This is a genomic window from Nitrobacter winogradskyi (assembly GCF_006539545.1).
GTDB classification, from domain to species: Bacteria; Pseudomonadota; Alphaproteobacteria; order Rhizobiales; family Xanthobacteraceae; genus Nitrobacter; species Nitrobacter winogradskyi_A.
In genome coordinates this window covers 1-56,978 of record NZ_BJNF01000020.1, presented here as the reverse complement: position 1 = coordinate 56,978, position 56,978 = coordinate 1, and the positions used below count along the sequence as shown (strand labels likewise).

At 63.2% G+C, this 56,978-nt stretch carries 50 protein-coding genes, 1 other RNA gene and 1 pseudogene (1 of these 52 running past the window's edge); 25 read left to right on the top strand and 27 right to left on the bottom strand.

The genetic code is table 11. The annotated features are described in order from the left end of the window. Both polA and NWI01_RS04350 read right to left on the bottom strand, forming a co-directional pair. A protein-coding gene (gene polA / locus NWI01_RS04355) for a DNA polymerase I (RefSeq protein WP_141382710.1) crosses the window boundary here: on the bottom strand, positions 1–300 show its beginning. It extends 2,733 nt beyond the left edge of the window; only the first 300 of its 3,033 coding nucleotides appear in the window; its start codon is at positions 298–300; the stop codon falls past the left edge of the window. 102 nt (positions 301–402) lie between these two features. Further along, a complete protein-coding gene (locus NWI01_RS04350) occupies positions 403–1,452 on the bottom strand; it encodes an acyltransferase family protein (RefSeq protein ID WP_141382709.1) in 1,050 nt (349 codons plus the stop codon). A gap of 167 nt (positions 1,453–1,619) precedes the next feature. Between NWI01_RS04350 and hrpB the strand changes: the two genes are divergently transcribed. The 3 genes from hrpB (at position 1,620) to NWI01_RS04335 (ending at position 6,736) form a co-directional block, all read left to right on the top strand. Continuing rightward, a complete protein-coding gene (gene hrpB, locus NWI01_RS04345; protein ID WP_141382708.1) occupies positions 1,620–4,250 on the top strand; it encodes an ATP-dependent helicase HrpB in 2,631 nt (876 codons plus the stop codon). 210 nt (positions 4,251–4,460) lie between these two features. Next, positions 4,461–4,982: a TIGR02281 family clan AA aspartic protease gene (locus NWI01_RS04340; RefSeq protein ID WP_141382707.1), complete on the top strand. Its 522-nt coding sequence runs from the start codon at positions 4,461–4,463 to the stop codon at positions 4,980–4,982. Positions 4,983–5,236: 254 nt separating this feature from the next. After that, positions 5,237–6,736 (top strand): phosphomannomutase/phosphoglucomutase, encoded by a 1,500-nt coding sequence (locus NWI01_RS04335; RefSeq protein WP_141382706.1) that lies wholly within the window; start codon positions 5,237–5,239, stop codon positions 6,734–6,736. 46 nt (positions 6,737–6,782) lie between these two features. Here NWI01_RS04335 and NWI01_RS04330 read toward each other — a convergent pair whose 3' ends face one another. Next, positions 6,783–7,292 carry an Lrp/AsnC family transcriptional regulator gene (locus tag NWI01_RS04330; RefSeq protein WP_141382705.1) on the bottom strand — a complete coding sequence of 170 codons (510 nt, stop codon included), beginning with the start codon at positions 7,290–7,292 and terminating at the stop codon, positions 6,783–6,785. A gap of 376 nt (positions 7,293–7,668) precedes the next feature. Beyond that, positions 7,669–8,085: an HIT domain-containing protein gene (locus NWI01_RS04325; protein ID WP_141382704.1), complete on the bottom strand. Its 417-nt coding sequence runs from the start codon at positions 8,083–8,085 to the stop codon at positions 7,669–7,671. Positions 8,086–8,223: 138 nt separating this feature from the next. Here NWI01_RS04325 and ffs point away from each other — a divergent pair. The 4 genes from ffs (at position 8,224) to recR (ending at position 11,416) form a co-directional block, all read left to right on the top strand. Next, an RNA gene (ffs, locus tag NWI01_RS04320) (signal recognition particle sRNA small type) lies at positions 8,224–8,320 on the top strand. Positions 8,321–8,439: 119 nt separating this feature from the next. Continuing rightward, on the top strand, positions 8,440–10,278 hold the full coding sequence (locus NWI01_RS04315; protein WP_181410363.1) for a DNA polymerase III subunit gamma/tau: 1,839 nt from the start codon (positions 8,440–8,442) through the stop codon (positions 10,276–10,278). Between the two features lie 61 nt (positions 10,279–10,339). Continuing rightward, entirely contained in the window at positions 10,340–10,660 is a 321-nt protein-coding gene (locus NWI01_RS04310) for a YbaB/EbfC family nucleoid-associated protein (RefSeq protein WP_011313699.1), read from the top strand. Positions 10,661–10,810: 150 nt separating this feature from the next. Next, positions 10,811–11,416 (top strand): recombination mediator RecR, encoded by a 606-nt coding sequence (recR, locus tag NWI01_RS04305; protein WP_141382703.1) that lies wholly within the window; start codon positions 10,811–10,813, stop codon positions 11,414–11,416. A gap of 126 nt (positions 11,417–11,542) precedes the next feature. On the opposite strand, the gene NWI01_RS04300 is transcribed toward recR, so the two are convergent. Both NWI01_RS04300 and gloB read right to left on the bottom strand, forming a co-directional pair. Further along, positions 11,543–11,950: a cupin domain-containing protein gene (locus NWI01_RS04300; RefSeq protein WP_181410362.1), complete on the bottom strand. Its 408-nt coding sequence runs from the start codon at positions 11,948–11,950 to the stop codon at positions 11,543–11,545. A 15-nt stretch (positions 11,951–11,965) separates the two neighbouring features. Next, on the bottom strand, positions 11,966–12,733 hold the full coding sequence (gene gloB / locus NWI01_RS04295) for a hydroxyacylglutathione hydrolase (protein WP_141382702.1): 768 nt from the start codon (positions 12,731–12,733) through the stop codon (positions 11,966–11,968). A 329-nt stretch (positions 12,734–13,062) separates the two neighbouring features. Between gloB and NWI01_RS04290 the strand changes: the two genes are divergently transcribed. Beyond that, positions 13,063–13,803, top strand: coding sequence for a methyltransferase domain-containing protein (locus tag NWI01_RS04290; protein WP_011313705.1), 741 nt, complete (start codon positions 13,063–13,065; stop codon positions 13,801–13,803). A 47-nt stretch (positions 13,804–13,850) separates the two neighbouring features. On the opposite strand, the gene NWI01_RS04285 is transcribed toward NWI01_RS04290, so the two are convergent. The 5 genes from NWI01_RS04285 to NWI01_RS04265 all read right to left on the bottom strand — a co-directional run bounded on the left by NWI01_RS04285 (position 13,851) and on the right by NWI01_RS04265 (position 21,352). After that, complete coding sequence (locus NWI01_RS04285) at positions 13,851–14,555, bottom strand: DUF4167 domain-containing protein (RefSeq protein ID WP_141382701.1); 705 nt, start codon at positions 14,553–14,555, stop codon at positions 13,851–13,853. A gap of 667 nt (positions 14,556–15,222) precedes the next feature. Beyond that, complete coding sequence (prmC, locus tag NWI01_RS04280) at positions 15,223–16,119, bottom strand: peptide chain release factor N(5)-glutamine methyltransferase (protein WP_141382700.1); 897 nt, start codon at positions 16,117–16,119, stop codon at positions 15,223–15,225. A 74-nt stretch (positions 16,120–16,193) separates the two neighbouring features. After that, positions 16,194–17,270, bottom strand: coding sequence for a peptide chain release factor 1 (prfA, locus tag NWI01_RS04275; protein WP_141382699.1), 1,077 nt, complete (start codon positions 17,268–17,270; stop codon positions 16,194–16,196). A gap of 84 nt (positions 17,271–17,354) precedes the next feature. Beyond that, the gene (ptsP, locus tag NWI01_RS04270; RefSeq protein WP_141382698.1) at positions 17,355–19,622 is read right to left on the bottom strand and encodes a phosphoenolpyruvate--protein phosphotransferase; all 2,268 of its coding nucleotides are present in this window, start codon (positions 19,620–19,622) and stop codon (positions 17,355–17,357) included. A gap of 476 nt (positions 19,623–20,098) precedes the next feature. Then, a complete protein-coding gene (locus tag NWI01_RS04265) occupies positions 20,099–21,352 on the bottom strand; it encodes an aspartate kinase (protein ID WP_141382697.1) in 1,254 nt (417 codons plus the stop codon). 430 nt (positions 21,353–21,782) lie between these two features. On the opposite strand from NWI01_RS04265, the gene ubiG reads away from it, so the two are divergent. After that, positions 21,783–22,568 carry a bifunctional 2-polyprenyl-6-hydroxyphenol methylase/3-demethylubiquinol 3-O-methyltransferase UbiG gene (gene ubiG, locus NWI01_RS04260; protein ID WP_141382696.1) on the top strand — a complete coding sequence of 262 codons (786 nt, stop codon included), beginning with the start codon at positions 21,783–21,785 and terminating at the stop codon, positions 22,566–22,568. Positions 22,569–22,597: 29 nt separating this feature from the next. On the opposite strand, the gene NWI01_RS04255 is transcribed toward ubiG, so the two are convergent. The 4 genes and pseudogenes from NWI01_RS04255 to NWI01_RS04240 all read right to left on the bottom strand — a co-directional run bounded on the left by NWI01_RS04255 (position 22,598) and on the right by NWI01_RS04240 (position 25,031). Continuing rightward, positions 22,598–23,041 (bottom strand): DUF1178 family protein, encoded by a 444-nt coding sequence (locus NWI01_RS04255; RefSeq protein ID WP_141382695.1) that lies wholly within the window; start codon positions 23,039–23,041, stop codon positions 22,598–22,600. 32 nt (positions 23,042–23,073) lie between these two features. Beyond that, positions 23,074–23,283 (bottom strand): annotated as a pseudogene (locus NWI01_RS20175) (DUF1178 family protein); the annotation flags it as partial. Continuing rightward, entirely contained in the window at positions 23,280–24,161 is an 882-nt protein-coding gene (locus NWI01_RS04245; protein WP_141382693.1) for a carbon-nitrogen hydrolase family protein, read from the bottom strand. The gene NWI01_RS04245 and the pseudogene NWI01_RS20175, both read right to left, overlap by 4 nt. Before the next feature lie 54 nt (positions 24,162–24,215). After that, on the bottom strand, positions 24,216–25,031 hold the full coding sequence (locus NWI01_RS04240) for a ComF family protein (protein ID WP_181410361.1): 816 nt from the start codon (positions 25,029–25,031) through the stop codon (positions 24,216–24,218). A gap of 87 nt (positions 25,032–25,118) precedes the next feature. Between NWI01_RS04240 and NWI01_RS04235 the strand changes: the two genes are divergently transcribed. Then, complete coding sequence (locus tag NWI01_RS04235; protein ID WP_141382692.1) at positions 25,119–25,985, top strand: methyltransferase domain-containing protein; 867 nt, start codon at positions 25,119–25,121, stop codon at positions 25,983–25,985. Between the two features lie 45 nt (positions 25,986–26,030). On the opposite strand, the gene mutT is transcribed toward NWI01_RS04235, so the two are convergent. Beyond that, positions 26,031–26,432 carry an 8-oxo-dGTP diphosphatase MutT gene (gene mutT, locus NWI01_RS04230; RefSeq protein WP_181410360.1) on the bottom strand — a complete coding sequence of 134 codons (402 nt, stop codon included), beginning with the start codon at positions 26,430–26,432 and terminating at the stop codon, positions 26,031–26,033. Then, positions 26,429–27,682 carry a bifunctional glutamate N-acetyltransferase/amino-acid acetyltransferase ArgJ gene (gene argJ / locus NWI01_RS04225; RefSeq protein ID WP_141382690.1) on the bottom strand — a complete coding sequence of 418 codons (1,254 nt, stop codon included), beginning with the start codon at positions 27,680–27,682 and terminating at the stop codon, positions 26,429–26,431. Before argJ ends, mutT begins: the two co-directional genes overlap by 4 nt. A gap of 437 nt (positions 27,683–28,119) precedes the next feature. On the opposite strand from argJ, the gene NWI01_RS20245 reads away from it, so the two are divergent. Beyond that, positions 28,120–28,530: a PAN domain-containing protein gene (locus NWI01_RS20245; RefSeq protein WP_141382689.1), complete on the top strand. Its 411-nt coding sequence runs from the start codon at positions 28,120–28,122 to the stop codon at positions 28,528–28,530. 293 nt (positions 28,531–28,823) lie between these two features. Here the strand turns inward: NWI01_RS20245 and NWI01_RS04215 are convergent, their stop codons facing one another. After that, complete coding sequence (locus NWI01_RS04215) at positions 28,824–29,747, bottom strand: peptidylprolyl isomerase (RefSeq protein ID WP_141382688.1); 924 nt, start codon at positions 29,745–29,747, stop codon at positions 28,824–28,826. Positions 29,748–30,376: 629 nt separating this feature from the next. Here NWI01_RS04215 and secA point away from each other — a divergent pair. Continuing rightward, entirely contained in the window at positions 30,377–33,238 is a 2,862-nt protein-coding gene (gene secA / locus NWI01_RS04210) for a preprotein translocase subunit SecA (protein ID WP_141382687.1), read from the top strand. A 230-nt stretch (positions 33,239–33,468) separates the two neighbouring features. Here the strand turns inward: secA and NWI01_RS04205 are convergent, their stop codons facing one another. The 4 genes from NWI01_RS04205 to NWI01_RS04190 form a co-directional block, all read right to left on the bottom strand. Continuing rightward, positions 33,469–34,947, bottom strand: a complete 1,479-nt coding sequence (locus tag NWI01_RS04205) for a L,D-transpeptidase family protein (RefSeq protein WP_141382686.1) — start codon at positions 34,945–34,947, stop codon at positions 33,469–33,471. Positions 34,948–35,266: 319 nt separating this feature from the next. After that, positions 35,267–36,229, bottom strand: coding sequence for an acetyl-CoA carboxylase carboxyltransferase subunit alpha (locus NWI01_RS04200; RefSeq protein WP_141382685.1), 963 nt, complete (start codon positions 36,227–36,229; stop codon positions 35,267–35,269). A gap of 238 nt (positions 36,230–36,467) precedes the next feature. Then, positions 36,468–37,427, bottom strand: a complete 960-nt coding sequence (gene xerD / locus NWI01_RS04195) for a site-specific tyrosine recombinase XerD (protein ID WP_141382684.1) — start codon at positions 37,425–37,427, stop codon at positions 36,468–36,470. Positions 37,428–37,568: 141 nt separating this feature from the next. After that, positions 37,569–37,715, bottom strand: coding sequence for a histidine kinase (locus NWI01_RS04190; protein WP_141382683.1), 147 nt, complete (start codon positions 37,713–37,715; stop codon positions 37,569–37,571). 290 nt (positions 37,716–38,005) lie between these two features. Between NWI01_RS04190 and NWI01_RS04185 the strand changes: the two genes are divergently transcribed. The 3 genes from NWI01_RS04185 to NWI01_RS04175 are packed head-to-tail and all read left to right on the top strand — an operon-like array spanning position 38,006 to position 41,153. Next, a complete protein-coding gene (locus tag NWI01_RS04185) occupies positions 38,006–38,629 on the top strand; it encodes a shikimate kinase (protein ID WP_141382682.1) in 624 nt (207 codons plus the stop codon). Positions 38,630–38,660: 31 nt separating this feature from the next. Further along, the gene (aroB, locus tag NWI01_RS04180; RefSeq protein ID WP_141382681.1) at positions 38,661–39,812 is read left to right on the top strand and encodes a 3-dehydroquinate synthase; all 1,152 of its coding nucleotides are present in this window, start codon (positions 38,661–38,663) and stop codon (positions 39,810–39,812) included. A 3-nt stretch (positions 39,813–39,815) separates the two neighbouring features. Beyond that, positions 39,816–41,153 carry an HlyC/CorC family transporter gene (locus tag NWI01_RS04175; RefSeq protein ID WP_141382680.1) on the top strand — a complete coding sequence of 446 codons (1,338 nt, stop codon included), beginning with the start codon at positions 39,816–39,818 and terminating at the stop codon, positions 41,151–41,153. A gap of 144 nt (positions 41,154–41,297) precedes the next feature. Here NWI01_RS04175 and NWI01_RS04170 read toward each other — a convergent pair whose 3' ends face one another. The 3 genes from NWI01_RS04170 to NWI01_RS04160 all read right to left on the bottom strand — a co-directional run bounded on the left by NWI01_RS04170 (position 41,298) and on the right by NWI01_RS04160 (position 43,257). Then, complete coding sequence (locus tag NWI01_RS04170) at positions 41,298–41,615, bottom strand: PilZ domain-containing protein (RefSeq protein ID WP_141382679.1); 318 nt, start codon at positions 41,613–41,615, stop codon at positions 41,298–41,300. Between the two features lie 3 nt (positions 41,616–41,618). Next, positions 41,619–42,752 carry a DUF2336 domain-containing protein gene (locus tag NWI01_RS04165; protein WP_141382678.1) on the bottom strand — a complete coding sequence of 378 codons (1,134 nt, stop codon included), beginning with the start codon at positions 42,750–42,752 and terminating at the stop codon, positions 41,619–41,621. Positions 42,753–42,981: 229 nt separating this feature from the next. Beyond that, entirely contained in the window at positions 42,982–43,257 is a 276-nt protein-coding gene (locus tag NWI01_RS04160) for a BolA family protein (RefSeq protein WP_141382677.1), read from the bottom strand. A gap of 110 nt (positions 43,258–43,367) precedes the next feature. On the opposite strand from NWI01_RS04160, the gene NWI01_RS04155 reads away from it, so the two are divergent. Beyond that, the gene (locus NWI01_RS04155) at positions 43,368–44,015 is read left to right on the top strand and encodes a J domain-containing protein (RefSeq protein ID WP_141382676.1); all 648 of its coding nucleotides are present in this window, start codon (positions 43,368–43,370) and stop codon (positions 44,013–44,015) included. Between the two features lie 45 nt (positions 44,016–44,060). Here NWI01_RS04155 and NWI01_RS04150 read toward each other — a convergent pair whose 3' ends face one another. Further along, positions 44,061–44,384, bottom strand: coding sequence for a polyhydroxyalkanoic acid system family protein (locus NWI01_RS04150; protein ID WP_141382737.1), 324 nt, complete (start codon positions 44,382–44,384; stop codon positions 44,061–44,063). Positions 44,385–44,438: 54 nt separating this feature from the next. Between NWI01_RS04150 and NWI01_RS04145 the strand changes: the two genes are divergently transcribed. From NWI01_RS04145 to NWI01_RS04130, 4 genes are all read left to right on the top strand, one after another. Then, the gene (locus NWI01_RS04145; protein WP_141382675.1) at positions 44,439–44,816 is read left to right on the top strand and encodes a hypothetical protein; all 378 of its coding nucleotides are present in this window, start codon (positions 44,439–44,441) and stop codon (positions 44,814–44,816) included. Beyond that, positions 44,816–45,814, top strand: a complete 999-nt coding sequence (gene cobS, locus NWI01_RS04140; RefSeq protein WP_141382674.1) for a cobaltochelatase subunit CobS — start codon at positions 44,816–44,818, stop codon at positions 45,812–45,814. Before NWI01_RS04145 ends, cobS begins: the two co-directional genes overlap by 1 nt. A gap of 130 nt (positions 45,815–45,944) precedes the next feature. Further along, complete coding sequence (gene cobT / locus NWI01_RS04135; RefSeq protein WP_141382673.1) at positions 45,945–47,852, top strand: cobaltochelatase subunit CobT; 1,908 nt, start codon at positions 45,945–45,947, stop codon at positions 47,850–47,852. An 82-nt stretch (positions 47,853–47,934) separates the two neighbouring features. Beyond that, positions 47,935–49,005, top strand: a complete 1,071-nt coding sequence (locus tag NWI01_RS04130) for an esterase-like activity of phytase family protein (protein ID WP_141382672.1) — start codon at positions 47,935–47,937, stop codon at positions 49,003–49,005. A gap of 151 nt (positions 49,006–49,156) precedes the next feature. On the opposite strand, the gene rpmB is transcribed toward NWI01_RS04130, so the two are convergent. Continuing rightward, complete coding sequence (rpmB, locus tag NWI01_RS04125; RefSeq protein ID WP_141382736.1) at positions 49,157–49,450, bottom strand: 50S ribosomal protein L28; 294 nt, start codon at positions 49,448–49,450, stop codon at positions 49,157–49,159. 312 nt (positions 49,451–49,762) lie between these two features. Here rpmB and NWI01_RS04120 point away from each other — a divergent pair, with 312 nt between their 5' ends. From NWI01_RS04120 to NWI01_RS04100, 5 genes are all read left to right on the top strand, one after another. Next, positions 49,763–50,632, top strand: a complete 870-nt coding sequence (locus tag NWI01_RS04120; RefSeq protein WP_244613634.1) for a DUF3108 domain-containing protein — start codon at positions 49,763–49,765, stop codon at positions 50,630–50,632. A gap of 516 nt (positions 50,633–51,148) precedes the next feature. Then, positions 51,149–54,514, top strand: coding sequence for a helicase-related protein (locus NWI01_RS04115; protein ID WP_141382734.1), 3,366 nt, complete (start codon positions 51,149–51,151; stop codon positions 54,512–54,514). A 124-nt stretch (positions 54,515–54,638) separates the two neighbouring features. Then, positions 54,639–54,920, top strand: a complete 282-nt coding sequence (locus NWI01_RS04110; RefSeq protein WP_141382733.1) for a S4 domain-containing protein — start codon at positions 54,639–54,641, stop codon at positions 54,918–54,920. A 212-nt stretch (positions 54,921–55,132) separates the two neighbouring features. After that, entirely contained in the window at positions 55,133–55,471 is a 339-nt protein-coding gene (gene fdxA, locus NWI01_RS04105; protein ID WP_141382671.1) for a ferredoxin FdxA, read from the top strand. 402 nt (positions 55,472–55,873) lie between these two features. After that, positions 55,874–56,731, top strand: coding sequence for a CarD family transcriptional regulator (locus tag NWI01_RS04100; protein ID WP_141382670.1), 858 nt, complete (start codon positions 55,874–55,876; stop codon positions 56,729–56,731). Positions 56,732–56,978: the final 247 nt, after the last annotated feature.

The following is a 56,978-nucleotide window of genomic DNA, read 5'->3' as shown; positions in this document are numbered from 1 at the left end:
GTTGCGGAACGTCACCTCGGACTTGTCGAAGATGATCGCGAGGTGCGTCGGCCTGTCGTCTTTCGGCATGTCGCGCAGCAGCTTCCACAGCATGTTGCAGAAGCCGAGCACCGCGTTGACCTGCAAACCGTCGGATTTGCGGGTCAGCGGCGGCAGCGCGTGATAGGCGCGGAAGATGTAGGAGGAGCCATCCACCAGAAAGACGTGCTTGCCCTGCAAAGTGGTCCCGGCCGCTTTCACCGGGGGAATCGTCGCGGGGGCGGTGGCCGGGATCTCGGCTGCGGCGGGCTTCTTCGACATGGCCGCAACTTAAGGAGTTTCCCGCCAAATGGCACCCCCGCGGCGCTCTCATGACCGACAAAATCGCCAGGACTTTCTACTGGGCTACGGCTTCGGGCTGGGCTATTCGGCCGCAGCCTGGATCGTGGGCGCGCGTTTTTTCGGCGCGATCCAGAAGGCGTCAGGACGCTCGAACAGGAAATTCGCCCGCGTGTTGCGGCAGGCCCACCAGATCAGCACCGCGCCGGCCACGCCGGCGATGGTGACGATCAGGGAGACCAGGCCGATATCCTGGATAAGACCTGACTTCAGCAGGATCGTGCGAGAGGCGGCCATCGGCAGGAAGAATGCGAGATAGATGACGATCGAGTGCTCGCCGCAATAGCGCAAGGTGTCCAGCCAGCGCATTTTCGCCAGCAGGGTGCCGGCGGCGATGATGGCGCCCGCGCCCGCGAGACCGAGCGCGAGCGAGACGATCGGCCATTCGCTGATTCCGGCGTGGACCAGTGCGCCGTTGACGACAGCCCACAGCGCGATCACCGCCAGCGTCCACCCCGGATAGGCGCGGGCGCGGTTCGACCACGCGAATACGTAGCTTGCGAACAGGTAGCCCGAATAGATGTAGACGAAGCGGGCGGCGAATTCGTCGATCAGCGTCCAGCCGGTGGAGATGTGCGCCATCTCGAGCGCCGCTGCGGTTCCCCAGACCGCCCAGGGCGGGATGCGGCGGGTGGCCTTGATGACCACGAAGAAGACCGGCAGCAGATAGATGAACCACAGCGTGCCGAACGGGTCGATGAACGACATCAGCCAGAGCCTGACCACGCCCGGCCATCCGAATTCGGCTGCGAAGGCCGGGGCCTTGAAGCCGAACTGGATCGTGACCCACAGCACGTAGAAGTAAGCGAAGTGCACCACCTTGCGGTCGAGATAGGTGCGCCAGTCGCGATTGATGACGAGCGGCAGGAACAGGCCCGAAAGCAGGAAGAAGTCCGGCATCCGGAACGGCTTTGCGAACTCGACGACGTAGTGCATGAAGCCGGTCTCACCGGCCGCGGCCTCGACGCCCAGCACTGAATGCATCATCACCACCATGATGATGCAGATGCCTTTGGCATAGTCGACCCAGTCGACCCGCTCTTTCGTCTGTGCGGCTGTGCCGTTTCCGGTCATGGATGTCCCTTTTCGGCGCGCTTCGGCATGTTTACACGAAGATCGGTTGCGTTCTCCTTTCATCAATCAAATAATGTGCCGGGTTTCCGGAAAGTGATAGGACGGAGCCATCGCGTTTTATTGGACGCGGAAAGGCTTCGGTTTGGCCCGCGTCCTTGCGGTGCGTTATGAGACAGGGCGGTAAAGCCGTTAACCATGCCCTGCGCCCGGACCGATCCTTGAAGGAACCATTTGCCAATCCGCTTCCGATCGACGCCGTGCTCGGCGAACTCGGACGCAAGCTTGTTGCGCACGCCGCCGCGGTGCTGGTGGCGCCGCCGGGCGCCGGCAAGACGACGCGGGTGCCGCTGGCGCTGCTCGATGCGCCCTGGATCGAGGGAAGGAAGATCGTCGTTCTGGAGCCGCGCCGGATCGCGGCGCGCGCCAGCGCGGAACGGATGGCGCAGACCCTGGGTGAGCGCGTCGGCGAGACCGTGGGCTATCGCGTGCGCTTCGGTTCAAAGATCTCGCGCAAAACGCGTATCGAGGTCGTCACCGAAGGGATTTTTTCGCGGCAGATCCTCGACGATCCCGAACTGAACGGCGTTGCCGTGATCTTGTTTGACGAGTTTCATGAACGCTCGCTCGATGCGGACATGGGGCTTGCGCTGGCGCGCGACGTGCAGAGCGGTTTGCGGGAGGATCTGCGCATCCTGGTGATGTCAGCAACCATCGACGGCGCGCGGGTGGCGAAGCTGCTCGGTAGCGCGCCGGTGATCGAAAGCGAGGGGCGCGCCTTCCCGGTGGAGACGCGGTATCTCGGCCGCAAACCTGATTCACCCATGGAGCGGCAGATGGCCGACGCGATCGCCATGGCGTTGCGTGCGGAGGCCGGTTCGCTGCTGGCGTTTCTGCCGGGTGCCGCCGAAATCCGGCGCACCCAGACCATGCTCGCCGAAAGAATCCATGATGCGTCGATCGAGATCGTGCCGCTGTTCGGCGCGCTGGACGCGGCGGTGCAGGATCGCGCCATCGCGCCCGCGCCGCAGGGGCGTCGTAAGGTGGTGCTGGCCACCTCGATCGCCGAGACCTCGCTGACCATCGAGGGGGTTCGCATCGTGGTGGATTCCGGCCTGGCGCGGGTGCCACGCTTTGAGCCTGACATCGGCCTGACGCGGCTCGAAACCATGCGCGCCTCGCGTGCCGCCGTGGACCAGCGCCGGGGCCGCGCCGGGCGCACCGAGCCCGGTGTCTGTTATCGGCTATGGGACGAGCCGCAGACCGCCTCGCTGTCCGCCTATACCCAGCCCGAGATCCTTAGCGCCGATCTGTCATCCCTGGTGCTCGATCTGGCGCAATGGGGCGTGCGCGATCCCGCCACCCTGACGTTTCTCGATCCGCCGCCCGCGCCCGCGTTGAATGAGGCGCGAAGCCTGCTGCGCGAGCTTGGCGCGCTCGACGCCGACGGGCGGATCACGGACGAAGGAAAAGGCCTGCGCGCGCTGGCTCTGCCCCCGCGACTCGCGCGCATGATCGTTGGCGCGCATCGTCTCTGTTCGGGCCGGGAGGCCGCCGACATCGCGGCGGTGCTGACCGAGCGCGGCCTGGGCGGCGACAGCGTCGATCTCGACGCGCGACTCGATCATTTTCGCCGTGACCGCGCGCCACGCGCCGCCGGCGCAAGGCAGTTGGCGGAGCGGTGGGCGTCGCAGGTGGCGGCCTCTTTTCCCTCCCCCCTTGCGGGGGAGGGTCGGGGACGAGGGTCTGCTGGGCGGGCTCGGAATTTAACCCCCACCCCTAACCCTTCCGGGCGGGAGTCCTTGCCCGTCTCGGCGCCACAAGGCGAAGGTGAACTCAGTACTGGCGAAATGCTCGCTCTCGCGTTTCCCGATCGCGTCGCGCGCAATCGGGGCAACGGGTCGTTCGTGCTCGCCAACGGTCGGGGCGCGTCGGTCGATCCGGCCTCAAGGCTGGCGCGGGAGCCCTTCATCGCGGTCGCCGAACTGACCGGCACGGCGGCGAGCGGCCGTATCCTGCTGGCTGCGCCGATCGCGCAGGACCAGATCGAAACGCGCTTTGCCGGCCAGATCGAGACCGACGAGGACATCTCGTTCGATCGCGCGGCGATGAGCCTGCGAGGGCGGCGGCGCAAGCGGTTGCGCGCGATCACGCTTGCCGAAGCGCCGGTGGCGGTCGCGCCGTCGATCGCGACGGCGCGCATCCTGGCGGAAGGACTGATTGATGCGGGGCTGGATCGCTTGCCGTGGTCGAAGCCGCTGAAGCAGTGGCGCGATCGCGTCATGTTTCTCCGCGCAGCGGAAGGCGGGGAGTGGCCGGACCTGTCCGATGCCGGGCTCGCGGCCACGGCCGAAACGTGGCTGTCGCCCGCGCTGTCCGACAAGACCGCGTTGAAGGAATTTTCAGCCGGCGATCTGTCGGAAGCGCTGATGGCGCTGCTGCCGTGGAATTTGCGCGCGCGGCTGGAGCGTGAGGCGCCGACCCATTTCGAGGCGCCGACCGGCAGCATGCTTGCGATCGACTACGAAGCCGGGCAGGGGCCGACCATCGCTGTCCGGTTGCAGGAATTGTTCGGCCTGACGGCGCATCCGTCGATCGCGCAGGGCAAGGTGCCGCTGGTTCTGGAATTGCTGTCGCCGGCGCATCGTCCGGTTCAGGTGACGCGTGATCTGCCGGGCTTCTGGCGTGGCAGCTATGCCGCCGTTCGCTCGGATCTGCGCGGACGCTATCCCCGCCATCCCTGGCCGGACGATCCGGCCAATGCGATGCCGACACGGCGGGTGAAGCCGCGCGGGACCTGAAAGGTGGCATGACCCAGCTCTTCAAGCAGCCAGATCTTCAAATAGCGAGGTGTTGAATACGTCTCGCGTCAACGCTTCACAGATCTCCGTTAACGCTTCGCTCATGCTTTTCTCAAATAAAGAAGCGCGTAGCCTGTCGTAAGTTATGGCGGGCTGACGGCCGCGCGTAAGATCGTGACGACCGTTCCGGTCGGTCAGTGAGTATGTGCCATGCGTAACCTGATGATTTTTGCCGCGCTTCTGATAGGTGCCGGCACCTATATGGCGCAACTGGCTGACGAGATGACCACGACCGCAGCCGCGGGGCCCACCACGTCGATGCAGCCGGCAGCATTGGAGGCGATTCAGGATCGCGATGGCATCCGCAGCGTCAGCATTGCGCGCGACGGCCGGGGTCACTTCCAGACGGAAGGCCGGATCGATGGCGCGCGCATCGGCTTCATGGTGGATACCGGGGCCTCCGTGGTCGCGCTCAACGAAAGCTCCGCCGCGCGGGTCGGCTTGCGGCCCTCGCGGAACGACTACACGACGACCGTGACGACGGCTAACGGCAAGCTCAAGGCCGCCCGCACCCGGCTCGCCATGGTTGACATCGGCGGTCTCATCGTCCGCGATGTCGATGCCATGGTGCTGCCCGACGAGGCCCTGTCTGAAAATCTGCTGGGTCTGTCTTTTTTATCCAAGCTCAGGCGCTTCGAATTCGCGAACGGGCGGATGGTTCTGGAGCAATAGCCTGCCGCGCCGCTCGTCCTGATGCGCGCTGTCCTGCCGTCGCGAATTATGCCGCAATTCCCGTTCACAGACCTGTAGCGTTTTCGAGCGAAGCGGGTCCCGGTTCGCGTCCAGACAACGCGTTAGAATAAAGTTTGAGCCCGGCTTTGATTCCGTCAAAGCCGTAACAATTCCAGCTCCCGCATTTCCAGCAGCCGTGGCATCGTCCGGCTGTATTTCCTTACGTCATGTCCTTTCCTTGCGAGGCCGTCTGCATGTTTCCGAAGCCGAAGTCCGTTCTGGCGCCGAACACCTATGCCTATGAATCCGAGCCGATGGTGAAGGCGACCGGATTTCGCGAATATGACGCGCGATGGCTGTTCGGCAAGGAAATCAACCTGATGGGCATTCAGGCGCTGGGCATGGGGCTGGGCACGCTGATCGGCGAACTCGGCCAGAAGAAGGAGATCGTCACCGGTCATGATTTCCGCAGCTATTCGTCGTCCATCAAGTACGCGCTGATCTCCGGCCTGCTGGCGTCGGGCTGCAAGGTTCACGACATCGGACTGTGCATGACGCCGATGGCGTATTTCGCGCAGTTCGAGCTCGATGTCCCCTGCGTCGCCATGGTGACGGCCTCGCATAACGACAACGGCTGGACCGGCGTCAAGATGGGCGCCAACCGGCCGCTGACGTTCGGGCCCGATGAGATGACGCGGCTCAAGGAGATCGTACTCGACGCCGCCTTTGCCACCAGGGGAGGCGGTTCCTATGAATTTCACGACAATTTCCCGGCGCGCTACATCGCGGATCTGACGAAACGGCCGAAGCTGAAGCGCAAGCTGAAGGCTGTGGTGGCCTGCGGCAACGGCACCGCCGGCGCGTTCGCGCCTCAGGTGATGGAGGCGATCGGCTGCGAGGTCATCCCGCTGGATACCGAGCTCGACCACAGCTTCCCGAAGTACAATCCGAATCCCGAAGACATGAAGATGCTGCACGCGATCCGCGATGCGGTGCTCGAAAACAAGGCCGATCTCGGTCTTGGCTTCGATGGCGACGGTGACCGCTGCGGCGTGGTCGACAGCACCGGCGAGGAAATCTTCGCCGATAAGGTCGGCGTGATGCTGGCGCGCGACATGTCGGCGATCCACAAGGATGCGCATTTCGTGGTCGATGTGAAGTCGACGGGATTGTTCGTCACCGATCCGGTGTTGCAGCAGCAGGGCGCGCGGGCGACCTACTGGAAAACCGGCCATTCCTACATGAAGCGGCGCACCCATGAGCTTGGCGCGCTCGCCGGTTTCGAGAAGTCAGGCCACTTCTTCTTCAACGCGCCGATGGGCCGCGGTTACGATGACGGGTTGATCTCGGCGATCGCCGTTTGCGAGATGCTCGATCGCGCCGCCGGCAAATCGCTGGCCGATCTGAAGAACGCCTTGCCCAAAACCTGGTCGTCGCCGACGATGTCGCCGCATTGCGCCGACGAGGCCAAATACGGCATTGTTGACAGCGTAGTGAAGCATTTCGAGGCCGCCAGGGCCAACGGCGACAAGGTGGCGGGCCAGCCGATTCGTGATCTCGTCACCGTCAATGGCATCAGGGTGACGGCGCAGGACGGAAGCTGGGGGCTGGTGCGGGCCTCATCCAACAAGCCTGAACTGGTGGTCGTGGTGGAAAGCCCGGTCTCCGAGCAGCGGATGCGCGACATGTTCGAGGCGATGGATAGCGTGCTGCGTACCCATCCCGAGGTCGGCGAGTACAATCAGAAGATTTGATGGTCCCGCATGAACGGTGAAGCCGGCGGCGTAACGATTGGAATCGCTACGCCGCGCTCAGGGCAGGCACCGGCAAAGCCGTCACTGACTTGATCTTTTCCATCGCGAATCGCGAGGTGACGTTTTTCAGCGCGACCGAACTGATCAGCTTTTTATAGAAGAGGTCGTAGCTCGCCATGTCGGCGACCACGACGCGCAGCATGTAATCGACGTCGCCCGCCATGCGGTAGAGTTCCATCACCTCGGGCATCGCGCTGATCGCATCGGCGAATTTTTTCAGCCAGACGTCGGAATGGTCTCCGCTCTCCACCGACACGAACACCGAAATGCCGAGCCCGATCTTGTTCTGATCAACCAGCGCCACCCGGCGCAGGATGATGCCGTCGGCTTCGAGCCGCTGAATCCGTTTCCAGCAAGGTGTCGAGGACAATCCGACGCGGTCGCCGATCTCGGCCACGGAAAGCGATGCGTCTTCCTGCAGCACGGTCAGGATCTTGCGGTCGATGGCGTCGAGGCGACGACCGGTCTCAATGATTTGAGGGGTGAGATCGTTCATGGTAGAATATTGTTCCAATGTTTAGGTTGTTAAACCTCATATATAGAAAAATATTCCAGTGCAAGAGTTATCATTCGGGATCGGGCGGGCGCGAATCCGTCCTTGCCAAAAAGGTTTCCATTTCAGTGCGTTGCGGGCTGGCAAAAGCGCCGCCAAGTGCTGGCAGATTCCGCCCGCGGAAAGGTCAAGTACGGGAGGGGAAAGTCCGATACGTTGAAATCGGCGCGTTCTGCTGCGGGCCTGGAGCATGATTCGATCAAGTTGGATCGGGCCGTGCTCCGGAAACATGCTCTGGAAATTATTGTCTGATCGCTTTTTCTTGCGGCCAACAGTCATCCCGCTTGGCCGGAAAATGCTCCAGATCCTGACGGTCAGCCTAACCGAGCCCTATCCCGCGCCGAATTGCTTCAATGAGTGTCTCGAGTTCTGCCGGATCGTATTCGCGCGCGGGCGCCGCGCCCCAGACCGGAGCGGGCCACGCGGCGTCGCTTATGCGGCGCGCGATGACATGGACATGAAGCTGCGGCACCTGGTTGCCAAGCGCGGCCACGTTGAGCTTGTCGCAGCCCGTGATGCCCTTGAGCACTTCGGACGCGCGAGCGATCTCCGTCATCAGACGCGAGCGGTCGTCATGATCAAGATCGATGATCTCGATCGCGCCAGCCCGTCTTGGCGCCAGAATGAGCCAGGGATAGGTGGCGTCCTTGCTGAGCAGGAGCCGGCTGAGCGGCAGGTCGCCGATGCCGACCGTGTCGTTGTCGAGTTGCGGGTGAAGCGACCAGGTTTCGGACATCGTTCGCGGATATTTTCTGAGGAATGCCGATGCAGACTGGCGCAGCGGTCCGCCGAAATCAATGGTTCGGAACCGGTACGTTTCCGGAGCCGTCCTCGCTGCTTGCTTTCCCGTGCTTTTGGCCCCAAATAGGAGGCGGGAGATTGGCGGTGGACGAGCCACTCGCCAACCGGGTCAGGTCCGGAAGGAAGCAGCCCTAACGAGGTCCGGATCGGGTCGCTCGTCAGTCTCCTACCTCTTGTCGGGCGAGCCGTGCTTTTCGGAGATCTTGCCAGCGCCGGACGCGCGCGGCCCGAAGGCTCGCTCCCCTTGTTCCGCAAGCCGGCTTCGAGAGAGAAAATTGCGGATCGCTCAATGACCGATGCTGGCCATCCCTCGACGCTCCCCGATGACGCAGCCGGCCAAACCGGTCTCGACCTCGGCGTGACGCCATCCGGATCGAGCGCGCAGTACCGCGTGCTGGCGCGCAAATACCGTCCGGCAAGCTTTGACGATCTCATCGGACAGGAGGCGCTGGTGCGCACGGTGTCCAATGCGTTCGAAACGGGGCGGATTCCGCAGGCCTGGATCCTGACCGGCGTGCGCGGTGTGGGAAAAACCACCACCGCGCGCATTCTTGCCCGCGCACTGAACTACGAGCTTGCGGACGGCTCTGTGCAGGGACCGACCATCCGGATGCCGCAACTCGGCGTTCATTGCCGGGCCATTATGGAAAGCCGGCATATCGACGTGCTGGAGATGGACGCCGCTTCTCACACCGGTGTCGACGATGTCAGGCAGATCAACGACAGCGTGCGCTATGCGCCGTCGAGCGCGCGCTACAAGGTCTACATCATCGACGAAGTTCACATGCTGTCGACGGCGGCCTTCAACGCGTTCCTGAAGACGCTGGAGGAGCCGCCGGAGCACGCGAAGTTCGTGTTCGCGACCACCGAGATCCGCAAAGTTCCGGTGACGGTGCTGTCGCGCTGCCAGCGGTTCGACCTCCGGCGCGTCGAAGCCGAGGTGCTGATGGCGCACCTTGCCGCTATCGCGGCGAAAGAGAATGTCGAGGTGGAGCCGGAGGCGCTTGGCATCCTGGCGAGGGCGGCCGAAGGCTCGGTGCGAGATTCCCTGTCGTTGCTCGATCAGGCCATCGCCCATGCGGCTGGCGTGGTCCGGGCCGATGCGGTGCGGCAGATGCTGGGACTTGCGGATCGCACGCGCGTCATCGATCTGTTCGAGGCGCTGGCGCGGGGCGACATCGCGAGCGCATTCGGTGAGTTTCGCTCTCAATACGAGACCGGCGCCGACCCGGTCGTCGTGCTCAGCGACCTGGCCGAGTTCGTCAACTTCGTGACGCGCATCAAGATCGTTCCGGCGATCGCCGACAACGTCGCATTCGGTGAAACGGAGCGCCTGCGCGCTCGCGATTTCGCCGTGAAACTGTCGATCCGCGTGCTGTCGCGGATGTGGCAAATGCTGCTGAAAGGAATCGCGGAAGTTCAGGGCGCGACGCGGCCGGCGGCCGCGGCCGAGATGGTGCTGGTCCGCATTGCCTATGTTGCGGACCTGCCGACGCCCGATGAGGCGATCCGGCTGCTGGATCGGAATGGCGGCGAATCGCCGGGCGCCACCACCCATGCCGCGCCGCACAGATCGACCTCGGGATCAGTGTCATCCGTTCCGTCGTCGGCTGCGCGGTCATTGTCGCCGCGCGCCGCCGCGGAGCCGGCCCGTCCGCAGGCTGCCGCGCCGATGGCCGACACAGCGGGCGCGATTCCGGCGATGCGGATCGAGAGCCTGACCGAACTCGTGGCGCTTGCCGGCGAAAAGCGCGATCTGATCATCAAGGCCGCGCTGGAGGCCGACATTCGGCTGGTCCGCATCGAGAACGGCCGGCTTGAGGTGGCGCTGGAGCGCAGCGCGGCGCGTACGCTGGTGAACGATCTTGGGCGCAAGCTGGAACAATGGACCGGCCGGCGCTGGACGGTGATCGTTTCCAACGAGCCGTGCCAGCCGACACTGCGTTCGCAGGCGCTGTTGCAGAAAAGCGAGCGGGAGCGCGCGGCCGAGGCTGATCCGCGCGTTCAGGACGTGCTGGCGCGTTTTCCTGGCGCCAAGGTGGTCGAGGTGAGAAAGTTCGCGTTGTCGTCGCCGGATTCCGATGCCGCTCCTGACGAACTGACCGATGATCCGGACAGCGGCGACTAGAGCCTCTCGGGCTCCGACGGAGTCAGAATCGGAAGGCTCCAGCAAAAAAAAGGAAGGTTTGATGGCTGATTTTCTCGGCATGATGAAGCAGGCGGCTCAATTTCAATCCAAGATGAAGGCCATGCAGGACGAACTCGACCAGATCGAGGTCGATGGCGCGTCCGGCGGCGGCCTTGTGACCGTGCGGATGACAGCCAAGATGGAAGTCAAGGGGATCTCGATCGATCCGTCCCTGATCAAGCCGGACGAACGTGAAATTCTCGAGGATCTTGTCGTGACCGCACTTGCCGACGCGCGCCGCAAGGCGGAGGTCGCGATGCAGGAGAAGATGCAGGCATTGACGGGCGGGCTTGGCTTGCCGCCCGGCCTCGGGTTCTCATGATCCGCGCGTGAGGAAAACGCGTCAGGTCAGAATCTGTGAGCCTCGCTTCTGATCGCGTCAGACGCGGGAAGGCTCTGGCGTCCTTTCGAATCGAAGTTCGCGAAGGGGCGCAGCGCAGTTTGGCGAACTTCGAATTCGGGACACGAGAAGATGCCGACCGCCGTCACCGGACCCGAGATCGAGCGGTTGATCCAGTTGCTTGCGCGGCTGCCGGGGCTTGGTCCGCGCTCGGCGCGGCGGGCCGCGCTGCATCTGATCAAGAAGCGCGAGGCGTTGATGGCGCCTCTGGCAAGCGCGCTGCAAGTTGCGATCGACAGGATCAGGGTTTGCGAAACCTGCGGTAACATCGACACCCGCAGCCCATGCACGATATGCACGGATGTCCGACGCGATCCGTCTATCATCGTCGTGGTGGCCGATGTGGCGGACCTCTGGGCGCTGGAGCGCGCCGGCGCCACCAATGGATTCTATCATGTGCTTGGCGCGACGCTGTCACCGCTCGATGGCGTCGGCCCGCAGGATCTCACCATCGATGCGCTGGTGGCGCGGGCGCACGATTCGCGCGTGACGGAAATCGTGCTTGCGCTGAATGCAACAGTCGACGGCCAGACCACCGCGCACTACATCACCGACCTGCTGGGCGAAGCCAACGTGAAGGTCACGCGGCTTGCCCACGGCGTTCCGGTCGGAGGCGAACTGGATTATCTCGATGAAGGGACGCTGTCGGCCGCGATGCGGCAGCGCACGCTGTTCTAGAGCATTATCGCTTCTGATTGAATCCGGAGCGAGGCTCAAGATTGTTGTTTTGACACGTTTTCTTCACGCGAACCGGTGTCCATCCTTAGGGCTCAGTCCCGCGGACATGCTTCGCTTGAAAACGCTCTACAATTCAAAGCCGGAAAATTCGAACCCCGGCGCAACCGTGCACCCCACCAACGTCCAGTCACCCGTGCTTTCCGCACTCTGCCAGGCAAAAGCGGGTACCAGCGCCTGCGGTGTTTCGCCCGCCGCGAGATCCGCGCCGAGACGCAGGGTGCGCGTGAGGGCGCCGTCTTCGATTCGCAGCAGCAGCGGACTGCCGGCATAATAGTGCCAGACCTCTACCGCGTCGATGCGATGCCGTTGCGAACGCTCACCGCGCGCCAGAAGAAAGTAGATCGCGGTGGACGCGGCGCGGCCATGCCCGTCGGTACGGGTGTCGCGGAACGTCTCTCGATAGTGGCCGCCTTCCGGGTGCGGCTGAAGATCAAGCCGTTCGATGATGTCGGTTGCGGAAAGCGCCATGTCCATCAGCGTGCCGTCAACTCACGACTTGTTCTTGCGTTCGCGCAGCTCGGCGAAAACCTCGACCCCGCTGGCTCCTTTCATGTGAACCCCGGCCGCCACCGCCGGATCGTCGGCGCGCAGGAAGACGTTGGCTTTCTTCTCCTCGCCCATCAGGGTCGGCACCGTCGGCTTGCCTTCGGCGCGCAGCCGCGTCACCTCCTCGGCGCGCGCCTTGAGAACCGGATTGTTGGGCTCGATGGTCAGGGCGAATTTTATGTTTGAGTCGGTATACTCGTGGCCGCAATAGAGCCGGAAACTGTCCGGCAGCGCGCGCAGCTTCAAGAGCGAGTCCCACATCATCGGATAGGTGCCCTCGAACACCCGTCCGCAGCCGATCGAGAACAGGGTATCGGCGGCGAATACCACTTTCTCATCGTCGAACACGTAACTGACGTGGTCCAGCGTGTGCCCGGGCGTTTCCAGCACGCGTCCCAGCAGCGTTCCAACCTTGATGATGTCGCCCTGGCCAACCCGCAGGTCGACGTTGGCGATCTCGGCGCTTTTGTCATGCGGCGCGACCACCCGGCAGGTGTACTTCTGTTTCAGTCCCGCCACGCCGCCGACATGATCGCTGTGATGATGGGTGATCAGAATGTCGGTCAGCACCCAGCCTTCGCGATCCAGCGCCTGGATGATCGGCTCGGCCTCGGGCGCGTCGATCGCGGCGGTCGCGCCGGTTGCGGGATCGTGAATCAGGGCGCCGAAATTATCGGTGAGGCAGGTGAACAGGCGGATATCGGCGGTCATGTCGTCTCCGTGGGTCCGGGGTCGGCGCGAGTGTCCCGGCTGCGAAGTTCGCTGGTCGGACCTTGCGGGAAAAATGACGCGAACCCCCGGGAAACAAAGATTAGAAACTCTCCGGCTTTGACGGAATCGAGCCGGTCCGGGCTTTGTCTGACGCGTTATCCTGCCGCAGACGCCCGCGATTCTCCGGAAGGCCCCGAGGATATCCTCGCTCGGAATCGCTATAGCATAGGCGATTTCGTGGTGAAACAAGCCGTTAACGCCGGTTACGATGGCGCAAATCAGGCCGGGCAGGGGTGCCTGAGTTGCCGGCGACATGGTAGATTGTGGACATGGCGATCGACGTCATCGACCTTCGTGACTTCTACTCGCAGCGTCTCGGCGTCGTGGCCCGGCGGCTGATCAGTCGCGCCATTCATGCGCACTGGCCGAACATGAAGGGGCAGTGCGTCGCCGGCCTTGGCTATCCGACCCCTTACCTCGGTCTGTTCCGCGAGGAGTGCGAGCGTTGTATCGCCTTGATGCCGGCGGCTCAGGGGGTCCTGAAATGGCCGACCGCGAGGCCGGCGCTGGCGACGCTGGTCGACGAATTTTCATTGCCGCTGCGGGATGCGGTTGCAGACCGGATCCTGCTGGTTCATGCGCTGGAGATGTCGGACGATCCGGAAAGTCTGTTGCGCGAGGTGTGGCGCGTTCTCTCGCCATCGGGCCGGATGATGGTGATCGTTCCCAATCGCCGCGGCATCTGGACCCGAACCGATGTAACGCCGTTCGGCCACGGCCAGCCTTACTCACGCTCCCAGATCACTCAACTGCTGCGGCAGACATGGTTCACCCCGTCCGCCTGGGGCGAGGCGCTGTTCGTGCCGCCGATCAATGGTGGCTGGTTCCTGCGCTCCGCCGCTGTTTGGGAGCGTATCGGCGCGGCGCTGTCCCTGCCGTTCGCGGGCGTTCACCTCGTCGAGGCCACCAAGCAGGTTTATCGGCCCATTGCCGCGAAGCGGGAGCACAGCCGGCTGATCCCGGTATTGCAGCCCACGCTCGCACCGTCCTCCTATAACGCCGAGGAGTGAAATCAGGATCGGTGTTTTCACCCGCGAAGGAAGGACGAAGTGAGGGGCTACTCGTTGCCGGGATTGAAGTCCTCGCTCGGAGCCGGCGGCTGCGCCATGCTTTCAGGACGCGGGCCATGCGGGCGGCGGCGGCGGCGTGGCGGGAAGCGGTCGCTGCGCTCGCCGCCCTGATGGCCGTTGCTTTCCGACCTGCCGCCGCCGTTCAACTGCGGCTGCGATCCCGTGATGAAGGACGGGAGGCGGTCGACGCCGCCATTGTCGGCGGGCTGTAACGCCGGCTGCGGCTGACGGTATTCCCGGGGCTGCTGCTGATCGCGCTGGTAGGGTTGCGCCTCGCGTTGATGGTGGTCGCGCGGTTGCTGAACCGGGACGAATCCCGGCTCCGCTCCAAAATTCGAGAAGTTCTCGCTGTCGTCCTCACCCGCCTCATCCGTGGCTTCGACGTCGATCCGCGGCTGTTGTTGCGGCTGGCTCTGGCGGAACTGTTCCTGCGCCGCGGCGATCAGCCGAAAATAATGCTCCGCGTGCTGATAGTAGTTTTCGGCGGCCACGGGATCGCCGGATGAGCGAGCATCGCGGGCGAGCTGGAGGTATTTTTCGGCGACGTGAGAGGCCGTGCCGCGGATCTTGATGTCGGGACCATTGGATTCGAACACCCGCGTCATCGGGTTCTGGCCGCGCCGGTTGTTATTGTTATTGTTATTATTATTCCGGTTGCGCATCCGCTTGTTGTTGTTCTGACCGTTTCTCATGTCCCGCCTTCGGTTATCAGCCTTGAAGTTCTCGCTTGTCGTTCTGGCGAAAATTTCCGCCCACGACACCCCTCGAGTTTGATTCAACCGCGTTAAATCAGACTCGTCGCTTATCTTTCTGTTTGAGCATGATTTTTTCCGAAAACCCGTTTTCACTTTCCGCGATCATGCTCCAGAGCTTCCGCTTTTGAACAGAATTCAGAAGCGACACTCTTACTCTCGGACCTTGATCTGACGCGCTTTCTTCACGCGAACTGGTATCCATCCCTGGGATAAGCCCGAGGGCGTACTTCGCTCGACAACGCTCCCGGCCAAGCGCGCATCGGCGCCATTCATTTCCATAGTTAAAGACGCGTTCCCGGGGTCGCCGGCGGGCGCATGGCGCCAGCCCGGCCAGATCATTCAGCTAGAGACATCAAACTCAGGTTTTCTTGCGTGAGTCCTCAAGCGCAGTATCAGGCTTTCGTTCGCTTCGCGGTCGCAAGCGGCGCAGCTCTCGGCCATCGCGCTCGATATGACCTGCCTTCAAGGGACCGTTCACCCGGGTCGGTTCTCGTCCGAGAACCCGACTCACCTGCAGCAAGGCTGCGGGGCCAAACCCGGGACCGATGGTTGTGCATAAAACGTAATCGCTCCCGAGGGATATTCCAAGTGGTTTTTTTGGGGCTCAATCCGGCTTTCCAAGGGCAGTCTTGCCGGCCACGACGGCGCGGCCGATACCCGCGAGGTCAGCCCTCACAGATCCCATGACCGTTAATCCCGCGGCGGTCACCAGCCGGCTGACGGCGCCGCCCTGGCCTTGCCCGATCTCCAGCACCAGGAGGCCGCCGTCCGCAAGCAGCGCCGCCGCCTGCGGCGCGATCCGGTGATAGGCGTCGAGCCCGTCGAGGCCGCCGTCCAGTGCAAGATGCGGATCGTGATCGCGCACCTCCGGCGCCAGCATCGGGATGTCGGCTGAGCGGATGTAGGGCGGGTTCGAGACGATCAGGTCGAATGGGCCTGACAGACCATCCGCATAATCGCTGACCAGGAATTGCGCGCGCGCCGCGAGGCCGGCGCTTCGCGCATTGGCTCTGGCCGTGTCTAGCGCCGCTGCGCTGAGGTCCGTGCCGACGCCGGCGGCCGCCGACAATTCGGTCAGCAACGCCAGCAGGATCGCGCCGCTGCCGGTGCCGAGATCCGCGATGCGAAGCGGCTCCTGCATCCTGCCTTCAGCGCGGAGGACGCCGAGCGCGGCCTCGACCACGGTTTCGGTGTCGGCCCGCGGCACCAGCGTATCCGCCGACAACTTCAGTGGCAGTCCCCAGAACTCCTTCGTTCCAAGAATGCGCGCCAGGGGCTCGCCCGCAAGCCGGCGTTGCGCCAAGGCATCAAGGCGCGCCGCGTCATCCTCGCCGAGTTGTTGCAAGCCTTGCGCGATCAGACCGGTCAAATCGAGGCCCAGCACCGTGCCGGTGAGTATGCGGGCTTCGAGCGCGGCGCTGTCGATTCCGGCGGCTTCAAAGCGCGCCGTCAGCGCGCGGCGGATGCTCTCTATTGTCTGTGCGGCGAATGAGTCGGCCACAGGGTTGATTCCTTTCCTTCTCCCTTGCGGGAGAGGGAGTAAAGACGTTCACCGGGATGAGGCTTTGGCGTCAGTCACTTGCCGCCTTCGGCTGCGAGCTGCGCGGCCTGATGCTCCGTGGTCAGGGCGTCGATCAGTTCGTGCAGCGCGTCGCCGGCGACCACCTGCGGCAGCTTGTAAAGCGTCAGGTTGATGCGGTGATCCGTGACGCGGCCTTGCGGAAAATTGTAGGTGCGGATGCGCTCGGAACGGTCGCCCGATCCGACCTGATCCTTACGGTCGGCCGAGCGCGCGGCATTGATGCGCTGCCGCTCGGCGTCGTAGATGCGGGAGCGCAGGATATTCATCGCAGAGGCGCGGTTCTTATGCTGCGAACGGCTGTCCTGCATGTTGACGACGATGCCGGTCGGGATGTGGGTGATGCGGATCGCCGATTCCGTCTTGTTGACGTGCTGGCCTCCCGCGCCCTGGGCGCGCATGGTTTCGATGCGCAGGTCATCGGGCTTGATATCCACATCGACCTCTTCGGCCTCCGGCAGCACGGCCACCGTGGCCGCCGAGGTATGAACGCGTCCCTGCGCTTCGGTATCCGGCACGCGCTGCACCCGATGCACGCCGGATTCGAACTTCATCTTGGCGTAGGCGCCGCGTCCCTGCACCTGGGCGACGATCTCCTTGTAGCCGCCCATGGTGCCCTCGCTGGCCGAGATCACCTCCACCTTCCATCCCTGCAAGGCGGCGAAGCGCTCATACATCCGAAACAGATCGCCCGCGAACAACGACGCCTCGTCGCCGCCGGTGCCGGCGCGGACTTCGAGCATCACGTTGCGTTCGTCCATCGCATCCTTAGGCAGCAGCGCGACCCGGATATTCTGCATGAGTTCGTCGTTGCGCGCCTCCAGCGCCGGGCGCTCGGCCTCCGCCATCGCGCGCATCTCGGCGTCCGTGGCGGGATCGGCGATCATGGCGTCGATCCCCGCGATTTCAGCCGTGACAGCGCGCCAGTTCTTCACGGCATCCACGATGGGATTGAGTTCGGCCAACTCGCGCGTCATCTGGACGTAACGGTCAGCGCTGACATGGCTCAGCAGCTCGCTTTCGAGCGCGGCATGGCGGGCCAGCAGCAGGTCGAGTTTGGCTTCAGGCAGCATCAGACTGTCTTCTTGCCCGCTCCCGCCGGGGGAGGGGGTAAATCCGTGTTCGTTGCGGACGGAGATAAGGCGATAAGCGCATGCTCATAGCGACAGCCCCTCGGCGTCGGCGAAGTCCTTGAGCCTGTCGCGGACGGAAATGCTGCCGGAGGGCGCCTCGAGCAACGGCAGGATGGCCGCCTCGGCCTTTTTCGTATCGAGATCAAGGATCATGGCCTTGACGGGACCGTGCGCGGTGGCCGAGAGCGAGAGCGAGCGGTAGCCGAGCGCGATCAGAGCCAGCGCGCCCAGCGGCTGCGACGCCATTTCCCCGCACAGCGAAGCGCTTCTGCCGGCCGCCCGGGCCTTGACCACGATGTCGCGCAGCGCCCGCAGCATCGGCGCGGAGAGCGTATCGAAACGGCTCGATACCTTGCTGTTGCCGCGATCGACCGCAAACATGAATTGAAACAGGTCGTTCGATCCGACGGAGACGAAATCGACCTTCGCGAACAATTCGTCGAGCTGGTACAACAGGGAGGGGACTTCCACCATGGTGCCGATGTCCACCCGCTCCGGCAGCGTGTGGTCATGCTGGCGCAGATAAGTGAGTTCGCGTTCGACGATGGCCTTGGCCTGATCGAATTCGGCGACTTCCGAGATCATAGGGAACATGATGCGTAGCGCGCGGCCGCTTCCGGCGCGCAGCAGCGCGCGGATCTGGCCGCGCAGCAGGCCGGGACGATCGAGCCCAAGCCTGATGGCGCGCCACCCCAGCGCGGGATTTTCCTCAGCCACCGCTTCCATATAGGGAAGCGCCTTGTCGCCGCCGATATCGAGGGTGCGGAAAGTCACCGGCTTGTCGCCGGCGGCGTCCAGCACCTTGCGGTACAGCGCCAGCTGTTCGCTTGCGCGCGGCAGGCTCTGTCCGAGCATGAATTGCAGTTCGGTCCGGAATAGGCCGATGCCGGAGCAATTGGTGTCCTCCAGATGCGGCAGGTCGATCACGAGGCCCGCGTTGATCATGAGATCGACCGGCTCGCCGTCCCTGGTGACGCAGGGCTTGTCGCGCAATGCGATATACTGCGCCTGCCGCCGGGCGCGAAAGCGCACGCGCTCGGCATAGGCGGATTCAATTTCCGGCGACGGCCGCAGGTAAATCGAGCCGGAGGTGCCGTCGACGATGATGGCGTCGCCGGGATCGGCGATTCCAACCGCGTTCGGCACCTCGCCGACGGCGGGAATGCCTAGCGCGCGCGCGACGATGGCGACATGCGAGGTCGCCGTGCCTTCCTCCAGCACCAGTCCGCGCAGCCGCCTGCGGTCATAGTCCAGCAGGGCCGCCGGTCCCATGGCGCGCGCGATCAGGATCGCGTTGTCCGGGAGCTGTTCGCGGGAAGGCGCGTGATCCTGTCCGACCAGTTGCCGCATCAGGCGGTGGCCGAGGTCCTCAAGGTCATGAAGGCGATCGCGCAGATACGGATCGGTCGAGCGCAACATTCGCGCGCGGGTGTCGGATTGCACGCGCTCGACGGCGGCCTCGGCGGTCAATCCGGTCGCGGCCGCCTCCTGCAGCTTGTGCGACCAGCCGTGATCGTTGGCGAACATCCGGTAGGCTTCGAGCACGTCGCGATGCTCGCCGCCCTCGGCAACGTCGCCGCGCTCCAGCAGGCGGTCGAGATCTGTGCGCAGCTTGGAGAGCGCCGTTTCCAGCCGCCGGATTTCCCTTGGCACATCGTCGGCGATGTAGTTGGTGATGACGATGCGCGGTTCGTGCAGCACGACATGGCCGAGCGCGATGCCGTCGGACAGGATCGAGCCGATCTGGTGGATGGTGTGGCGGGCGGCGGGTTCGAGACCGGGCTGCGCGAGCGCGGACAGTTCGCCGGAAGCGATCATCTCGGCGAGGACCATCGCCGTGGTCTGAAGCGCCTCTACCTCTTCCTCGACATAGGTGCGCCGGGCGCGATTCTGCACCACGAGCACGCCTAGCGTATTGCCCGCGCGCAGGATCGGCACGCCGAGGAACGAGTTGTAGATTTCTTCGCCGGTTTCCGGACGGAACGAGAATGCCGGGTGGCTGCGTGCGTCCGACAGGTTGAGCGGCGTCGCTTCGCTGGCGACCAGGCCGACCAGGCCTTCATGCGCGGTCAGCACGGTGCGGTGCACGGCGTCGCGATTGAGGCCCTCGGTCGCGTAGAGTTCCAGCGTATTGTCGACGCGCAGCACATAGGTCGAGCAGACTTCCGCCACCATGTTGGCGGCGATCAGCACCACGATCTTGTCGAGACGCTCCTGCGCGCTGACCGGCTCCGCCATGACTTCGCGGAGGCGTCTCAACAAAACGCGGGGGCCGCTCGACGCGCTCCGCATATCCCGGTCCCTCCCCCTTGCGAACCTGTCTTTGGGTAAGCCTAAACAATGACTTATAGCGTTTTCGAGCGAAGTGGAATCCGGTTCGCGGGAAGAAAACGCGTCAAAACATAAGGATAGAGTCTTTCACCGTTTCCATGAAGCGGGGAAAGACTCTTCAAAGACTCTAGCGTGGCAGAAGCGCGGTGCGCTTGTCTGAAGCCATGGCCCCGGCCGCAACAGCCATGTCATTCGCCGTATAACCAATCGACGTCCATCTTGCCAAGCAAAACGCCCGCCATCAGGGAACACACGGTCCGGAAAAACGGCGATGGTGCTTGCTCGAGATTATTGGTTTGACGCGCTTTCTTCCCACGAACCGGTGTCCATCCGCGGGTCAAGCCCGAGGACATGCTCCGCTCGAAAACGCTCTCATGGACCTTGCGGGGACGACGGCGCACCGCGTCAGCCGAGGACGGCGGCGGTGAGCCTCGGTCTCAGGTCTGATCGAGCCCGTAGAGCGTATGCAGGGTTCTGACCGCGAGCTCGGTATAGGCGGTATCGATCAGCAGGGAGAACTTGATCTCCGAGGTCGTGATGGCGCGGATATTGATGCCTTTGTCCGACAGCGCCTTGAATGCCTGCGCCGCGACGCCCGCATGGCTGCGCATCCCTGACCCGATCACCGAGATCTTGGCGACGTCGGTGGCGCTGTCGAGGCGCGCATAGCCGATCATGTCCTTGGCGCGGGTGATGGTTTCCCTTGCGCGGGCATGGTCGGAAGCCGGCACCGTGAACGTCAGGTCGGTGGTCTTGCCGTCTTCGGACACGTTCTGGACGATCATGTCGACGTTGATATTGGCGTCGGCGAGCGGGACGAAGATCGAGGCGGCGACGCCCGGCTTGTCCTCGATCTGGCGGACCGAGATCTGGGCCTCGTCCTTGGAGAAGGCGATGCCGGTGACGACGTGGCTTTCCATGATGTCCTCCTCGCCGCAGATCAGCGTACCCGGCGGCGTGCCATGGGGGTCGATGTCCTCGGGCGCATCGAAACTGGAGCGGACGAAAATCGGCATATTCTGGGTCATGCCGAGTTCCACGGACCGAACCTGCAAGACCTTGGCGCCTTGCGAGGCCAGTTCCAGCATGTCTTCGAACGCGATCCTGTCGAGCCGGCGCGCTTTCGGAACCACCCGCGGATCGGTGGTATAGACGCCGTCGACATCGGTGTAGATGTCGCAGCGGTCCGCGCGGATGGCGGCGGCGATCGCCACCGCCGACGTGTCGGAGCCGCCGCGGCCCAGCGTGGTGATCCGGCCGGTCTGCGGACTGATGCCCTGGAAACCGGCGATCACGGCAACTTCCTTGCGCTCCGTGAAGCGGCTGATGAGTTCGCTGCCGTCGATTTCGAGAATGCGGGCCGAGGCATGGGCGTCGCTGGTCCGGATCGGGATCTGCCAGCCCTGCCATGAGCGCGCCTGAATGCCGAGCGCCTGCAGCGCGATCGCCAGAAGCCCCGAGGTGATCTGCTCGCCGGAAGCCACCACGGCGTCATATTCGCGCGCGTCGTGCATCGACGAGGCGTCTCTGCACCAGGCCACCAGTTCATTGGTTTTGCCCGCCATCGCCGACACCACCACGGCGACGTCATGGCCGGCATCGACCTCGCGTTTGACATGCCGCGCGACGTTGCGGATGCGGTCCAGATTGGCGACGGAGGTGCCGCCAAATTTCATCACAAGCCGGCTCATGACGGATGGTGCGTTCCCAAGACTCGCTTGAATATTAAGGCTCGCTGAATGTTAGGGCTCGCCGAACAGAAAAAGCTCGCTGACGACAAGGCCAACTCGATGGGTGCGAAAAGCGGGGCGCACGGGCGAGAAGGCGCGTATACATAACGGCGCGGATGCGGGCAGGCAACCGGCTTTCGGTCGTGCCGCGGGCGGCCGAATGATCCGGGAAACGGCGTGAAGCGGGGCGATCAGGGTGCCATGTCAGCGATTCCGCAGCCGGTCCCGACCATGGTGTATGCGAGTCATATGCCTGTATCCGCGTTGCGACGCGATCGCGGCTCTGATCCTCGCGACTACCTTAATCTATATCTATTTCGAGGATGTTCGTGACCGTGACCGCTGATACTGTTCCACGACCCCGTCATCTCGCTACAGGAGCCGCGCGGCAATGACCACGCAAGTCAACCCTTCCGCGAATTCTTCAGCCGCGTTTTCGGCCGCATCCGGAACGACCGTCGATCGCGCCGAGATCGAAAAATTCTCGAAATTGTCGCAGGAGTGGTGGGATCCCACCGGCAAGATGGCGCCGCTGCACAGGATCAACCCGCTGCGGCTTCAGTTCATCCGCGACGCCGCCTGCCGCAAGTTCGATCGCAACGCCCGCAGCCTGAACTGTCTGGCGGACCTGCGGCTGCTCGACATCGGCTGCGGCGCGGGCCTTCTTTGCGAGCCGTTCACGCGGCTTGGCGCGCAGGTGATCGGGGTCGATCCCTCCGCGTCCAATATCGCCGCGGCGAAGCTCCACGCCGAGAAAGCCCATCTGTCGATCGATTATCGCTGCACCACCGTGGAAGAGATGGACGTCCGGGAACGCTTCGACATCATCCTCGCGATGGAGGTGGTGGAGCATGTCGCCGATGTCGGGCTGTTCCTCGATCGCTGCGCGGCGATCCTGAAACCGGGCGGGATGATGGCGGCGTCCACCCTCAACCGCAACTGGAAGAGCTTCGCTTTGGGCATCGTCGCGGCCGAATACGTGTTGCGCTGGCTGCCGCGCGGCACGCATCAGTGGGACAAGTTCGTCACCCCGGACGAACTGGCGCGCCACTTCGAGCGCAACGGGCTCGGCATCACCGAACAGTCCGGCGTGGTCTACAACCCGCTCGCGGACAAATGGAGCCTGTCTTCCGATATGGACGTCAACTACATGGTGGTGGCGGAAGCGGTTGGATGAGGCTGCTCGTGTCATCGCCGGAAAATGCTCTAATTCCGGTCGTCCGGCGGCACTGGCAGCGAACCGACCTCGACGCCTTCCTCGATCAGCGATTTCGCTTCCTCGGGCGAGGCCTCGCCGTAGATGGGGCGATGTTCGATGTCGCCGTAATGCATCTTGCGGGCTTCGTTGGGAAACCGCGCGCCGACATTGTCGGCGTTCTTGACGAGATGATCATGCAATTGTCTGAGCTCGGCGCGCAGCTCCCGTTCCTCCGCCACCGTCGCCGACATGGATGAGTCTGCGGACGCGCGCGATGGGCGCTTCTTGGAGCCGGCGATCCGCGGCGCCATGATCGCCTTTTCGACCTTGGTCGAGCCGCAGATCGCGCAGCTCACGAGCTTGCGCTTCACTTGCGAGTCATAGGCCGACGAACTCTGGAACCAGCTCTCGAAAGTGTGGTCGCGGTCGCAACGCAGGTTGTAGCGGATCATGCCGAACCTCCGCGTTCGGGAGGCTCGTCGATCGTGAATGCGGGAGCGGCTGCGAGCCTCGGCGTGCGGCGCTTTTTGGATCCGGCAATCTGCGGCGCCATGATCGCCTTCTCGACCTTGGCCGAACCGCAGACCGCGCAGGTCACGAGCTTTCGTTTGACCTGCGAATCATAGGACGAGGAACTCTGAAACCAGCTCTCGAAAGTGTGGCCCTGCTCGCAGCGCAGATTGTAGCGGATCATGCCGAGCCTCGCACAAGATGCAGGTGGTCGCTGGCCGGCTTATGATCGGCGAGCGAAAAACGCCGCCTATGCTGCAAGGAGGGCACGGCCTTGCGCACGGCCACGACTTTACCCGGATCAATCGTCGCCAGCACGATGCCCGGTTCGGCGCCGCCCGCGTCAGCCAGAACCGTGCCCCAGGGATCGACGATCAGCGAATGGCCGAATGTTTCGCGGTTGTTCTCGTGCATCCCGCCCTGGGCGGCGGCGAACACGAAGCAGCTATTCTCGATCGCGCGGGCGCGCAGCAGGGTATGCCAGTGCGCCTCGCCGGTCTTCCTGGTGAAGGCCGCCGGCGCCGTGAGGAAAGACGCGCCAGCTTCGGCCAGCGCGCGATACAGCGCCGGAAAACGGACGTCGTAGCAGATGGTCATGCCCAGCCTGCCCCACGGCAGGTCCGCTATCACGGCCGTCTCGCCCGGCTGGTAATTGGCGGACTCCCGATAGCTTTCGCCGCCATCGAGGTCGATATCGAACATGTGGATCTTGTCGTAGCGCGCGAGGATGTCGCCGGACGGCCCGATCAGGAACGAACGGTTGACCGCTTTCTCTTTCGTGAGCCGCAATGCCAGCGAGCCGACGTTGAGGTGAATTTTCAGTTCGCGCGCAAGATCGCGATAACCGCTGAGCGAACGGTCCTCATCCTCGGTGCGAAGATGCTCGAACAGCGCGGCGCGATCCGCCTGCATGATGTTGCTGACTTCGGGAGTCTGCACGAAGTCGGCGCCCCGCCCCGCCGCCTCGCGGATCAGCCTGGAGCCTTGCTCGAAGTTCGGCTCGGGAAGGAGACCGCTCCGCATCTGGATCATCGCGGCGACGAAAGTGGGCTGGGTGTTCATGTCCTTGCCTTTCGCCCCGCGAAAACAGAGCAAGGCTTGCGGGTCGAGGCTCGATTATATGGGGGCTTTCATGGTGTCGACAACCCGCGCGAAGACCAGCACGTCGACCTGGGCGGCCTTCGCGCGCAGCAGGACGCGCGCGCAGGCATCCACCGTGGCGCCGGAGGTCAGGACATCGTCGATCAGGATGACGCGGCGACCCTGAACGTGGCCGGCGCGTTCCGCCGCCACCTTGAACGCGCCCTGTACATTGCGTGCGCGGTCATTTCGCGACAGCCCGACCTGTTGCCGGGTCGGACGGATGCGCCGCAGCGTGTCCGGTGCGACCGGCACGCCGGATTGCCGGGCGATGACATGCGCCAGCATCCCCGATTGGTTGAAGCGGCGGCTCCAGCCGCGCCGCCAGTGCAGCGGCACCGGGATCAGGAGGTCGGCGCCGTCGAGCAACCCGGATCCCGCGCGGGCCATCCAGCGGCCCATCACGGGCGCGAGATCGGTGCGGTCCTGATACTTCAATGCATGGACCAGCACCTTGGCGACGTCGTCATAGCGCACGGCGGCGCGGGCGCGCTGATAGGCTGGCGGGTTGGCGATCGCCTCCATCGACAGCATGTCGGAACCCGGATCATAAACAAAGGGCGTGCCGAGGCGAGGACAATAAGGCCGTTCGATGAACGACAGTTTGGCCCAGCAATCGGCGCAGACGCCGACACCGGCGACCGGTTCGCGGCAGGCCACGCACAGCGTCGGCAGCGCGATGTCGAGCGCCATGCGCGCCGCATAGGACATGGTCTCGCGGCACGCGCGCCATGCGCCGCGCAGCGGGTTGGCTCGGTGCGGCGAAACCAGATTGTCCGTCGAGAGTTCCACGCCCCGAAGCTAGCGCCAGCGCGGATGGGGCTCAAGCGAACTTGCATCGCCCCTTTTGGATGGCGAGCGAAAAGCGTACCAAGCCGCATGGCTCCGGACCCCTCATCTCCGCCCGTTCTGTTCGACCGCGCTTTGCTGCGCGCGCGACAGGAACGCGCGGCCAAAGCGGGAGCCGTGCCGTTTCTACTGGATCGCGTCGCGGAGGATATGGCGGAGCGGCTGAACGCCGTGTTGCGCGATCTTCAGCACGCGGCGGATATCGGCACGCCCGGCGATCAGGTGCGCGATGCTCTCTCCGTCCGGATTCGGGAGCCTGCGCGCGTCAAACTCCCGGTTGACGAGAGCGAAGCGGTGAGGCTGTCGCCTGACTCTCTCGATCTCGCCGTCTCCGGACTTGCCTTCCAGTTCGTCAACGATCTTCCCGGCCTGCTGGTGCAGATCCGCCGGGCTCTGAAGCCGGACGGGTTGCTGCTGGCGGCCACGATCGGCGGCGAGACGCTGACCGAATTGCGTCAGGCGTTCGCGATGGCTGAGGCGGAGTGTGAGGGAGGCATCTCGCCGCGCGTCGCGCCGTTCGCCGACCTTCGCGATATCGGTTCGCTGCTGCAACGCGCGGGCTTCGCGCTGCCGGTGACGGACGTCGACCGCGTCGTGGTGCGCTATGATGATGCTTTTGCGCTGATGCATGATCTGCGCGGCATGGGCGCGACGAATGTGCTGACCGAGCGTCACCGCAGGCCGTTACGCCGCGCAACCCTGTTGCGAATGGCGCAGATCTATCATGAGCGCTTTTCTGATTCCGACGGCCGCATCCGCGCGACCTTCGATATCGTATGGCTCTCGGGATGGTCGCCGCATGAGAGCCAGCAGAAGCCGTTGCAGCCGGGTTCGGCGAAAGCGAGTCTGGAGGAAGCGGTGAGGAACACTTCAAAAGAAAAGCCGGGCCGGGAATAAGGTTTCGTCATGGCCGGCACAACGCCGGGCATGACGAGGTTCTGGCTACATCAACAACTCGACCAGCGGCGGAATCAGAGGGATATCCGCGGGCGGCATCGGATAGTCGCGAAGCCTGTTGGCCCGGACCCACTTCAGCGTCTGCCCCTCGTTCGAGGTCACCGTGCCTTCCCAGCGCCGGCAGACGTAGAGCGGCATCAGCAGATGGAAGCTCTCGTAGGCGTGGCTCGCGAAGGTCAGCGGCGCCAGGCAACCCTCCTGCGTCACGATGCCGAGCTCCTCGCGCAGTTCACGAATCAGCGCCTCTTCGGGACGCTCGCCCGGCTCGAGCTTGCCGCCGGGAAACTCCCACAGGCCGGCAAGCTGCTTGCCTTCCGGCCGCTGCGCGATCAGCACCCGGTTGTCGGCGTCGATCAGGGCACAGGCGACGACCAAAGTGAGCTTCACGACCGGTAATCGCCGTTGATCGCGACATACTCCTTGGTGAGGTCGCAGGTCAGCACACGGTCGCGTCCCTTGCCGAGGCCGAGCGTCGTCTTGATCTGAATCCTGTCGTTCTTCATGGCTTTCGAGACTTCCGCCTCGTCGTAGGACGGATCCCGCGCGCCGCTTTTGGCGACGCGAATGCCGTTGAAGTAGATCGACAGCTTGTCGCGGTCGGCCGGCTCGCCGGCCTTGCCGACCGCCATGACCACGCGGCCCCAGTTGGCGTCCTCGCCGGCGATCGCGGTTTTCACCAGCGGTGAGTTGGCGATCGATTTGGCGATTTTTCGCGCCGAAGCCTTCGAGGTCGCGCCCTCGACGATGACCTCGACCAGCTTGCGCGCGCCTTCGCCGTCGCGCGCCACCTGCTCGGCGAGATCGGCCAGCACGCCGCGAAAGGCTTTCACGAACGCTTTGAGGCGCGGATCGCTGGCGCGCGAAATTTTTGGCGCGCCGCGAGCGCCTGCGGCTCCGGTCGCGAAGGCCAGCAGCGTATCGGAGGTGGAGGTGTCGCTGTCGATGGTGACGGCGTTGAAGGTGTCCTCGACCCCGCTTTTCAAAAGCGATTGCAGCGCCGTTGCCGTAATCGGCGCATCGGTGAAGACGAACGAGAGCATGGTCGCCATGTCGGGCGCGATCATGCCGGCGCCCTTGGCGATGCCGTTGATGGTGACGGCGGTCTTGCCGAGCTTCACGCTCGCCGTCGCCACTTTCGGAAAGGTGTCGGTGGTCATGATGGCGTGCGCCGCGTCCATCCAGCGGTGCGGGGCGGCATTACTCACCAAGGTCTCCAGCACGCCGTTGAACTTCGTGGCGTCGAGCGGTTCGCCGATCACGCCGGTCGAGGCGAGATAGATATCCGACGCCTTGCAGCCGGCCGCTTTCGCGGTGATATCGGCGGTCAGTTTGGCGGCCTGTCGGCCGGTCTTGCCGGTGAAGGCGTTGGCGTTGCCGGAATTCACTACCAGCGCCAGTCCCGCCCTGGATGAATGAGCGTCTTTCAGGCGCGCCCGGCACCATTCGACCGGCGCCGACGGACATCGGGATCTGGTGAATACGCCGGCCACCGTGGTGCCTGCGTCCAGCAGCGCAAGCAGCACGTCGGTGCGGCCCTTGTAGCGGATGCCGGCGGCGGCGGTCGCGAGGCGAACACCTGCGATCTCAGGCATGTCCGGGACATCGGTCGGGGCGAGGGGAGATATGGCGGTGGACATGGCTTTCTCATCATTGCCTTGTGGTCCGAGTCCAACATTCGCGTCCCATTCGGCGGACATCTTGCGATTGTTGGAATTGGAAGGACTGCGGGCGGAGTCAGTTTCTCGAGGGATTTCGAATTGGACATACGCTGCGAAACATCCCGGCCGGGAGGCGGATGTCAAACTCACGCCACGAGCTTGATCCGGCAATCCATCAAATGAGATGGAGGCGCGGGTCAAGTCCCGATTTGGCCGGGACCGGGCAAACTGGAAGAGCGAGGGTCAATTGTTGGCTCGTGGTTGTTGGCTTGGTGGCTCGCGGTCACGGGTCCGGCCCCGGAAACCCTGCCGAAGGCTGTGCCGTCGCGGACAGGCGGACGAGGTCCACCTGCCGGTGATCGAGAGAAACACGGAACGACTTGCGGGACGCACAGTCATCAAATCCTTGGAAGTAAATGCCGTTTCTACGCCTGGGACGTTTCCCTATCAGCGCTACGGACCTCTGCCAGAGCCACTGCATCCAGACCGCCGCATGCAATTCCTGGACACTCGCACCGGATCGCAGGCTCTGTCGTTTGAACGCGCGAATCCCAAGCAAGAAAACAAGGACAGACAGTACGTCGGGCGTCGTCGAGCGAGAATTCCAGCTCAACACCGCGCGGGGAGGAGGCACGTTTATTTCGACGCGCAAGGTCAGGGATGCCCGAGTATGCCGGCGTGCCTGTGAGGCAGACCACAGCGTTTGCAGATCCTGGGTCTTCAATACCGAATCACGGAACTGCCATCTCAAGTCTGATGTCCCTGGCGCATCGAACAGCAGAAGGCATACGTCCGGGGTGATCCGACCCCCTTCTCATGTAAAATAACATGCGAGACCGAGGCGAGCGCTGAGGTTCGAGACCGAGGCTAAAGACTACTGTCCCGACGCACCCGAAAGGCTGCCAGCTTCAAATCCCGCAGCTTCCAGAGCATTATTGCTTCTGATTAAATCAGAAGCGAAGCTCTGGATTGTTGTTTTGACGCGTTTTCTTCACGCGAACCGGTCATCCATCCTCGGGTCAGGCCTGAGGACATATTTCGCCGGAAAACGCTGTAATCTCGAGTCGGCGATCGGGCCGGTTTCGGTCAAAACCGGCCCACGCAGGACGAGATCGCAGATTTACTTCTTCGCCGGCGTTTTGTTGTCGGCGGGTTTGGCGGGGCTTGTTTTGTCCCCGTCGGCGCTTGCCGGTTCGGCGGGCTTGTTCAAACGCTCGATCTTGGCTGTCTCGCGCAGCTTGGCGACATACTCCGCCTGCGCCTTTCGTGTCACGAACTGCTCGATCTGGGGCTTCACCTGATCGAAGTCCGGGGCCTTGCGGTCGCGCTTTTCCTCGACCTTGATGATATGCCAGCCGAACTGGGTTTTGACCGGATCGGAAATCTTGCCCGGCTCCAGCGCGAAGGCGACTTTCGAGAAGTCCGGCACCATCTGCTCCTTGGTGAAGAAGCCGAGGTCGCCGCCGTCGGAGGCGCCGGGATCCTTGGATTCCTTCTTGGCGAGCTCGGCGAAGTCCGCGCCCTTCTTCAGTTCCTCCTCGACCTTCTTGGCTTCTTCCTCGGTCGGAACCAGGATGTGGCGGGCATGAACCTCCTGTTCGCTGGTGATCTGCTTGGAGGCATCCGTATACACGGTCTTCATGGCGCTGTCGGTGAGCGCGGCCTTGCCCTCGGACACCAGCAGCCTGTCCATCAACAGCCGGTCGCGGGCGAAGGCGAGCCTTTTCTTGAAATCCTCGCTGTTTCCGACCTTCTTTTCTTCGGCGGCCTTGGCGATGATCTTCATGTCGATCAGGAACGCCAGCACGTTCTCCTGCCTGGCCGCCGGCTCCATTTGCGCAAGGCTCGGACCCATCTCTTCCGCGGCGAGATTGACGTCGCTCTGGCGAATCTCGGAGCCGTTCACTTTCGCCAGCACGGGATTCGCATCATCCGCGTGGACCGGCGTGCCGGCGAGCAGAACCGCGGCCAGGCAGCCGCCGAGAACGGACGAGACCAGGCGAACGCGCAGAAAGTGTTTCGTTGCGGGCAATGAGATGGTCATGGGAAGTCCTTGATCTCCAGGAGGAGGATGTGGGCGGCGGACACTCGCTCAATCGCGGGGTCTTGGCAACGCGAAAACTCTGTCAAAATCATGAACCCCGGACAGGCGGACATCGCCGTTTCCGCCGCGGGGACTTTCCGGATCCGCGCTCCCGCCACCGTTGACAACCCACGGGGCCGGCCATATTTCTGCCGGACGGTCGACAGCAAAGGCTGGTTCTGGCTATCCTTTTGCGATTGAACCCTGGGTCGCCGAATTTCAACCCATGATGCGGACGCTCGGCTTTCGGGACTTTCAGCCCTGATGCGTCACGATGAGTTGAGTTGATAGGCGGTTCGTGCGGTGGTTCCGAAGTTCGCTAGGGAAGGCGCTGCAGAGCGAGCTTCGGTTCAGGACACGAGAGTCTGCTTCAACGGCGTTGAATCAGACTCGTCGCTTATCTTTTTGTTGGAGCATGATCTTTTCCGAAAACCGGTTTCCACTATTTCGGGATCATGCCCTAGAGCGTTTTTGAGCGGGATTGCCGGTTCGCGTGAAGCAAACTCGTTGCCGCTTCTGAATTCAGAAGCGGAGGGCCCAGGAGACGACCACATGGCTGCAACGGCGAATCGCGAAGACAGGAATTTGGGATGATCGGCGCGTTTGCCCGCAAGTTTTTCGGTTCCGCCAACGATCGGCGGGTCAAGGGATATCAATCCCGCGTCAAAGCCATCAACGCCCTGGAGCCCGAAATCGCCGCGCTGTCGGACGAGGCGCTGCGGGCGCGCACCGCCGAGTTCAGGCAGCAGCTCGCGAACGGCAAGACCCTCGACGACCTCCTCGTTCCCGCCTTCGCCACGGTGCGCGAGGCTGCCAAGCGAGCCCTCGGCCAGCGGCATTTCGACGTGCAGTTGGTCGGCGGCATGGTGCTCCACGAGGGCGACATCGCCGAGATGAAGACCGGCGAAGGCAAGACGCTGGTCGCCACGCTTGCCGTTTATCTCAACGCGCTCGCCGGCAACGGCGTTCACGTCGTCACCGTCAACGATTATCTCGCAAGCCGCGACGCGGGCTGGATGTCGCAGGTCTACTCTTTCCTCGGCCTCACCACCGGCGTGATCGTGCATGGCCTGGACGACGTCGAGCGCAAGGCGGCCTATGCCTGCGACATCACCTACGGCACCAATAACGAATACGGCTTCGATTATCTCCGCGACAACATGAAGTATCGCCTGGAGGACATGGTCCAGCGCGAGCACTTCTTCGCGATCGTCGACGAGGTCGACTCGATTCTGATCGACGAGGCGCGGACGCCGCTGATCATTTCCGGCCCACTCGACGATCGCTCCGAGTTCTACAACACCATCGATACCTTCATGCCGAATCTCGAAAAGGTCGCTGACTACGAGATCGACGAGAAGCAGCGCACGGTCGCACTCACCGAGGCCGGCATGGAGAAGATCGAGACGCTGTTGCGCGACGCTGGCCTGCTCAAGGGCGACTCGCTCTACGATGTCGAGAACGTCTCCGTCGTCCACCACATCAACCAGGCGCTGCGCGCGCATTCGCTGTTCACCCGCGACAAGGACTATATCGTTCGCGGAGGCGAGGTCGTCATCATCGACGAATTCACCGGCCGCATGATGCCGGGCCGCCGTTACTCGGAAGGACTGCATCAGGCGCTGGAAGCCAAAGAGCATCAGCCGGTGCAGCCGGAGAACCAGACACTCGCCTCGATCACGTTCCAGAACTACTTCCGGATGTACAAGAAGCTCGCGGGCATGACCGGCACCGCGGCGACGGAAGCTGACGAACTGGCCGACATCTACAAGCTCGAGGTCGTGGAAATTCCGACCAACCTGCCGATCGCGCGTCTCGACGAGGACGACGAGGTCTACCGGACCCAGAACGAGAAATACGCCGCGATCCTGGCCGAGGTCGAACGCGCCAATGCGCGGATGCAGCCGGTGCTGGTCGGCACCGCCTCGATCGAAAAATCGGAAGTGCTCGCCGACTATCTGAAGAAGCATGGCTACAAGCTGATCGACTTCGGCGACCCGAAATCGATGCGGAAGCTGTACGCCGCGGCTCGCGCCGGCAAACCGGCGAAGCTGTTCGCGGTGCTGAACGCCCGCTTCCATGAGCAGGAAGCCTATATCGTCGCCGAGGCAGGCGTGCCCGGCGCGATCACCATCGCCACCAACATGGCCGGTCGCGGCACCGATATCAAACTCGGCGGCTCGCTGGAGATGCGCGCCCAGTTCGAGACGGCCGACATCGCCGACGAAGCCGAGAAGCAGGCGAAAATCGCGGAGATCAAGGCCGATATCGAGCGCTTCCGCGACATGGTGCTCAAGGCGGAGGAAGTCGTCGAGATCGAGCCGGCCAAGGGCTCAAAGCCGGCCAAGACCGTGACCCACCCCGGTGGGCTCTATATCATGGGCTCCGAACGCCACGAGTCGCGGCGTATCGACAATCAGTTGCGCGGCCGCGCCGGCCGTCAGGGCGATCCCGGCCGCTCGAAATTCTTCCTGTCGCTGGATGACGACCTGATGCGGATCTTCGGATCGAATCGGCTCGACACCATGCTGCAGCGGCTTGGCCTCAAGGAAGGCGAGGCCATCACCCACCCTTGGATCAACAAGGCGCTGGAGAAGGCGCAGCAGAAGGTCGAGGCGCGCAACTTCGACATCCGCAAGAACCTGCTGAAGTACGACGACGTACAGAACGATCAGCGCAAGGTGATCTTCGAGCAGCGCGTCGATCTGATGAAGAACGAAAGCGTCGCGGAAACCGTCGCCGACATGCGCCATGCGTTCGTCGAGGATCTCGTCGCCAAGCATGTTCCGGAGAATCAGTATCCTGAGCAGTGGGATGTCGCCGGCCTGAAAGAAGAGCTGAAGCGCGTGCTCGACATCGAGTTGCCGGTCGATGAATGGGCCGCGGAAGAGGGCATCGCGGGCGAGGAGTTGCTGTCGCGCATCGAAAGCCGCGTCGACGAGCATATGGCGGCCAAGGTCGGGCAATGGGGCCCCGACGTCATGCGCTATGTCGAGAAGACCATCCTGCTGCAAACCCTGGATCATCTCTGGCGCGAACACCTGGTGATGCTCGATCATCTGCGCCAGGTCATCGGCCTGCGCGGCTATGGCCAGCGCGATCCGCTGCAGGAATACAAGTCGGAGGCCTTCTCCCTGTTCGAAAGCCTGATCGCTCATCTGCGCGAGGCGGTGACGGGGCAATTGATGCGCGTCGAGATCGTGCCGCCCGAGGAGGAGCAGCCGGCGCTGCCTGAGATGGAGGCCCATAAGTTCGATCCCACCACCGGCGAGGACGAGATGGCGCTCGCGCAAAGCAGTTTTGCCAGAGCGTCACTGGCGTCGGCGGGAGGTGAGGACCATTCCCGCCGTGACCCGAATGATCCCGCGAGTTGGGGCAAGATCGGCCGCAATGAGGATTGTCCCTGCGGTTCGGGCAAGAAGTACAAGCATTGCCACGGCCGCTACGCCTGAAGTGCGCATCGTGGTCGCTTAAGATGCCCCCTCTCAGAAGCAACTTAGAGCCTTTCGCTTCTGATGGAATCAGAAGCGAGGCTCCATAACCTTGATTGACGCGTTTTCTTCACGCGAACCGGTCATCCATCCTCGGGTAGAGCCCGAGGACATGCTTCGCCCGAAAACGCTATAGAGTTGAGCGTACCGTGCGGCTGCTTGCGTGAATATTAACTAAGGCGCGGAGAGCTTTACGGGGTTACCGAGAAGCGGCTGTCGAACGAGTTCGATGACGCTGCCGGCGTCGTGCTCTGAATCGGGGCCGGCGACGCCGACGCATTCGGAGATCCCGATTGCGGACGCGCGGTTGCGACGTGTTCAGGCCTGGCTGTTTTTTCGGCCGTCTTCTCTGTCGTTTTGGGCGCCGCGCGCTTCGCTGCGACCGGGCGAGAAGAAACGCTGCGCGCCGGAGTTGCCGTCTTCGGCCTGGCCGAGCCAGACTCGCCGGACGTGGCCGAAGCGGTTGCATTGGTCGTGGCGGTGGTGTCGGCGTCTCCAAAACCCATCTTGTGCGCAAGATTGGTGAAGATGTTGCTCGGCTTGGAGGGAGCAAGCAGAGCCGATGACGGCCGTACGTCAGTCTCCGGCTCATAGGAGGCCGCGGTTGTCGCTGGCGCCGAATTGCGAGGCGGGTTCACCGTCGGTGGAATGGTGCCGGGCGCCGACGAAAACGCCGTGGCCTTGATGTCGGATTCGCCGGGGTCTGAAAGCCCCGTCTGGCCGCCCGGCAGCTTGGCTGCGAACACCCGGTTCATGCCGCCATCGATCCCGGTGTTGAGTCTGGCGACCGGCGTCCCTTTCGAGATCAGCTTGGCTATTTCGGTGTTGTCGCGCTGCTGTTTGTCGCGTACGGCGCTTGCGATGTCGTCGGGCACCGCGTAGGCGGGACATCTCGCCGAGGCGTTGAACTCGAGCGGCCGGGTTGAGCCGGGCGGTGGCGCCGGATCGAACACGTACTTGTGCTCGCAGAATGCGACCTTCGGCTCTTGACGCGTTACCTCGAAATGATCGTTGCCTTCCTTGATCATTTTCCAGAACGGCATGTTCGGATTGTTGCGGTGCTTCGCCAGATTCGCAGCCGTCATGCGGAATGGATAGGCCTGGAACTGGAAGGCGCGCTGACCGCCGAAGAATGATTCCCGTCCGACAGCGTAGATCTCGGCGATCTGCTCGTCGGTCATGGCGTAGCACCCGCGGGAGGAACAGTCGCCGTGCACCATCAATTGGGAACCGGTGCGTCCCAATGACTTGTCGAACTCATTGGGGTAGCCGGTGTTGAACGAGAGATAATAGGAAGAGCGTGGGTTCATCTGCGCGGGCGTGATGCTGTAGAAGCCCTCCGGAGCCTGACGGTCTCCCTCGCGCGTCTTGGGGCCGAGATCGCCGGACCAGCGGCAGATCGGGTAGCTCTTGAGCAGGGCGAACTTGCCGGATCGGTCCTGCTTCCAGACTTCCAGTTCGGCTTCCTGTTTGAACAGCCGAATCAGGATGGGCGATTGCAGCTCCATGTCCTTCGCGGTCATGGCCGCGACGAGCTTGGGCGAGACCGGCCGGTTGGCCTTGGCGTTGCTCGCGAGCGAGGCGTCGTCGGTGTTGCAGCCGGCCAGAAGCGCACTGCCCATCAGCACGGCGGAGGTCATGATCGTGCGAGCGATCGAACGATTGATCAAAGCAAAGCTCCGCTAGGGACGGGCAAGCCTCCACCCCGAATTCATGGCGTCGTGCCCCAAGCCATTGAATAAAATAATATCCTTAAGCATCTGTGCCCGCAAGCTGAGCGGAACCGAACGAGGTGAACTCCGACCTCGATGGTGAATGGAGACTAAATATTCCGGACGGGGCTGAATTAGGGCGGTTCGGCGGCTTCCGGAAAAGCCATATTCTGGAATGGAGCAAACCGGGAAGGGCCATGGGTTTCCGGCTGAAACGTTCACCGGCGATCCGGAAGAGGCACGGAATGCGTCTCGCCCGAAGAAGCGGAGCGTGCGCTCAGCCCAGTTTACGCCCGATATCGATAAACTTCTGACGACGCTGCTGACGAAGCGAATCACGGTCGAGGGTGCGCAGATCGTTCAACGCGCCGGCGATGGCGTCCCCGGTCAGCGCGATAACGGCGGCGGGATCACGGTGCGCGCCGCCCGCCGGTTCCTTGAGGATGGCGTCGATCACGCCGAACCGCAGCAGATCCTGCGCGGTGATTTTCATGTTGGTCGCGGCTTCCTGTGCCTTGCTGCTGTCGCGCCAGAGAATCGACGACGCCGCTTCCGGCGAGATCACGCTATAGATCGCATGCTCCAGCATCAGCACGCGGTTGGCGGTCGCGATCGCGATCGCGCCGCCGGAGCCGCCCTCGCCGATGATCACCGCGACATTGGCGACGCCGAGCGAGAGACACGCGTCGGTGGAGCGGGCGATCGCCTCGGCCTGGCCGCGTTCCTCGGCGCCGATGCCGGGATAGGCGCCGGCGGAATCGACCAGCGACAGCACGGGAATGTCGAAACGGTCGGCCATATCCATCAGCCGGACCGCCTTGCGGTAGCCTTCGGGGCGCGCCATCCCGAAATTGTGCTTCAGCCGGCTTTCAGTGGTTGCGCCCTTTTCCTGTCCGATGACGCAGATGCTTTCGCCGCGGAAGCGGCCGAAGCCGCCGATCAGCGCGTCGTCCTCGCCGAACTTGCGGTCTCCGGCCAGCGGCGTGAACTCGGTGATCAGGCCCTTGACGAAATCAGAGAAGTGCGGGCGCTGCGGGTGCCGCGCCACCTGGGTTTTCTGCCAGGGCGTCAGGTTGGCGTAGAGATCCTTCAGGGCCTGCGCGGCTTTCTCCTCGATGCTGGAAATTTCCTCGCTGATGTCGCTGCCGGAGGCGGCGAGCGCACGCAGTTCGTCGATCTTGGAATCGAGCTCGGCGACGGGTTTTTCAAAATCGAGGTAGCTGCGCATGGGATCGGGCATTCCAGCAGTATAGAGACGAAGGCGCGTGGAGGGGAAATCTGTCGATAAGAGAGAGAAAGGTCCTTTTATTCAAATATTTAGGAGGTAGGTAAAACGTGTCTTGGAGGGCGGGTCAAGTGCGGTCGGGTGCGAGCGCTCTTTCGCGGCTGATCAGCGTCGAGTCAAGGGCGAAGCGGAGGCGCGGAAGTTGAGGCCTTCGGCGGCGTCGCCGCTGAATGGCGTTCGTGATGAGCGCCGGTCAGGCTTCGGCCAGCGGGTGCAGATCGCGCACCAGGCTTTTCAGGCGCTCTTCCACGACGTGCGTGTAGATTTGCGTGGTCGAGATGTCGGTATGGCCGAGCAGGGTCTGCACGATCCGCAGGTCCGCGCCGTTGTGCAGCAGATGGCTCGCGAAGGCATGGCGCAGCACGTGCGGCGAGACCAGCCGGGGCGCGAGGCCGGCCGCCGCCGCGAGTTCCTTCAGCTCGCGGGCAAAGTGCTGGCGTGTCAGGTGGCCGCTTTCGCCGAACGACGGAAACAGCCAGCTCTGTCGCGGCGACGCGGCTTTCCCTGCGCCGCGCTGATCCGCCATCGCCTGGAGATAGTCGGCCATCGCCTGTCGCGAGGCATTGTTCAGCGGCACCAGCCGTTCCTTGTCGCCCTTGCCGCGCACCACGATCATGCGAGCATCGCGCCGCGCCGCCGACAGCGGCAGGGAGACCAGTTCGGAAACGCGCAGGCCGGTGGCGTAAAGCACTTCCAGCAGGCAATAGAGCCGCGCCGCGCGCAATCGCCGGGCAGGTGGGGCGTCCGGAGATTCGGCGTCCGCCTTCGCGTGAGCGAGCAGGCGGTCGACATCCGCTATCGACAGGACTTTGGGCAGGCTGCGTCCCCGCTTTGGCCCTGAAAGGATGGCCGCGGGATCGTCGCTCCTGACGCGCTCGCTCAGCAGGAAACGAAACAGGTGGCGCATCGCCGACAGGCGTCGTGCGACGCTCGATGACTTGAAGCCCCTGAGGTCGAGGTCGTTGAGATAGTCTCTTAGCGTCTGCGTCTCGGCGATGACGAAATTCCGCCGCGCACGGGCGAGGAACGCGGATAAATCCTCGAGATCCCGGCGGTAGGCGTCGAGCGTGTTCTCGCCGGCGCCTTGCTCGGCCGCCAGCATGTCGAGGAACAGGGCGACCAGCTTCGCGTCGGAGGAGTTATTGGATCTCATGCGGCGGCCTATAACGTTTTCGAGCGAAGCATGACCTCGGGCTTGACCCGAGGATGGATGACCTGTTCGCGTAAAGAAAACGCGTAAAATAAAAAGCTCGAGCCCGACCCTGATTCCGTCAAGCCGGAATAGCTCTAGCAGCTATTTCTTGAGAAACTTGTCCGGGTGGACGGTGACCGTCATGTCCCGCGGCGTCGGTTCGACGAAATTCGCCAGCCCGAGAATCACGCCGTAAGCGATCGCACCGAGCGCGGCGACGATGGTCAGGAAGCGGAACAGGCTGGGCATTTACGGTCCCGAGCACGATATTGACCTTCAGGCGAATGCCGCAAGTACCAACATGTTCGCAAGTCAGGTGCAAGAGTCTCTGGCAACGCCCTCGACGAGAGTAGTATAGCTGGCCCGGAGACGGTGGTTCCAGCCCGGCAACGTCCGCCGTCCAGCGAATGTTCTCAACCGGATATCAGGATCAGGAAGGTCGTCGTGAGCTTTGGATCTGACATTCTCCGTCAGAAATCGCGGAAGGTCCGAATGTCGAATCCGTTTCGGGCGCGCAGCCATGTTCCGGCAGGTGTCCCTTGACGTCCGAAACCGTTTCATCGGCCAGCTTCGGAGCATCCCCCGAGACCGCCGTTGTCGCGGCGCTCGCGGGGCGGTCGCTGGCGCTTGTCGGCATGATGGGAGCCGGCAAGTCCACCATTGGGCGGCGACTGGCGGCGCGCCTCAGGATGCGATTCGTCGATGCCGACGCCGAGATCGAGCTTGCGGCCGGAATGCCGATACCCGAAATTTTCGAAACCCACGGCGAGCCCCATTTCCGGGATGGCGAGGCGCGCGTGATCGCGCGGTTGCTGAATGGCGGCCCGATCGTGCTCGCAACCGGCGGCGGCGCCGTGCTGCGCGAGGAGACCCGGGCACGCCTCTCCGAACGGGCGGTCTCGATCTGGCTGAAGGCGGACGCCGAGGTGATCCTGCGCCGGGTCAGGCGCCGCGCCGACAGGCCCTTGCTGCAAACGGCCGATCCCGCCGCGACGATCAAGCGCCTCATCGCCGAGCGCGAGCCCATCTACCAACAGGCGGATATCACCGTCGCCTCGCGCGACGTGCCATACGAATGGATCGTCGATGAATGCATCGGCCTGCTTCACCGCAGGCTTTGCCGCGGCGAAACGACCGCTCCGAAACCAGGCGAAACGCGATGAGAGACCCTGACGAGGGATTTGACACCACGCAATGACCATTCCGTTGAAAAAATCAGACCCGATCACGGTCGATGTCGCGCTCGGTGAGCGTTCCTATGACATTGTCATCGGCCGGGGCATCCTGCCGTCGCTGGGCGAGCGGATCGCCGCATTGCGTCCCGGCGCGCGCGTCGCCGTCGTCACCGACGCCTGTGTCGCCACTCATTGGCTTCAGCGAGCCGAGGCATCGCTGACCGGCGCCGGTCTCACAACCTCGCGGATCGTCGTCGACGAAGGCGAGGTTTCGAAGAGTTACGCAGGCGTCGAATTTGTCTGTGAGGAACTGATCAAGGCCAGGATCGAGCGCAACGATCTTGTCGTCGCGCTTGGTGGCGGCGTGGTCGGTGATCTCGCGGGCTTCGCCGCCGCGATCGTACGCCGTGGCGTCGATTTCGTGCAGGTGCCGACGTCGCTGCTGGCGCAGGTGGATTCGTCCGTGGGCGGCAAGACCGGCATCAACTCGCCGCAGGGCAAGAACCTGGTCGGCGCCTTTCACCAGCCGATCCTGGTGGTCGCGGACACCGCCGTGCTGGATACCTTGTCGCCGCGTCAGTTTCGCGCCGGCTATGCTGAAGTCGCCAAATACGGACTGATCGGCGATGAGGCGTTCTTCGCGTGGCTGGAAGCCCACCATGCCGATATCGTCAAGGGTGATGCGGCGCGCGAGCACGCGGTCGCCACCAGTTGCTGCGCCAAGGCCGCCATCGTCGCCCGCGACGAGCGCGAGAGCGGCGAGCGTGCGTTGCTCAATCTCGGCCATACCTTCGGCCACGCGCTGGAAGCGGCGACCGGATTTTGCGGGCGTCTTTATCACGGCGAGGGCGTCTCGATCGGCATGGTGCTGGCCGCCGAACTCTCGGCGCAACTCGGAATGATCGCAGCCGCCGACGTGTCCCGTATCGAGAGACATCTGGCGGCGGCGGGTCTGCCGACGCGCTTGCAGGACATCGCCGGCTTCAGGCAGGAGGGGCTGGCCGATGCGGATGCGCTGATGACGCTGATGGCGCAGGACAAGAAGGTCAAGCGCGGCCGGCTGACCTTCATCCTGCTGAAGGCGATCGGTCAGGCGGTGGTGTCAACGGATGTCGAGCCCTCGATGGTTCGGGATTTTCTCGCCCGCAAGCTGGCGGACGCGCCGGCCTAGACGATGAGTTCAACTCTCCAGATACTGCTCGCCGTGCTGCTGCTTGCCGCCAACGGGTTCTTCGTCGCGGCGGAGTTCGCGCTGGTGAAAAGCCGCGGCTACCGCGTCAAGGCGATGGTGGAGCGCGGTCAGTTCGGCGCGCGGCTGATGCGAGACATCATGGGCAACATCGAGGCCTATCTCGCCTGCTGCCAGCTCGGCATCACCATGGCGTCGCTCGGTCTCGGCTGGGTCGGCGAGCCAACGGTGGAGGCGCTGCTCGCTCCTCTGCTGCGGCCGCTCGGCATGCCGGAACCGGCGCTGCATTTGACCGCGTTCCTGACCGGATTTCTTGTATTCTCGTCGCTGCACATCGTGATCGGCGAGCAGGTGCCGAAAACGCTGGCGATCCGGCAGCCGGAGCCGGTGTCGCAGTGGATCGTCTATCCGCTCCATGCCTCCTATGTCCTGTTTTATCCGCTGAACTGGCTGCTCAATTCGGCCTCGCGCGCCATCCTGCGCGCGCTTCGCGTCAAGGAGGTCTCGCAACATGACGTGTTGACCGGCGCGGAAATCGAAGGGCTGATCGGTGAATCCGCCGAGCACGGCGGAATCGAAAGCGGTGAGGCCGAATACATCCAGAATGTGTTCCGCTTCGGTGACCTCGCGGTGTCGGACGTGATGGTTCATCGCACCGCGATGGTGACGATCAATGCCGATTTGCCTCCGGAAGATCTGGTGCGCGAGGTGCTGGCCAGCGAATACACCCGCATCCCGCTCTGGCGCGACAAGCCGGAGAACATTGTCGGCGTGCTCCATGCCAAGGATCTGTTGCGGGCGATTCATGCCTCGGAGGGCGATATAGCCCGCATCAACGTCAACGCGATCGCGTTGCCGCCCTGGTTCGTTCCGGAGATGCGCCCCGTTTCCGATCAGCTCAAGGCGTTTCGCCGCCGCAAGACTCACTTCGCGCTGGTGGTCGACGAATATGGTGAAGTCGAGGGCATGGTGACGCTGGAGGACGTTCTCGAGGAGATCGTCGGCGATATCTCCGACGAGCACGACGTGGTCGTCGCTGGCGTTCGGCAACAGGCCGACGGTTCGGTGGTGGTGGATGGTTCGGTGCCGATCCGCGATCTCAATCGCGCCATGGACTGGCATCTTCCGGACGAGGAGGCGACCACCATCGCGGGCCTCGTGATTCATGAGGCGCGTTCGATCCCCGAGCGGGGTCAGAATTTTACCTTTTATGGTTTCCGCTTCAGGGTTTTGCGGCGCGAGCGCAACCGCATCACGGCGCTGCGCATTCAGCCGGTGCCGCGTGGCGGGGAGGCGATCGAGAACAGGCCGAAGCGGACGTGAATGTTGTCCTGAAGGGCGCGGGCGAGGGTGTTTCGCGAGCGCTGGAGGCTGTGCGTTTCTGACTCGATCAGTAGCGCGGGCGCTATGGCGTTTTCAAGCGAACGCGATCGCGGATCAGCGCGCCGGCCTTATCACGCGGATTTGTCACGAATCGGATTTGGCAAGGGCCCGGCCTTTCTTCTTGCCCGGAACCTTGTCCTCAACGAACTTGACGCCGATCTCGTCGCCGTTGACGCGGACCAGTTCACAGCGACGAAAGGCGAGACCGGTCGACGACAGCACCAGAAAGAATTCCTTGAGGTTCAGCCCCTCGATCGAGTCCTTCACCTGAAGCCGCGCGCCGTTGTTGGAGATGTCCAGCATGGTGCATGGCCGTTGCCAGGTTCCGTCGATTCCCATCATCAGGACGGAATAGCCGGTGGCGAAGGTCACCCGATCCGCTTTTCGGTTGCCCCAGCTCATGGCTCAGATATCCGAAATGGCGATCGCCGTGTCCGGCGCGTCGGCCTTCCTCGCCGAGCCGCGAGCGGACCAGAAGCGGATGGTGCGTTGCGCCGATGACAAAGAGAGCGCGTCGAATACTTCGCGGCCGCTCTCGAATTCCTGCGCCGTCAGGGGACGGCAATGCGGGCGATTGCGAAGGATCATATGGGTCGTTGACCAGTTCAGCCGCGCGGCCTTGCAGGCAACGATCAACCCGTCGGGGCGAGGGTTGGCGAGCAGAGGCTCGATCGCTTCGATTCTCACCGAGTTCAGAAGCGAGAGCGCGGCGATGATGTGGGTATATTCGCCCTGTATCGCAAACCGGTTGATGGTCTGGTCGCCCAGCTTTCCGGCGCGGTTCAGGGCGAGCACCATCGATTCCGATTCCGCGTAGTTGACCGGCGCCAGGCTTGGAGAGGCGATCTGCTCGACTACTGACTGGATCGCCGCTTGAATCCTTGCGCGCATTTCAGGGGGCGCGACCTTGAGCAGACGTTCGCGCACCGCCGCGCTGGCTCGGGAAAGGAGTTCACGGAGCACCTTGATCGGGAAGTCCAGTCGCAGCCCGAGCTTCTCGGCGAGCGCATCGTCCTTTTCGGAGCTTTCAACCAGGACCGCGTAGCCGCTTTCGGAAAAGCGCGCGCCGGTATTCCTGGCCAGCGTATGGGAGACCCGGGCGTCGCCGCGTTTGAGCAGCGCGTCGGTCACCCCTTCGCTCAGGGTTTCGCGGTGGGAAATGGCGAGCAAATGCTGCGGCCCGCGCAGGCTCGCGATTTCAATGAGGTCGCCTTCGGACAGCCGGGCTGATCGTGCCAGAACCGGCACCGCGACCGACGCATCCTGATGATACGCGAGTTGCCGGACGGTCTCCTTCGGCGCGAGGCTTGAGCCTGACAGGTTCGTGCTGAGCTGCGCCAGCGCGCGCGCCTCCATCTGCTCCATCAGGCGGACCAGAACGTCATCGAAGACGCTGATCTGGTTTTCGTTGAGCCGGTCAGCGTCGGACAGAAACAGATCGGTGACACGGCGAAGCATCTGGACCCGCCGCTCGGACGAGCCGCCCTTCACCGCACTTTCCAGTTCCGCGATGAGCGCCGTCGAGGCTGCTTCGGCCATGGATGATTCCAGCGAGTCGGATCCGAATGCGTTACGTCCTACTGCGTTCGCGTTTTACCGTAACACGAAGGTAGTCTGTGCTGATGTACTGAAAAGCGGGTTAATTTCCGATAAAAGCGGCATCTGAATTTTGAGCGAGGCGGACGCGGCCGGCGACACGCTGCTTTGAAGCGGCTCTTGGCGGACGGACCGGATAGGGCGACGACCGATGCCGGCCGATGATCGCCGTTCAGCGCTGCTGTTCGCCCGGCGCCATCGCCCGAATCGCCAGCGCGTGAATGGGGCCGGCCAGTTCCGCGGCGAGCAGCGTATTGATCATGCGATGACGCTCGACCCGGCTCTTTCCTTCGAACGCCTGCGATACAATATGAATACGGAAATGTGTCTCGCCGCCCGGCCGATGGCCGGCGTGACCTTCATGAAGATATGACTCGTCGGCGACATCGAGGCTTTCGGGCGCGAAAGCTTCGCTGAGTTTCTTTGAGATGTTATCCTTGACGCTCATGGCGGGCGACTTAACGCTTATCGTTTCTTTCCGTCAATGGCGGCCGCCGTCCGGAATAAATGCGATGTCAAGACTTGAAGCCTGGAGCATTGCGGTGTCAAAGACAGATCATGCCGATAGACACGTCGAAATTCTTCGATAGCATCCGCATCAAGCCAAGGGCCGGTGCGAAGCAACCGCGCATGCGCGAGCGCGAGGAAGTGGTCGCCTGCGAATGGCCGGACTGTCAGAGCAGGGGATCACACCGCGCGCCGAAAGGTCGCGGCAACGAAGGCGGGTATTTTCATTTTTGCCTCGACCATGTCCGGGCCTACAATCAGTCCTACAATTTTTTCCAGGGCATGAATGCGGAAGCGGTCGCGCGCTATCAGAAGGATGCGCTGACCGGCCATCGCCCGACCTGGAAGATGGGCGCGAACGGCGCCAAGGGCAAAGGCAGGGCCGATGCCATCGATGCCGAGGGCGTCGCTGATCCCTTCAGTGTGTTCGGCGAACTCAATGGCCGTGGGAAATGGCGCTCCGGCCCGCAGTTCGAATCCAAACCCGAGACCCGCAAGATCTTCAATGCGGAGCGCAAGGCGCTGCAGGTGTTGGGGCTCGGCGCCGACGCCACCCTCGAAACCGTCAAGGCGAAATACAAGGCGCTGGTCAAGCAGCATCACCCAGATGCCAACGGCGGCGACCGGTCGACGGAAGATCGCTTGATCGAGATCATCAAGGCGTATAATTACCTGAAGACGGTCGTGCGCGGCGCGTAAGGCCGCCGCCCCGCGCCGGTTGCTGTCGCGCTTTGGCGCAACCTCTCAGCTTTTATCCGTCTTCTTCTCGAGCATCAGCGTCCCTTTTTTCTGAATGACGCCCTGAATCCCTTGAGCCAGGCGGCTGAGCAGCCATGGCAAAGTCACTTCGAGACGAACGTGCTCTTCGGACACGTCCAGAATTCCTGATACCTGCTGCTTCAGGGCCGTGACGGAAAAGACCAGGCGGTCGCCGCTCCACACCTCTTCATTGACCTGGATCAACTGGGCGTATTGCGTTCGGGCGCTGCCGAGCCCCGCTTTCATCCGGCGCAGCGCTTCATCCTTGCCGAGACGGTGCGGAATGGAAACCACGAGAGGTCTGGTCATGATCACTCCAATGATGGCTACAGCGTTTTCGAGCGAGGTGGATGACCTGTTCGCATGAAGAAAACGCGTCAAAACAACAGTCTAGCCGGCTCGCTCGTCTGCCGGATGGCCTTGGGCCGCGCGGCAAGTCAGGACGGCGAAACAGACGAACCCGGTATCGGCGATCCCCCGGCTGTTCGAATGCGCGATGAATCGGTCACGATATCCCTGGTTCAAAAGTTTTCCCGGCAAATTTGGCCGAATGGGACCTTGATTCGCAAAAGAGCCCTCCAAAATCTGCATATGGTGCTTATCTCGATGATATTCCAATGGAACTTTGATCTGGCGACGGGCTTCTGCCGGCTGCCGCTCTCTGCTAAATTTCGCGAGCCCCTCGTCCGCAGCCATGCGCAGTCCTGGTTTCGGGAGCGCGCCCGAACCTCGGAGGATTGATGACGACCGCCGCCATAACCAATACCGAGACTCCCACCGGCCTTCCCGACATGAAGGTGTCGGTGCGGCAGGTGTTCGGGATCGACAGCGATCTCGAAGTCCCCGCTTATTCCGGGACCGATCCGCATGTGCCGGATGTTGATCCCGACTACCGGTTCGATCGCGCGACCACGCTGGCCATTCTCGCCGGCTTCGCCAAGAACCGCCGCGTCATGGTGACCGGCTATCATGGCACCGGCAAATCAACGCATATCGAGCAGGTGGCGGCGCGGTTGAACTGGCCTTGCGTGCGCGTCAACCTCGACAGTCACATCAGCCGGATCGATCTCGTCGGCAAGGACGCGATCGTGCTCAAGGACGGCAAGCAGGTCACCGAATTCCGCGATGGCATCCTGCCCTGGGCCTACCAGAACAACGTCGCATTGTGCTTCGACGAATACGATGCTGGCCGTCCGGATGTGATGTTCGTGATCCAGCGCGTGTTGGAATCCTCAGGCCGCCTGACGCTGCTGGACCAGAGCCGGGTCATCAAGCCGCATCCGGCGTTCCGCCTGTTCGCGACCGCGAACACCATCGGCCTCGGGGACACGTCGGGTCTTTATCACGGCACCCAGCAGATCAATCAGGCGCAGATGGACCGCTGGAACATCGTCACCACGCTGAATTATCTGCCGCACGACAACGAGGTCGAGATCGTGCTGGCCAAGGCCAAGCATTATCGCACGCCGGAAGGCCGCGACACCGTCGGCAAGATGGTGCGGCTGGCGGATCTCACGCGCAACGCTTTCGCCAACGGCGATCTCTCCACGGTGATGAGCCCGCGCACGGTGATCACCTGGGCGGAGAACACCGAGATATTCGACGATCTGGGCTTCGCCTTTCGAGTCACGTTCCTCAACAAATGCGACGAACTCGAGCGGCCGCTGGTTGCTGAATTCTACCAGCGCTGCTTCAACGTCGAACTGAGCGAGTCCGCGGTCAACGTCGCGTTGAGTTGAGACGTTTCACCTCTCCCGGCGATCAGGGAGAGGTCGGCAAGCCCGGCGGCGCTCCAGCGCGCGTGAGCGAGCCGGGTGAGGGGTTTATTCTGGCTGCTCCCGCGCATACGGGACCATCGTACAGGTTTTCATGAGCACCGCATCGCCCAGCAACAGGTTCCGTGCCTCGCCGAAGGAGGCGCCGACCGAGCCGTTCAAGCGCGCGGTCACGTCCTGCCTGCGCGCGATCTCCCGGCGGCCGGAGCTTGAGGTAACCTTCGCCATCGAGCGGCCCGGCCTGTCGCCAGGCAAGGCGCGGCTGCCCGAGCCCGGGCGCAAGATGAGCAGGCGGGACGCCGCGATCGTGCGCGGGCATGCGGATTCCATCGCGCTGAAGCTCGCCTGCCACGATCCGAAAGTGCATCGCAAGCTCGTGCCGGGCAATCCGCAGGCGCGCGGCGTCTTCGACGCGGTCGAGCAGGCCCGGGTCGAGGCCATCGGCTCCCGCCGGATGACGGGCGTCGCGAGGAATCTCACCGCGATGCTCGATGATCACTTCCATCGCGGCAAGTATGACGAGATCACCGACCGGGCCGACGCGCCGCTGTCGGATGCGCTGGCGATGATGGTGCGCGAGCGGCTGACCGGCCTGCCGCCGCCCGCCGCCGCGTCCAGGCTGGTCGATCTGTGGCGTCCGTTCCTGGAGGACAAGATCGGCGCCCGGCTGGACCAGCTCAGCCATTTTACCGAGGATCAGGCGAAGTTCGGCGATCTTGTGCACGATCTGCTGTCGGAACTTGATCTTGGTGACGACACTCGCGCCGAGACGGAGAAGGAGGAGAACGAGGACGACAACCGCGAGGGCGAGAACGATCAGTCCGGTACGGAAGGCTCGCCCGACAGCGAGGCCGCCCAGGAGATGAGCGCGGATCAGGCGCATGACACCACGGAGGACATGCCTGATGGCGCCATGGAAAGCGCGCAGGCCTCCGTGAGCGACACGTTCGACGATGGCGATCTTGCCGAGGAGGAGATGCCTGGCGAGGCGACGCGGCCCAATGCGGGCGGCGCCAATGAGCCGCGCGGTCCGGAGTATCATGCGTTCGCGCCGAAGTTCGATGAGGTGATCGCCGCCGAGGATCTCTGCGACCACGATGAACTGGAGCGGCTGCGCAGCTACCTCGACAAGCAGCTTGCTCACTTGCAGGGCATCGTGGCGCGGCTCGCCAATCGTCTTCAGCGCCGCCTGATGGCGCAACAGAATCGCGCCTGGGAGTTCGATCTGGAAGAAGGCATTCTCGATCCGGCGCGGCTGTCGCGCGTGGTGATCGATCCTTATCAGCCGCTCTCGTTCAAGCATGAGAAGGAGGCGACGTTCCGCGATACCGTCGTGACGCTGCTGCTCGACAATTCCGGTTCGATGCGGGGCCGGCCGATCACGGTGGCGGCGACCTGCGCCGACATTCTGGCGCGCACGCTGGAGCGCTGCGGGGTCAAGGTCGAAATTCTCGGATTCACGACGCGGGCCTGGAAGGGCGGGCAGTCGCGCGAGGCGTGGCTCGCCGCCGGCAAGCCGGTCACGCCGGGGCGGCTCAACGATCTCCGCCATATCATCTACAAGGCGGCCGATGCCCCCTGGCGGCGATCGCGGAAAAACCTCGGGCTGATGATGCGCGAGGGCCTGCTCAAGGAAAACATCGACGGCGAGGCGCTCGACTGGGCGCATAAGCGGCTGCTGGGCCGTTCCGAGCAGCGCAAGATCCTGATGATGATCTCGGACGGTGCGCCGGTCGACGATTCGACCCTGTCGGTCAATCCGGGAAATTATCTGGAGCGTCACCTGCGGTGGGTGATCGAGGAAATCGAAACCCGATCCCCGGTCGAACTGATAGCCATCGGTATCGGTCACGATGTGACGCGCTACTATCGCCGCGCGGTGACTATCGTGGATGCCGAGGAACTCGGCGGCGCCATGACCGAACAGCTCGCCGAACTGTTCAGCGAGACCCATGAGCCGCCGCCGGGTCCGGTCCGGCGGCCACGCAAGCTGCATTCGTAGACGGCGGCACCCTGGTTGCATTCCGGGCGGGATACCGTCCTGCGTATGGGACGCATCGCCGACAGATTGGTTTCTCCGCAAGATGGCATCATCGATCGATCGCCGCCGCCTGCTTTTTCTGACGGCATCCTGCCTGCTGTTGACCGGTTCTACCGTCGCCTCCGCGCAATTCGCAACGCACGCGCCGGAACAGCCGCCGCCCGATGAACTGACGCCGCCCGCGCCGGTTTCGATCACCGTGAACGCCCGTCCTGTCGCGGCCTTCGATCTGCGCGATCGCTCGCGCACCCGCTTCGGATCGCTTACCTTTCGCGGCGGGTTGATCCTGACCTCGGCGTTTCGCGGCTTCGGAGGACTGTCGAGCCTGCGGCTTGATTCGAAAGGCCGGCAATTCATCTCGGCGAGCGACAAGGGCTCCTGGTTCACCGGCCGCATCGTCTATGCGGCGTCCGGCGAGATGGTCGGGCTTGCGGACGTCGAGGCGGCGCCGATGCTGGGCCGCGATGGCAGGCCGATCACCGAGCGCGGCTGGTTCGATACGGAATCGATCGCGCGCGATGGGTCGCTGGTCTATGTCGGAATCGAGCGGGCTAACCGGATCATGCGGTTCGATTTTGCCAAGGGATACACCCGCGCGCGCGGAGAAGAGGTCGAGGTGCCGGCGGCGATCCGCAGGCTGCCGTTCAACCGCGGCCTTGAGGCGATGGTGATCGTTCCGCGCGATCGGCCGCTGGGCGGCACGCTGATCGCGATCTCAGAACGGGGGCTCGATACGGAACGCAATATCCTCGCATTCCTGATCGGCGGACCCTCGCCCGGCCGGTTCACCATCCGCCGGACCGAGAACTACGATATCAGCGATGCCTGCTTGCTGCCTTCGGGGGATATATTGATCCTCGAGCGCAAATTCTCGCTGACCGGCGGTATCGGCATTCGTATCCGTCGCATCGGGATCGATGCGATCGCACCTGGCGCGCTGGTGGATGGCCCGTCGATTTTCGACGCGGGACTTGGACAGGAGATCGACAATTACGAAGGTCTGAGTGCGTTCGTGAACGACGATGGCGAAATCGTTCTGACGCTGGTGTCCGACGACAACTTTTCGTTGTTCCAACGCACGCTGCTGATGCAGTTCACGCTGGCCGAGCATTGAAGCACGGGAAAGCCCCGTGCTGGCACCGAAAACCGGGAAGGAAATATTTTATAGCGTTTTCGAGTGAAGCGGAAACCGGTTCGCGTGAAGAAAACGCGTCAAAACAATAATCTAGAGCCTCGCTTCTGATTCAATCAGAAGCGAACATGCTCTAGCCGGCCTTGGCAGCCTGTTTCTTCTGGATCTGGCGCTTGAGCTCGATCGCTTTCGGTGAAAGCTCCGAATCCCTTGCCTTCAACAGAAAGGCATCGAAGCCGCCGCGATGGTCCACGCTCCGCAGGGCATGGGTCGACACCCGGAACCGGACCGAACTGGAAAGGGCTTCCGACACGAAGGTCACGTTCACCAGGTTCGGCAGGAAGCGCCGCTTGGTCTTGATGTTGGAATGGCTGACCTTGTGGCCCACCAATGGGGCCTTGGCCGTCAGTTCGCAGCGCCGGGACATGGCGAAAATCCTCTGTCGTCCCCGGGCATCAGCCTGCGAGGCGGGCTCGGGGTTCGAAATCGCGTCCATTTCAGGAACGGCGGACGTATAAGTGGACAGCGGCGGGGCGTCAAGCCGCGATAGCGTTTTCGAGCGAAGTGGGGACCGGTTCGCGTGAAGAAAACGCGTTAAAACATAAAGACTCAGGTGCATTTTCCGGCAGAATGTCGTCACAGCCAGGAAAACGGCAGCAGCCTGGGAAAGCCAGGCCTGTTAACGTACAAGTCTGTTAGCGTATATGAGGCCGGATAAAAGTAAGCAGGACCACTTGTCGTGAGCTTATGCCGAACGCTGTTGTTCCGATGGATACTTTGTTCGGTCTTAAGACCGGCCGGCCTGTCGATCGCCATGCTGGCCGGGATGTTGACCGCGCAGGCGCAAGCGCAGGGTAAGTTAGAGGCTCGCTATGACGTCACCCTGGCTGGGATTCTCGTCGGCACCGGCGCCTGGGCGGTCGATATTCTCGACAATCAGTATTCGGCCGCGGCAAGCGGGGGCGCCACGGGACTTCTCAAGGCGCTCGCTCATGGCACCGGCACCGGCTCCTCGCAGGGCCGCATCGTCAATGGCGCGTTGAGTCCGGCGAGCTATACCGCGACCATCTCGTCTTCAAGGAAATCCGAGACTATTCGCATGTCGCTGGCGGGCGGCAATGTAAAGGGTTTCGTCATCGAGCCGAGCCCGCCGGTCGACCCCAAGCGCATTCCCGTTAACGACGCGCACAAGCGAGGCGTCTCCGATCCCATGAGCGCCACGCTGCTGCTGGTTCCCGGCGCCGCCGACCTGCTTGGCCGGGACGCCTGTCATTCCTCGACGGGAATTTTCGACGGGCGCATGCGCTACGACCTGCGCCTCGAATTCAAGCGCATGGACACCGTGAAGTCGGAAAAAGGCTATCAGGGGCCGGTCGTGGTCTGTGCGATCTATTTCTCGCCGATCGCCGGCTACGTCCCGGACCGCTATGCGATCAAGTATCTGGCGGCCCAGCGCGACATGGAGGTCTGGCTCGCGCCGATCGCCGGAACGCGGGTCTTGGTCCCCTATCGCGTGACGATTCCGACGCCGCTCGGCACAGGCAAGCTGGAGGCGACCGAGTTCAACACCACCGCCATGCCTGCGCAGCCGCCGGTTAAAACGCGGTAGCCACGCGGCGACAGGGGAACCATTTGCTTGGAGCGAATCCTGTTGACTCCTGCGGCTGAATTCATGCGACCAGAAATTCATGAACGGAATGAAATTTGCTGCTCTTGTCGGGCGCTTAGAACTTGATCTGGTTTCAACATCTCCTTTCAAACACGATATGTTGTGGTGAACGAAGCCGGACAGATCAGGAGTCAGCGATTCGGGCGCGATTCGTTCCGGACTCGTTCCAAAGCTTAAGCTGCGACCCCATAAGCGTCGCATTGTGAAACACATCCGAACCTGTGGATCCGATCGAAATACTTGCGTCCCGCTCGAAACAGAGGTGTCTGCGCAGGGGTTGGGATCGACACGGTCAGGTCGATAGCCATTCCGGATTTGACACTCGCCTCCCCGCTCCACTAGCGCGTATTCAGCAAAAGTGGATTTCTTCACGCGAGCGGGCATTCATCCCCGGCTAAATGTCCGGGACGTGCTCCGCTCGAAAACGCTATGGCGCCGCGAAAGCCCTCGGAGACTATGGCCTTCTCATCCTCGATGTTTCCGCCCGGCAATGGTCGCGCGCCCGGTGCGGGCGTGACGGCGGTGCTCGGTCCGACCAACACCGGCAAGACCCATCTGGCCATCGAGCGGATGCTGGCGCATTCCTCCGGCATTATCGGCCTGCCGCTGCGGCTGCTCGCCCGCGAACTCTACGACAAGATCGTCGACCGCGCCGGGGTGGACTCCGTCGCCCTGGTCACCGGCGAGGAGAAGATCAAGCCGCCGCGCCCGCGCTTCTGGGTTTCGACGGTCGAAGCGATGCCGCGCGATCTCGACGTGTCGTTCCTCGCCATCGATGAAATCCAGATCGCCGCCGATCTTGAACGCGGCCATGTTTTCACCGATCGCATTCTCCATCGCCGTGGCCGCGACGAGACCTTGCTGCTCGGCGCCGCCACCATGCGCCCGATCGTCGAGCGGCTACTGCCGGGCGCGAGCATCGTCACGCGCCCGCGGCTGTCCCAGCTTGAATTCGCGGGCGACCGCAAGATCACCCGGCAACCTCGCCGCACCGCGATCGTCGCCTTCTCGGCGGACGAGGTCTATGCCATCGCCGAACTGATCCGGCGCCAGCGCGGCGGGGCGGCCGTGGTGCTGGGATCGCTCAGCCCGCGCACCCGCAATGCGCAGGTCGAGATGTTCCAGTCCGGTGACGTCGATTATCTGGTCGCCACCGATGCGGTCGGCATGGGCCTCAATCTTGATGTCGATCACGTGGCCTTCGCCTCGGACCGCAAGTATGACGGCTACCAGTTTCGCAGGCTCACCCCGGCTGAATTCGCGCAGATCGCCGGCCGCGCCGGCCGCGCTACCCGCAACGGCACCTTCGGCACCACAGGGCGCTGCGCGCCGTTCGAGCCCGAACTCGTGGATGCGCTGCAAAATCACACCTTCGAGGCGGTCAGAACCCTGCAGTGGCGCAATTCCGATCTCGATTTTTCCTCGCTCGGCGCCTTGCAGGCCTCGCTGGCGCTGACACCCTCGCACGAGGCGCTGACTCGCGCGCCGATCGCCGAGGACCTGCGGGTGCTCGATCATGCGGCGCGCGACGTCGAGGTCCGCGCCATGGCGCAGACCGCGGCTGCGGTGGAGCGGCTGTGGGACGCCTGCCAGATCCCGGATTATCGCAAGATCGCGCCGGCGGCTCACGCCGAACTGGTGACGACGCTGTTCGGCTTTCTGATGCGCCAGGGCAGGGTTCCTGACCACTGGTTCGCGGCTCAGATCGCTCAGGCCGATCGTTCCGACGGGGATATCGATACCCTGTCGGCGCGGATCGCGCAGATCCGGACCTGGACTTTCGTGGCGAATCGTCCGGACTGGCTGGCCGATCCCGAGCATTGGCGTGGAATTTCGCGCGAGGCCGAAAATAAATTGTCCGACGCGCTGCACCAAAGGCTCACGGAGCGTTTCGTTGACCGCCGGACCAGTGTATTGATGCGCCGCTTGCGGGAAAACACGATGCTGGATACGGAAATCGGCAAGACGGGTGAGGTGATCGTTGAGGGCCATGTGATCGGCCGTCTCGACGGATTTACGTTCGCGCCGGATGCGGCGGAGGCGGGCTCCGAAGCCAAGGCATTGCAGGCTATCGCGCAAAAGGCGCTGGCCGGCGAAATCGAGGCGCGCGCGGAGAAATTGTCGGGAGCGCCCGACGACCAGTTCGTGCTGACCTCGGACGGCACCATCCGCTGGACGGGCGACGCGGTGGCGCGATTGGTGGCGGCGGACGACGCGCTGCATCCGCGGCTGCGGATCATTTCCGACGAACGGCTGACCGGGGCGCCGCGCGAGGCGGTGCAGGCCAGGCTCGATCTATGGCTGAAGACCCATATCGAGAAGCTTCTCGGGCCGCTGTTTGAGTTGTCGAAAGCGGAGGACGTCACCGGGATTGCGCGAGGCATCGCCTTCCAGCTGGTCGAATCGCTCGGCGTGCTGGAGCGTTCGAGGATCGCTGCGGAGTTGAAGGATCTCGATCAGTCGTCGCGCGCTTCCCTGCGCAAGTACGGGGTGCGTTTCGGCGCTTACCATATCTATTTTCCCCTGCTTTTGAAGCCGGCTGCGCGGTCGCTGGCCTCGCTGTTGTGGGCGCTGAAGCAGGACAATGTCGATCTCTCGGCGCTGTCGAGCGCGCAGCATCTCGCCAGCAGCGGCCGCACGTCGTTCCCGGCGGACAAGCTGCTCGATCGCGACGCCTACCGCGCCCTCGGTTATCGGCAATGCAGCGAGCGCGCCGTCCGCGTCGATATTCTGGAAAGGCTTGCGGACCTGATCCGTCCGGCGCTGTCGTGGCGGGAAGGGGCGCCCGGCGAGAAGCCGGCCGGCGCGTTCGATGGGCGCGGGTTTGTCGTGACGCAGGCCATGACCTCGCTCGCGGGCACTGCGGGTGAGGATTTCGCCTCCATTCTACGCGCCCTCGGCTATCGCATGGAACGGTGCCCGGCACCGCCATCCGCAACGGAGAGCGGCGCCGTGGCGGATGCCGCCGTGGAAGCGGCTGCTGCCGGAGCGCCGGAAAGCGCGCCGCAGCCGGCGGCGACGAGTGATGTCGTGCCCCCGGACGAGGGGCCTGCTTCCGACCTCGCGGATACGGCTGATACCGGCTCTGTTGAACCGGAGACCGCGCCGGATGCGGATTTATCCGGAGTTTCTGCCCCAATCGTCGAAGCGGCGGCCGAAAGGGTCGAGGAGCCATCTTCGCCAGCCGTTGAGGTTTCGGAGGGCTCCGACGTCGAGGAGACGGCGGCCAACGATGCTGCGCCGGATGATTCCGCGCTCGTCGTTGCCGGGGGCGCGGTCGAAGGAGACGCGGCTTCCGCCGCGATGACCGCGACTGACGCTTCGCCGCCGGAGGCGGACGGTGAGCCGGCGACGGTCGAGGTCTGGCGGCCGGGCGGGCGAGCCGTCGATCGACGTCCACGCCACGATCGCAATCGGTATCGCCGGCAGCAGCCGAAGACGGATGGCCCGCAGGCGGCGCTCGCGGACGGCGAGGGGTCCGAGGGAGCGCAGGGACGCGAGCGCTACGGGCGGGGCAGACGGCGGCAGCCGACCGGCGCACCGGCCGAAAGCACGTCCGCAGGCCGTGAGAGCGAGTCGCGCGAAGGTAAGGGGCGCCCGCCGCGCGAGCGCTTCAAGGGCAAGGGGCGAGACAGGGATCAGGACAAGGGCCGGGTTCAGGGCTTCCGCAAGGGTGGTCGCGAGGGGCGTTCCGATACCGGACCTTCGCATCGGCCCTACGCCAGCAGCGCGCCGCGCGAGCGCGAGCCATCGATCGATCCGGACTCGCCGTTTGCCAAACTGGCCGCCCTCAAGGATCAGCTTTCCGGCCGCAAGGATTGAATGGCCGGTCCTCAGACGCATATTCAGCAAGGGTTGATGCCGGGTTTGCGATCAGGATAGTTATTGATTGAGGGCATTGTCGTCGTCGGCGTGGTTCGCGATCGGAGTGGCCCCGTTGGATGTCCTGGAGCGCCAGCGTCTCGACAAATGGTTGTGGCACGCGCGGGTGGTCAGGGCCCGCGCCCAGGCCGCGGCGCTGGTCGAGGCCGGCTATGTTCGTGTCAACGGACTACGGCAAACGTCTCCCGGCCACCCCCTCAGGATTGCCGACGTGCTCACGATCAGACTGGATGGTGGCATTCGTATCCTGAAGATTACCGGATTTGCCGAACGGCGAGGTGGCTCGACCGTGGCGCGGGCTCTCTATGACGATCTGTCGGATGTTTCCGGTGGAACTGGAGCCTGATCCGAACCCGAGGGGTCGCCACCGCAAGGTGGGAGCGGGTTTTCGGGCAGCATCATGCTCCGTTGAAGGGAATAAGAAGAGTTCGATCCAACGCAGTTGAATTGGACACCCGGCTTGAGGGACCACTTGCGCCGGGCGGGTGGTTCCCCGGCTTGCGGCAGCGCTATTCCTGCGCTACCCAACCTGCAAAATCGAGCCTCCCGGAGCCTTGGATGACTTACGTCGTCAACGATGCCTGCATCAAATGCAAATATACCGATTGCGTTGAAGTTTGCCCTGTCGATTGCTTCTACGAAGGCGAGAACATGCTCGTCATTCATCCGGACGAGTGCATCGATTGCGGTGTCTGCGAACCGGAATGCCCGGCGGAAGCCATCAAGCCGGACAGCGAGCCGGGCGTTGAGAAATGGCTTGAGGTCAATGCAGAGTACGCTGGCAAGTGGCCGAACATCACGCAGAAGAAGGAAACTCCGCCGGACGCCAAGGATTTTGAGGGCCAGGAAGGCAAGTTCGAGAAATATTTTTCTCCAGATCCCGGCGCGGGAGACTGATTGTTTTTCGCGCGCCTTTGGGAGGTGCGCTCCGGCGGTTCTGGTCCACCGGTCAATATTTACCTTTTTTGACGACTGGAGGCATGGAAAGTCCGCCAGAGCGCTGGCGTGCGCATAAATCATTGATTTTTGCGGAAAATGTGCTATCTTGAGCGTGTTTCCGAATTCGACTGTACATTTACCTGCTTATGAGTCCGGAAGGACTCCGGCGTGAACATCCAGGAAGGCGTGGGTATCCACGCGCGGGCTGTGTCACAGAAAACACGTAAAAAAACGAGTTCGAGGACGTCTACCGCTCGCCGCGGTGGAACAAAAGCTCGTGGCCGGACTGCCGCCTCGATCACGCGAACGACGGCTGCCAAGCGTTCGGCCGGAAAATCCTCAAGAAATAAAAGAGGCGAAATGCCAAGCAAGACCGCCAGAGCGTCCGCAAACACCGCTGCGTCGAAGACCTCCGCTTCGAAAACTGTTGCGTCTGCGTCGAAGACCGCTGCTTCGAAAGCCGGATCGAGGACGACTGCTTCCAAGACCGCTTCCGCCTCGAAGGTAGGTTCCAGGACCTCTGTCAAGCCGACGGCAAAGCCCGCTGCGAAGGTGGCTGTGGCCAGTAAGCCTGCGGTGAAGCCGGTTGCCAGGGCAGGCGCGCGCGTGGAGGAGCCGAAGAAGGTTCTGACCCAGCGCCAGGGGTTCAAGACCGGCGAGTTCGTAGTCTATCCCGCGCACGGCGTCGGCCAGATTCTGGCGATCGAAGAGCAAGAGATTGCCGGTGCCAAACTTGAGCTGTTCGTTATCAATTTCATCAAGGACAAGATGACACTGCGGGTGCCGACGGCGAAGGTTGCCAATGTCGGCATGCGTAAGCTGTCCGAACCGAGCTTGGTCAAGCGGGCGCTCGAAACCCTGAAGGGTCGCGCGCGTATCAAGCGCACCATGTGGTCGCGGCGGGCGCAGGAGTATGAAGCGAAGATCAACTCCGGGGATATTGTTGCGATCGCCGAAGTGGTTCGCGACCTCTATCGATCGGAATCCCAGCCGGAGCAGTCCTACAGCGAACGTCAACTCTATGAAGCCGCGCTTGATCGCCTGTCGCGTGAGATTGCGGTCGTTCAGCACGTCACGGAGACCGAAGCGGTCAAGGAAATCGAGGGTCAACTGGCCAAGAGTCCGCGCCGCGGCGCCAAGGCGGAGGCGGGCGCCGAGGCTGACGGCGACCTGGAAGCCGACGGTGATGATGCCGCCGTTGCCGACGAAGCCGCTTGACGGCGAGCAGTGGTTATAAAACGCCGGCCTTTCGGCGGGCGTATGGAAACTAAATGAAGGCTCCCGCTCGACGGGAGCCTCAGGCGTAGTTTTGTGATTTTCCTGGTGATGGCACGCAGGCGTCATAGACGAGCAGCGGAGCAGGCGAGCATACATGGTCGTTTCCGGTGCGGAGTTTTCTAGAGTCTTTCCGCTTCTGGTCGAATCGGAAGCGGGCTCTATGATTTTGATTTGACGCGTTTTCTTC

Excerpts from the sequence above, each read along its gene's own strand:
- NWI01_RS04160 (WP_141382677.1), bottom strand. The coding sequence starts at position 43,257 with ATGAGCGTCAAGGATAACATCTCAAAGAAACTCAGCGAAGCTTTCGCG.
- NWI01_RS04145 (WP_141382675.1), top strand. The coding sequence starts at position 44,439 with ATGAAGAAAACGCGTCAAAACAACAGTCTAGCCGGCTCGCTCGTCTGC.
- gloB (WP_141382702.1), bottom strand. The coding sequence starts at position 12,733 with ATGACCGCCGATATCCGCCTGTTCACCTGCCTCACCGATAATTTCGGC.
- NWI01_RS04285 (WP_141382701.1), bottom strand. The coding sequence starts at position 14,555 with ATGAGAAACGGTCAGAACAACAACAAGCGGATGCGCAACCGGAATAAT.
- NWI01_RS04300 (WP_181410362.1), bottom strand. The coding sequence starts at position 11,950 with ATGGACATGGCGCTTTCCGCAACCGACATCATCGAACGGCTTGATCTT.
- NWI01_RS04115 (WP_141382734.1), top strand. The coding sequence starts at position 51,149 with ATGGCCTTCTCATCCTCGATGTTTCCGCCCGGCAATGGTCGCGCGCCC.
- NWI01_RS04165 (WP_141382678.1), bottom strand. The coding sequence starts at position 42,752 with ATGGCCGAAGCAGCCTCGACGGCGCTCATCGCGGAACTGGAAAGTGCG.
- cobS (WP_141382674.1), top strand. The coding sequence starts at position 44,816 with ATGACGACCGCCGCCATAACCAATACCGAGACTCCCACCGGCCTTCCC.
- NWI01_RS04265 (WP_141382697.1), bottom strand. The coding sequence starts at position 21,352 with ATGAGCCGGCTTGTGATGAAATTTGGCGGCACCTCCGTCGCCAATCTG.
- NWI01_RS04315 (WP_181410363.1), top strand. The coding sequence starts at position 8,440 with ATGACCGATGCTGGCCATCCCTCGACGCTCCCCGATGACGCAGCCGGC.
- cobT (WP_141382673.1), top strand. The coding sequence starts at position 45,945 with ATGAGCACCGCATCGCCCAGCAACAGGTTCCGTGCCTCGCCGAAGGAG.
- secA (WP_141382687.1), top strand. The coding sequence starts at position 30,377 with ATGATCGGCGCGTTTGCCCGCAAGTTTTTCGGTTCCGCCAACGATCGG.
- NWI01_RS04310 (WP_011313699.1), top strand. The coding sequence starts at position 10,340 with ATGGCTGATTTTCTCGGCATGATGAAGCAGGCGGCTCAATTTCAATCC.
- ptsP (WP_141382698.1), bottom strand. The coding sequence starts at position 19,622 with ATGCGGAGCGCGTCGAGCGGCCCCCGCGTTTTGTTGAGACGCCTCCGC.
- NWI01_RS04290 (WP_011313705.1), top strand. The coding sequence starts at position 13,063 with ATGGCGATCGACGTCATCGACCTTCGTGACTTCTACTCGCAGCGTCTC.
- NWI01_RS04155 (WP_141382676.1), top strand. The coding sequence starts at position 43,368 with ATGCCGATAGACACGTCGAAATTCTTCGATAGCATCCGCATCAAGCCA.
- NWI01_RS04170 (WP_141382679.1), bottom strand. The coding sequence starts at position 41,615 with ATGAGCTGGGGCAACCGAAAAGCGGATCGGGTGACCTTCGCCACCGGC.
- hrpB (WP_141382708.1), top strand. The coding sequence starts at position 1,620 with ATGAGACAGGGCGGTAAAGCCGTTAACCATGCCCTGCGCCCGGACCGA.
- NWI01_RS04100 (WP_141382670.1), top strand. The coding sequence starts at position 55,874 with ATGCCAAGCAAGACCGCCAGAGCGTCCGCAAACACCGCTGCGTCGAAG.
- NWI01_RS04335 (WP_141382706.1), top strand. The coding sequence starts at position 5,237 with ATGTTTCCGAAGCCGAAGTCCGTTCTGGCGCCGAACACCTATGCCTAT.
- NWI01_RS04255 (WP_141382695.1), bottom strand. The coding sequence starts at position 23,041 with ATGATCCGCTACAACCTGCGTTGCGACCGCGACCACACTTTCGAGAGC.
- NWI01_RS04150 (WP_141382737.1), bottom strand. The coding sequence starts at position 44,384 with ATGACCAGACCTCTCGTGGTTTCCATTCCGCACCGTCTCGGCAAGGAT.
- NWI01_RS04325 (WP_141382704.1), bottom strand. The coding sequence starts at position 8,085 with ATGTCCGAAACCTGGTCGCTTCACCCGCAACTCGACAACGACACGGTC.
- NWI01_RS20245 (WP_141382689.1), top strand. The coding sequence starts at position 28,120 with ATGCCGTTTCTACGCCTGGGACGTTTCCCTATCAGCGCTACGGACCTC.
- NWI01_RS04175 (WP_141382680.1), top strand. The coding sequence starts at position 39,816 with ATGAGTTCAACTCTCCAGATACTGCTCGCCGTGCTGCTGCTTGCCGCC.
- rpmB (WP_141382736.1), bottom strand. The coding sequence starts at position 49,450 with ATGTCCCGGCGCTGCGAACTGACGGCCAAGGCCCCATTGGTGGGCCAC.
- NWI01_RS04235 (WP_141382692.1), top strand. The coding sequence starts at position 25,119 with ATGGCTCCGGACCCCTCATCTCCGCCCGTTCTGTTCGACCGCGCTTTG.
- NWI01_RS04340 (WP_141382707.1), top strand. The coding sequence starts at position 4,461 with ATGCGTAACCTGATGATTTTTGCCGCGCTTCTGATAGGTGCCGGCACC.
- NWI01_RS04190 (WP_141382683.1), bottom strand. The coding sequence starts at position 37,715 with ATGCCCAGCCTGTTCCGCTTCCTGACCATCGTCGCCGCGCTCGGTGCG.
- NWI01_RS04130 (WP_141382672.1), top strand. The coding sequence starts at position 47,935 with ATGGCATCATCGATCGATCGCCGCCGCCTGCTTTTTCTGACGGCATCC.
- xerD (WP_141382684.1), bottom strand. The coding sequence starts at position 37,427 with ATGAGATCCAATAACTCCTCCGACGCGAAGCTGGTCGCCCTGTTCCTC.
- NWI01_RS04245 (WP_141382693.1), bottom strand. The coding sequence starts at position 24,161 with ATGAACACCCAGCCCACTTTCGTCGCCGCGATGATCCAGATGCGGAGC.
- NWI01_RS04200 (WP_141382685.1), bottom strand. The coding sequence starts at position 36,229 with ATGCCCGATCCCATGCGCAGCTACCTCGATTTTGAAAAACCCGTCGCC.
- recR (WP_141382703.1), top strand. The coding sequence starts at position 10,811 with ATGCCGACCGCCGTCACCGGACCCGAGATCGAGCGGTTGATCCAGTTG.
- NWI01_RS04215 (WP_141382688.1), bottom strand. The coding sequence starts at position 29,747 with ATGACCATCTCATTGCCCGCAACGAAACACTTTCTGCGCGTTCGCCTG.
- ubiG (WP_141382696.1), top strand. The coding sequence starts at position 21,783 with ATGACCACGCAAGTCAACCCTTCCGCGAATTCTTCAGCCGCGTTTTCG.
- aroB (WP_141382681.1), top strand. The coding sequence starts at position 38,661 with ATGACCATTCCGTTGAAAAAATCAGACCCGATCACGGTCGATGTCGCG.
- fdxA (WP_141382671.1), top strand. The coding sequence starts at position 55,133 with ATGACTTACGTCGTCAACGATGCCTGCATCAAATGCAAATATACCGAT.
- NWI01_RS04350 (WP_141382709.1), bottom strand. The coding sequence starts at position 1,452 with ATGACCGGAAACGGCACAGCCGCACAGACGAAAGAGCGGGTCGACTGG.
- prfA (WP_141382699.1), bottom strand. The coding sequence starts at position 17,270 with ATGCTGCCTGAAGCCAAACTCGACCTGCTGCTGGCCCGCCATGCCGCG.
- argJ (WP_141382690.1), bottom strand. The coding sequence starts at position 27,682 with ATGTCCACCGCCATATCTCCCCTCGCCCCGACCGATGTCCCGGACATG.
- NWI01_RS04330 (WP_141382705.1), bottom strand. The coding sequence starts at position 7,292 with ATGAACGATCTCACCCCTCAAATCATTGAGACCGGTCGTCGCCTCGAC.